Source organism: Pseudomonas sp. LF020 (assembly GCF_053456425.1).
Window position 1 is genome coordinate 629053 of the sequence record NZ_JBRFIX010000001.1, and the last position, 57531, is coordinate 686583.

The window sequence follows — 57531 nt, forward strand, 5'->3', positions numbered from 1 at the left end:
TCAAACGCACTCAGGCTCATGACAACTTCGGACTGGCAGTTGCCATTTTTCAATTGCTAGTCATGGGGAAACACCCCTATTCCGGACGCTTTAGTGGTGCAGATCTTAGTCTGGGCCAGTCGATTGCGCAGAATCGTTTTGCATTTTCAATTGCGCGACGCAATGAAACGCGAGCCTCTCCGCCGCCCGGTTCGGTGCTGTTGACAGATTTCCCGCCATCGCTTGCAGCAGCATTTGAGTCAGCCTTCGGGCTTGTTGCTACCTCTCGCCCGGATCCGGGGGTATGGGTGGGTTTGCTGCAAGGACTCGAAACTAACCTACGTCAATGCACGAATGTGCCAACGCACTATTTTCCTAATTCTGCAGGTAGCTGTCTCTGGTGCCGGCTAGCAAGTCAATCTGGCTTCGAAATGTTTCCCTTGGGCCTTGTTGTGGGGAATATTCCTACGGCAGGCCCCTTCGATCTTGAGGCTGTTTGGGCTGCTATCAAAGCGGTGCGAATTCCTGAGCCGGAAGAAACTCTGCCTACTTGGAGTGGAAATGGGGGGCTGCCGAGTGCGGCAGTTACTCAGGCAAAGAGTAGTAGCCCAGAAAAAACCATCTTCGGTGTTCTGGCGTTGTTGGCGGCAATCATCGGATTTGTCAACTTGCCTCGGTTAGGCCTCTTCTGGGGAGCTCTTGGTGTTTACGGCCTAGTAGCATTCTTCAAAAAGGCTAAGGTGGATCCGGTGCCATTTCGCAAGGCTTATGCGGATGCTGATAATCGGGTGCATTTGCTATCCCTGGCGCATTTGCAGCGCATTGGGCTGAAAGAGATCCTCGTTCTCCGTGCCGACTTGGAAGACTGCGTTGCTCGCTATCGGCGAATTGAAGGGGATCTCGCGGAAGTACTGACGAAGTTGAAGTCCACGCGAGAGTCACGACAGAGAATAGATTTCCTGGATCGTTTCCTGATCAGACGCGCAGCAATACCAGGTATAGGACCTGCGAAGACAGCTATGTTGGCTTCATTTGGTATTGAGACGGCTGCTGACGTAACGGCTTCTGCTGTTCGTGCGGTGCCAGGGTTTGGCGAGGCATTCACTGGAAAAATGCTCGCATGGCGTCAAAGTCACGAAGCTAAGTTTCGCTACAACGCCTCGGCAGATCCATCTGATATCCAAGCCGAAAACGCAGCACGTTCCGCATCCGCAGCTAGACAAATTGAGTTGCAAAACAAGCTTCGCTCGGGGCTGTCTGCTTTGCAATCTATGGCGCCTAGGTGCTTATCTGCTAAGTCTGTGCCAGATCAATCTCTCTTGCAGGCACTTGAAGAGCGTGCACAGGCACAAGTGGATTGCGTGGCTTTGGGTATTAATCTGCCTGCACCTAAAATCGCCACCATTGAGATTCCCAAAAGAGCCCCAGCTTTACCTGCTCGAACTTCGTCTGCGCTACCCCCGACATACCCGATTGCAGCTCGAACTCCTAGTTCGCGGGCATCGAACTCCTGCCCCATATGTGGTGCAGCTATGGTGCGTCGAACGGCTCGCAAGGGAAGTCGTGCGGGTAGCCAATTCTGGGGTTGTTCAAAGTATCCCTCTTGCAAAGGAACAAGGAGTTAAGGAGTAATGCTGGAGTAGGAATAAGAACTCGGCAAGTCAGGCATCGGGGAATTCAGAAGGATCGTATCCCGGCCTAACAGGAAAAATATGCTGCCCCCCTAGCTTTACGCCAAGAGAACAGCTCTTGGTTTCGCAAAAAAACACCGAGATGGCGAAGGTTCACCTGCCCAGGGACGCCATCCATTCCACACCAAAAAGCCCCTCGCAATTCCCATTGCGAGGGGGCTTTTTGCTTGGTTTATAAGTGCGTGCAAATGCCAAGCCCTAGTCCAGCTCGACTCTGCCAATGGAAGTGCCGACCTCAATCACCTGCCGGCGCCCATACACCTCATAAGTCAATCCATCGCCATCCCTGTCCGGCTTGCGCAATGCCAGTTGCGCAAACAAACCATTCTTCTCGCTGTAATTGCCGAACCAGTCGATCAAGGCGCCGATGTAACAGTCCTTGCCAATAAACACCGATAGGTCGGCGACTTTTTCAATGGTGTAGCTCGCCGGGCCATAACTGTAGTAATCATTTTCGCCAGCGCCAGTTGGCGGAATAGGGCACAGCGGTTCTTTGGACGTGGTAGCTGTTTCATTCACTTTGGCGACCGCTTGATTCAGCACACGGTGCAGATTAGGTTCCAGTTGGAACGTACTTTTGCCGTCGTCCTTGTGCTGAAGAGCAGGAACATCCAAGTCGTAGCTATAACGAACGGTCACCGTGGGTACCTGAACATTGATTTTAAGCGGATTGAGCAAGTAGAGCCGATCGGCGCCGTACTCGCTGTTGCGATAAGCCGCATAGGTTCTGCCGCGCAGGCTGATCCAGTCCGCCGATTGATTGGCGCCGCGATCATTGAGATAGAACAGCGAGCTTTCGGGCTCCACCGAACGTTTGACGAATCGCTCACCGTCGCGGCGCCAGGTTTCGACGTAAGTAAACAGGCCGGTGCCGCCGGCGTAGGTATTCACGATCAAATCGCGCTGACCGTCACCATCCAGATCCTGCAAAGTGTAAGAGGACAGGCCGGTTTCGGCGGCATCAGAAATCCGGGAAGCCGTCAGTGCTTTCCATTCAGCGCCTGTCGCACCTTTGGGTTTCGCGGTCGGAAAGTGTGTGATCGAAGCGTCGTCTTTATTCGCATCACCAGAAAAACCGCCGGCAGGCGTTTTCACGGCGAGGGCGGCAAGCGTGCGTTCCAAGGCAAATTCGGGATTGTTTTTACTGGCCGCTTGAATGCTCTTTTGCAGATCATCCAGAGCCTGTTTGTCGAGATCATCCGGTTGATTGGCGACGGCTGCCTGCCACTCGGCCTGCAACACTTGCAGGCGTTCGCGGTAGCGCTTATCGATACACGAAATGTCTTCGGCGCACTCATTGCGGGCTTTTACCCACAGTCGTTGCGTGCGCTTGAGTCCAGGTTGCGCAGGAGTGGAAACTTTGAACAGCGCGCGATAAACCGCGCCCATTTGCGCATCCAGTTCGTACAGACCTTTATTCGCGCAGACAAAATTTTCGACGGCAGTCGCGGCTTTTGTGCAGTCCATTCCACCCGCGAGTGATTGCTGAATGAATAGCAGAGCACAGGCGGATACGATGTAGCGTCCTTTGATGTACACGGAGTAAGCCTTGAAGGGAATTGTGAACAGGCCCGCAGGGTAATCGCTGCACAAGGAATCTTGAAGTGTCCGCTTCAGAGAACGTCACTTGTGGCCGATAACTCACTCGGTGACTTAAAAGTCGCGTGAAATCGCTTGATAGCATTTGGCCGGCAGCTATCATCTGCGCGCCTGAAATTGCCCTCACTTCAATTGCCTGGAAATCCTCGATGCTGTCGTATCACCAAAAGAGTTTTCTGATCGTCGATGATTTCTCGGATTTCCGCAGTTCCGTACGCTCGATGCTGCGCGAACTGGGGGTCAAGGATGTGGATACCGCCGATACCGGCGAGCAGGCGCTGAAGATGTGTGCGCAGAAGTCTTATGACTTCATTCTGCAGGATTTCCACCTCGGCGACGGCAAGAAGAACGGCCAGCAAGTGCTCGAAGACCTGATGTCGGAAAAGCTCATCAGTCATGAAGCGGTGTTTGTCATGGTGACGGCCGAAACCAGTCAGGCGATGGTGCTCAGTGCCTTGGAGCATGAGCCGGATGCGTACCTGACCAAGCCGTTCAACCGCTCCGGCCTGGCGCAGCGCCTGGAGCGTCTGGAGCAGCGCAAGACGTTGCTCAAACCGATTTTGCAAGCGCTTGATCGCGGTAAGCCGGTCGAGGTGCTCAATGCCTGTATTGCGCTGTGCAAGCAGGACATCCGTTATTCGCCGCTGTGCCTGCGCTATCGCGCCGATGCGCTGCGCGACATGAACCAGAACGAAGCGCTCGAACGCCTCTATGACAGCATCATCGCTGACCGGCCGTTGCCGTGGGCGTTTGCCGGGCTGGGCAAGTTGCTGTTCAAGCGGGGGCAAGTGGCGCAGGCCAAAGGTGTTTACGAAAAAGCGCTGAAAGTATTTCCGATGATGCCGGCGCTGTACGACGGCATGGCCGATGTGCTGGTCGCCGAGGGCGATACCAAAGGCGCGCAGCGGGTGCTGGAGGAGGCGATTCGTTTATCGCCGCTGGCGGTGCGCCGGCAGGCGCTGCTCGGCAAACTGGCGATGGCCAACGAAGACTTCGACACCGCGTCCCGCGCCTATCGGCAGGCTGTGGCGCAAGGCGCGCAGTCGCGCTTCAAGGATCCGGAAAGCAACCTTGGTCTGGCTCATGCGTTGATCAGCAAGGGCAGTGAGCGCGGTCTCGATACTCGCACGCGGCTGGAGATCAACACCACGCTCAGCGCCGTCGCCAAAGAGAACCCGTCTGACCCGGGCCTGCAGATTCGTGCGCGGCTGATGAAGGCCACCAGTCTGCTGCTCAACGATGCCGAGACTGCCGACAAGCTTACCGAACAAGCGCTGATGCGCCTCGACGGCATGGAACAGTTCATGAGCCCTGAAGCGGCGCTGCTGGTCGCCAAGCAATTGCAGATGCTCGGTCAGGCCGAGGCGGGCACTTCGATGCTCAAGAGCTGTGCGGAGATCTACGGTGACGATCCGGCGGTGATGAAAGACATCGCCAAGCTCACCGACGACCCGACTATCCTCAGTTCGAGCAACGCCGCTGCCGACCTCAACCGGCAGGGCGTGCGCGTGTACAAGACCGGCAACCTGGTGGAGGCCCGCGAGGTGTTCCGCAAGGCGCTGAAGATGCAACCGAAGAACATCAGTATCGCGCTGAACATGGCCCAGTCGCTGCTGCACGGCACCGACACCAGTGTGCCGTCGGCGGAGCTGGAAGAATGTCGGGCCTGCCTGAAAATGGTCGGCCTGATGCCCGACACCGACGCGCGTTATGCGCGTTATCAGAAGCTGAAAAGCAAGGCGTTTGGCGAATGAACCAAGACGAGCAGGCGCTGGATTTCTCCACGGTGATCGCCTCCACCGTTCACGACATGAAGAACTCGCTGGCGATGCTGATGCAGGCCCACAGCCAGTGGCTGGCGCGTTTGCCTCAAGAGCAGCGTAGTGGGGCGGAGCAGGGCGTGATCGACTTCGAGTTCGCCCACCTCAACGGCATGCTGGTGCAGTTGCTCGGGTTGTACAAACTCGGCGTCAACCAGTTACCGCTGCAACCGGCGTATCACGAACTGGATGATTTCATCGAGGCGCAACTGGCGGCGCATCAAGAGGTGTTCGCCAGTCGCGGGATCATTGCCACCTATGAAGTCGATCCCTTGAGCCCGCTGGGGTTCTTCGACCGCGAATTGGTAGCCTCGGTGTTGGGCAACTGCATCAACAACGCCATTCGTCATGCCCGCGAGTCGCTGCTGATTACCGTCAGCGACGAGGCCGGGCAACTGGTGTTGAGCATCAACGATGACGGCGACGGTTACCCGGCCGAGATGCTCGAGCGTCAGGCCGATTACGTACAGGGCATCAATCACGGCAGCGGCAGCACCGGCCTGGGTCTGTATTTCGCCAACCGTATTGCTGCGTTGCACCAGCGCAATGGCGTGGTCGGGCACACCGAAATTCGCAATGGCGGGCCATTGGGTGGCGGCATCTTCAGCCTCTACCTGCCGTGACCCGACACATACCCGTGTAGGAGCTGCCGCAGGCTGCGATCTTTTGATCTTAAAAACAAAGTCAAAAGATCGCAGCCTGCGGCAGCTCCTACAGGGGGAATGTAAGGTGGGTTTTTTGTTTGACGCTGCTTGATATTCCGAACAGCCGGAGCCTATTTTGTACGGTCGCCGTTCGCGGCTCGCACAATAACAAGGATTGCGTCATGACAACCGATGGCCAGCGTTCACTCGCGCAGCGACTGACCGGCATTGATGAGATTGAATGTGTCACGCCGGATTTGAACGGCGTGCCGCGCGGCAAGGTGATGACCGCCGAGGGTTTCCTCGAAGGGCGGCGTTTGCAGATGGCGCGGGGAGTGCTGCTGCAATGCATCATGGGCGGTTATCCGCCGGCGCGGTTTTACGGCAGTGATGACGGCGACCTCGCGCTGGTCGCCGAGCCGAGCATGATCCATCCCCTGCCATGGAGCGACGAGCCACGTGCCCTGGCCATCTGCGATGCCGACGAACTGAGCGGCGAAAGCTCCAATCTGTCAACCCGCGGTCAACTTAAGAAAGTCATCGCCCGTTACGCCGCGCGCGGTCTGGCGCCGGTGGTGGCGACCGAGCTGGAGTTCTTTGTCTTCGCGCCGAACACTGATCCGACTCAGCCGTTCCGCCCGCCAGTCGGCCTCGATGGGCGTCGCGAGGATGGGCAGTCAGCGTTCAGCGTCAGTTCCAACAATGGCCTGCGGCCATTCTTCAGCGAAGTCTATAAATGCATGGCAGCCCTCGGTCTGCCGCGCGATACCTTTATGCATGAAATGGGCGTCAGCCAGTTCGAGATCAATCTGCTGCACGGTGATCCGCTGTTGCTCGCCGACCAGACCTTCCTGTTCAAACACCTGCTCAAGGAAGTCGCGCTCAAGCATGGCCTGAGCGTGGTGTGCATGGCCAAGCCGCTGGCGCACACGCCGGGCAGTTCGATGCACATTCACCAGAGTCTCGTCGAGATCGCCACCGGCAACAATGTGTTCAGCGACCAGAGCGGCGAGCCGACGGCGATGTTCCGCCATTTCATCGGCGGGCAGCAGGCGGGCATGGCTGATTTCACTGCGCTGTTCGCGCCGAACGTGAACTCCTATCAGCGTCTGTGTCACCCGTATGCGTCGCCGAACAATGCCTGCTGGTCTCACGACAACCGCGCCGCCGGGCTGCGGATTCCAGCCAGTTCACCAGTGGCCCGGCGCGTCGAAAACCGCTTGCCCGGCGCCGATGCCAACCCGTATCTGGCGATTGCCGCGAGTCTGGCCGCCGGCTTGCATGGGATCGAGCATGAGCTGGAACCGACCGCGGCGATTCAGGGCGAATTCGAAGTGCCGGACAATCTTTCGCTGCCGTGTACCTTGCATGCCGCGCTCGAGCGTCTGAAACGTAGTCAATTGGCCAGGGAACTGTTCGGACAGGAGTTCATCGAAGGCTACATCGCTTCGAAGACCATGGAGTTGACCAGCTTCTTTGATGAAATCACTCCCTGGGAACGGCGTGTTCTAGCAGCCCAGGCCTGACGAACTGTCGTCGTCGGGCTATCGTTTGGATAGCCCGATACTCACTGCAAGGAGCCGCTCGGAACGCCGATGCGCCAAATCTGGAAATCCTTTCGAGCGCTGTATTTCGCCTCGCTGATGATGTTGATCGGCTCGGGCCTTCTATCTACTTATCTGGCATTGCGCCTGGCCGCTGACCATGTCGACGGACTGTGGGTCGGTGCGCTGATGGCGGCCAACTATTTCGGCCTGGTGCTGGGCGGCAAGATCGGTCACCGCTTGATCGCCCGGGTCGGACACATTCGAGCGTATTCGGCGTGTGCCGGGATCGTCGGCGCGGCGGTGCTTGGGCATGGCCTGGTCGACTGGCTGCCGGCGTGGCTGGTGCTGCGGACCATCGTCGGTCTGGGCATGATGTGCCAATACATGGTGATCGAGAGCTGGCTCAACGAGCAGGCCGATGCCAATCAGCGCGGGCTGGTGTTCAGCGGTTACATGATCGCTTCGTATCTGGGGCTGGTGCTCGGTCAGTTGATTCTGGTCATGCATCCGGGCCTCGGCCTGGAGCTGCTGATGCTGGTCGCGCTGTGTTTTGCCCTGTGTCTGGTGCCGGTGGCGCTGACCCGCCGGATTCACCCGGCGCCGCTGCATCCGGCACCGATGGAACCGCGCTTCTTTATCAAGCGCGTGCCGCAATCGTTGAGCACGGTGCTCGGTGCTGGTCTGATCATCGGCTCGTTCTACGGTCTGGCGCCGCTGTATGCCTCGCAGCAGGGGCTGTCGACCGAGCAGGTCGGTCTGTTCATGGGTAGCTGCATTTTTGCCGGACTGCTGGTGCAGTGGCCGTTGGGCTGGTTGTCCGACCGTTATGACCGGGCGCTGCTGATTCGCTGCTTTGCCGGGTTCCTCGCGGTCGCGGCGTTGCCGCTGGCGATCCTGCCGCAGGTGCCGCTGGAAGTTTTGTTTGTCGTCGGGTTCATGTGTTCGCTGGTGCAGTTCTGCCTGTATCCGCTGGCGGTGGCGTTCTCCAACGACCACGTCGAGGGCGATCGCCGGGTGTCGCTGACGGCGATGCTGCTGGTGACCTACGGGGTCGGCGCAAGTATCGGCCCGCTGTTGGCGGGCGTGCTGATGAAGCTGTTCGGCAGTCAGAGCCTGTACGCGTTCTTCAGCTTCTTCGCGTTGGTGCTGGTGTGGCGCATCCGGCCGAAAGCGGTGACCAATTTGCATCAGGTCGACGACGCACCGCTGCATCACGTGGCGATGCCGGACAGCATGTCGAGTTCGCCGCTGGTTGCAGCACTCGATCCGCGAGTGGATGAGCAGGTGGTGCAGGAGCAGATGCAGACCACGGTGGCGCCGGAACCGGAACCGGAGCCAGATCCCGAAGTGCAGCCTGAAGCAGCGGTGGAAACTGATTCGGCTGATGAGGGCGATAAACCGACACCGGACATCAGTGGGGCCAGACCCTGAGTCGGGTGAGAGTAAGGCTGTTCAGAGGCAGACGCTGTAACTGTAACTGTAACTGTGGCTGTGGCTGTGGCGAGGGAGCTTGCTCCCGCTGGACTGCGCAGCAGGCCCCGCTTGTCAGATAAGGGCGGGGAGCGCTTCGCGCCCCAGCGGGAGCAAGCTCCCTCGCCACAGGTGTTCGGTGCTGGCAGAAAAATTTCCGCCATAAAAAAGGGCAGTCCCGCGAGGGACTGCCCTTTCTATTTGCCTGTACGAATCACAGATCGTCTTTATCGAACCGGCGTGCTTCACGTTGCAGCTGATAAACGAAGCGCTCGACGTTGCGCGCTGCCTGGCCGCTGATGTTGTGGAAACGCAGACCGGCGAAGGTGATGTTGAGCTTTTCTTCGAAGTGCAGATAACGCAGTTCGACCGAGATGGGCTGATTGCCGAACAGCGGGGTGGCGATCATGCGGTCGTAGACCTGACCCAGTTGCAGGCGATCAGTAATGTCGCCTTCGAAGCGCAGCTTGCAGCCGGTGGCGGAAATATCCAGCAGTTTGCCGTTGATCGGCGCCTTGAGCTTTTCGCCGCCGAGTTCGACGCTGACCAGATCGGTCAGCTTCAGGGCTGCGCGAAAGGCGTTGCGACGCTGGTGGTAAACCACTTCGGTTGGCAGGTCGCCGGTGTAGAAGCGGTCGCCTTCGGACTCTTCGATGTTCAGCGTGCCGGTGCATTCCCAAGCGATGCGCACGCCCTCGTGGAAGCCTTCGACCTTGAACGGTTCGCCCGCCAGCAGAAAACGCTCGCCATCGCGCGGGATCATTTCGTCCAGGGCGATGGTCGCGGTATCGCGGTCGACCTTGATCAGGTAGCTCTGAAAGCGCTGGCTGCGCTCATGGAACGTGATGATCAGCGGATCGTGGCTTTCTTGCAGCTGGCGCAGGTTGCTGGAGATTTCCAGGGGCGTGGTCAGCACCTTTGGGGGCTGCGGACTGTCATCCGCGCTTAGGGCGTTTGGCACGTTTTCTCAATCTCCAGACAAAATTTGACTACGACTAGCCAGCATTTTGCCAGCATGTTTCGCGGGTTGATAGTGCAGGCACGTCGAATGGCTCACGCCTGGCTGAGCGTACGCGGCTTGGTCGGTTTGGCGAAAGTGCCCGAGGCGTCATACAACGCTGGCGGCTCGCCCCCGGTGAGGATTTTCAACTGATTGGCCGTGGCGGCCTGTTGAATCTGGATCGACTGGCCGTTCTTGACGTTGGCCGCCTGGCACTGGGCAATCAGGTCGGTCAGCACGTCGCTCTGAGCCAGCAACTGGTCGCCAATGCTCGAGTGGCTGGCCAGTTGCTCCAGGCCCTGACGGTCGAGCGGCAGGTTGAGGCTGGCGAGGATTTCGCTGCGCTTGCGGCCATGCTGTTCAAGCAGAATGATCAATGCCTGTTTGCGCGCCAGAATATCTTCGAGCAAAGGCATGTCGCGACCGTGCAAGGCGAGGGACTCGGTTTGCAGTAACTCCAGCAATTGTTGAGCTGGAGCAAAGTCGTCGGTGATCAGTTGCAATAAATTAGTGTCGTGCATGGCTGGCCTTGGGTTCTAAGCGTCCAAAAGCCTGGCGCCGGCAAAAGCCTAGCGCTGGGCTTCGAAGTTGAGCAGTTTGCTGGCTACACGGTTGCTGTCGACTTTATAGCTGCCATCGGCAATCGCTGCTTTCAACTCGGCCACGCGGGCTTTGTCGACGGCAGGCTGATCGCGCAGCTTGTCAGTGACCTTCTGCAACTGTTGAGCCTCATTGCTGAGGTGTACCGATTCCCCGCTTTTTGCGGTACTGGCCGTTTCGGCCTGGGTATTCAGCGGCGCGGAGGTGCCGGATTCGGCGGTTTCCTTGGCGTTGCTGGTACGTGTACTGCCCGTAAGTGACGAGGAGCTGTTCAAACGGCTGAAATCGATGACCATGTTAAAAACCTCTGGGAATTTGGACGCTTGCCATGTTCTCGGCCATTCCCTGGAAAACTTTAGGCTGACTTTGCAATGAGCTGCATGTGCCGAAGCGTGTTCTGCTTCGGCACAGTTTAGGGAAGCGTCGAGATCGGCGCCAGTTTTCTGCCTGAGCGTTTTACATGGCCACTTCCACCTGGCCTGGCGCGATGACTTGCGCCTTGATCACCCGGTTGGAATTGAGGTTTTTCACCCGGATCTGTTCTTTCAGACCGCCATTGGCCAGGGCTTCGCCGGGCATGCGCACGGCGAGGGTACCGCTGCGGGCGATGATGACCACCTGATCACCCTTGCGCACCACTTCAGCCTGTTCCAGATGCACCAGAGTGATCACCTGATCGGCGACCGTTGGTCGGGTTAATTTCTGCCCGATGGCTTCATCCACCGACGTCAGGAAACCCTGATTGATCTGGCTGATGTCGCGTTCACGCAAGGTCACGTCCTGCGGCTCGATAATTCCGGCGCGTTTCAGCGGGCGGGTGGTGGTGACAATCTCGCGAAACAGGCGGACTTGAGCGGGCACGAACACCGTCCACGGCGAGCTTCCCTCGCATCGCACCTTGACCGTAACCCGACCCAGCGGACGTGCCGGACTCTCCAGCGACGCTGTCAATTCCTTGTCGCACATAGGCATGCGCATACGCGGGTCGAGCTGGTTGACCTCGATTTCGTAGCGACCTTCCGTTTGACTGGTAGCCAGATAGTCTTCTACGGTGAACTCAAGAAAGCCCTGGGTGACGCCGATAAGCATGTCAGGCGAGGTAACCGTATCAGCACCGGCAGGGCTGCCAGCGAAAAACAAGCAGACGGCAGACGTCGCGCACAGCGCTTTGCGGGTGCGGGAGGTCAGGCGTCGGAAAAATGTCGTTTGAGCGTTCATACGAGTTAAAAAGCAAGCGCCGTGCCGTTTAGCAATGAATGTGCGTCGCAACAACACTTGGCGTTGGTGTAGGAGTCTGGGCATGGCTGGTGTAATGGATTCGGTGAACCAGCGCACGCAACTGGTAGGGCAGAATCGCCTGGAGCTGTTGTTGTTCCGTCTCGACGGTCAGCAGCTCTACGGAATCAACGTGTTCAAAGTGCGGGAAGTGCTGCAATGCCCGTCGCTGACGTTGATGCCCAAGTCCAGTCCTGTCGTGTGCGGGGTGGCGAATATCCGGGGGGCGACCATTCCGATCCTTGATCTGGCAATGGCGACCGGTTCCGGGGCGTTGAAAGACAAGAACAGTCCGTTCGTGATCATCACGGAGTACAACACCAAGACCCAGGGTTTCCTGGTCCGCTCGGTGGAGCGCATCGTCAACATGAACTGGGAAGAGATCCATCCGCCGCCCAAGGGCACGGGTCGCGATCACTACCTGACCGCTGTGACTCGGGTCGACAATCAGTTAGTCGAAATCATCGATGTCGAGAAGGTGCTGGCGGAAGTCGCGCCGACGCCGGAAGCGATTTCGGTCGGCGTGGTGGATGTCGAGACCCAGAGCAAGGCGTTGTCGCTGCGGGTGCTGACGGTCGATGACTCGTCGGTGGCGCGCAAGCAGGTCACGCGTTGCCTGCAGACGGTCGGGGTCGAGGTGGTGGCGCTGAACGACGGCAAGCAGGCACTGGATTACCTGCGCAAGCTGGTCGATGAGGGCAAGAAGCCGGAAGAAGAGTTCCTGATGATGATTTCCGACATCGAGATGCCGGAGATGGACGGGTACACCCTGACGGCGGAGATCCGCAGCGACCCGCGCATGCAAAAGCTTCATATCATCCTGCATACTTCGTTGTCGGGGGTATTCAATCAGGCGATGGTCAAGAAAGTCGGTGCCGATGACTTCCTGGCCAAATTCCGTCCTGATGACCTGGCATCCCGGGTAGTCGACCGGATCAAAGCAGCAGATATCAGCTAGGGACCTTTTGTCCCTGGCGGTCAACACGATTTAAGAGGCGGCATCATTGTCTACGGGTAATTTGGATTTCGAACAATTCCGGGTCTTCCTGGAAAAAGCCTGTGGCATTTTGCTCGGTGAAAACAAGCAGTACCTGGTCTCGAGCCGTCTCAACAAACTGATGGAGCAGCAAGGCATCAAGTCCCTGGGTGAGCTGGTGCAGCGCATCCAGACCCAGCCGCGCAGCGGTTTGCGCGAGCAGGTGGTCGATGCCATGACGACCAACGAAACCCTGTGGTTTCGTGACACCTATCCGTTTGAAGTCTTGAAGAACAAGGTGCTGCCCGAGGCGATCAAGGCCAGTCCCAACCAGCGTCTGCGGATCTGGTCGGCGGCGTGCTCGTCGGGTCAGGAACCGTATTCGCTGTCGATGTCGATCGATGAGTTCGAGCGCAGCAACCTCGGTCAGTTGAAGATGGGCGTGCAGATTGTTGCCACGGACTTGTCCGGCAGCATGCTGACCAACTGCAAGACCGGCGAGTACGACAGCCTGGCGATCGGTCGCGGTTTGTCCGCCGATCGTCTGCAGCGCTACTTCGACCCGAAAGGGCCGGGGCGCTGGGTGATCAAGGCGCCGATCAAGAACCGGGTGGAATTCCGTTCGTTTAACCTGCTCGACAGCTACGCGAGTCTGGGCAAGTTCGACATCGTGTTCTGCCGCAACGTGCTGATCTACTTCTCCGCCGAGGTGAAGAAAGACATCCTGTTGCGCATTCACAGCACGCTGAAGCCGGGCGGGTATCTGTTCCTTGGCGCTTCCGAAGCGCTGAACGGTTTGCCGGATCATTACCAGATGGTCCAGTGCAGCCCGGGGATCATCTACCAGGCGAAGTGATTGCACCGGCAACAGCAAAAAACGGCAGGCCCGCAAAGGCCTGCCGTTTTTTTGTGCCCGATGAATTTCTCCCTGACACCACAAATCCCTGTGGGAGCGGGCTTGCCCGCGATAGCGTCGTGTCAGTCGATGTAGATTAACCAGACATACCGCCATCGCGGGCAAGCCCGCTCCCACAGGGTTTCAGTGTTGGCTGATAGAAGGCAGTCAAGCGGCAGAAAAGCGGCATTCGGCGGAAACCGGTTGCCGCTTTTCTGGCATTGCCGCTTTGCCGATGCCCCGCAAAGCCCCGGTTTACGGGGGTTATTCTGTTTGGCACGCGCCTTGCTAAAGCTCAGGTACGAAAAACCGGTCACCCGAAGGTTCCCGACATGAGCATCAGCTTCGATAAAGCGCTCGGCATTCACGAAAAGGCATTGGGCTTCCGCGCCCAGCGCGCTGAAGTGTTGGCCAACAACATCGCCAACGCCGATACCCCGAATTACAAGGCTCGGGATCTGGACTTCTCCAAAGTGCTTGAAGCACAGACCCAGAAGAACGCCAACGGCACCATTGCCCTGAACATGACCAACAGCCGTCACATCGAAGCTGAAGGCCTGGGCAATGGCGACGAGTCGCTGATGTATCGCACGCCGATGCAGCCTTCGATCGACCAGAACACCGTGGACGCTCAGCTTGAGCAGTCGAACTACGCGGAAAACGCAGTCGGCTTCCAGGCCAGCTTCACCCTGCTCAACAGCAAATTCAAAGGGCTGGTGTCAGCCCTGCGCGGAGAGTAATCCATGTCCCTGTCCAGCGTTTTCAACATTGCCGGCAGCGGCATGAGCGCACAAACCACGCGTCTGAACACCGTGGCTTCGAACATCGCCAACGCCGAAACCGTTTCGTCGAGCATCGATCAGACTTACCGCGCCCGTCACCCGGTGTTCGCCACCATGTTCCAGGGCGGCCAGAACACCGGCAGCAACTCGCTGTTCCAGAGCCAGGACGCCGCAGGGCAGGGTGTGCAGGTACTCGGCGTGGTCGAAGACCAGAGCAACCTCGAAGCGCGCTACGAGCCGAACCATCCGGCCGCTGATGCCAAGGGCTATGTCTACTACCCGAACGTCAACGTGGTGGAAGAAATGGCTGACATGATTTCCGCGAGCCGGTCGTTCCAGACCAACGCCGAAATGATGAATACCGCCAAAACCATGATGCAGAAGGTACTGACCCTCGGTCAGTAATAAGGGGCGACTGCCATGAGCGTTACCGATACCACCAGCAGCCTGAGCATGAATGACATCCTGGCGAACTCGTCGAAAAAGACCAGTTCGACCGCCGATGGCATTGCTTCGGCCACGAACAGCTCCACCGGCGGCCAGGCCCTGGGCAAGGACGCGTTCCTGCAACTGCTGGTTACCCAGTTGAAGAACCAGAATCCGCTCGACCCGCAGGACAACAGTGCCTTCGTGGCGCAGTTGGCGCAGTTCAGCAGCCTTGAGGGCATTACCACCCTCAACAGCACCGTCAGTTCGCTGGCCGGCAACTACAACTCCTCGCAAGCCTTGCAGGCGTCGTCGCTGGTCGGTCGCAACGTGATCGTGCAGACCAACAGCGTTCAGATGGACGACCCGAGCAAAGGCATGACCGGTTCGGTCACCGTTCCGTCGTCGATTGCCGGCGGCACGGTCACCATCACCGACAGCAGCGGTACGGCGATTCGCACCATCGACCTGGGCAGTCGCGCAGCCGGCAACGCGAGCTTCACCTGGGACGGCAAGGACAAGGACGGCAATCTGGTCAAGGCCGGCACTTATACCGTCAAGGCCAACGCATCGATCAATGGCACCTCCACCGACCTGGCGACCTACCTGCCAGCGACGGTCACCAGTGTCACGATCAGCCAGACCGGTGGCGAGCTGATGCTCAACCTGTCCGGCAAGGGCACCGTTGCCCTGTCCAAAGTACAAACCATTGGTATATAGAGCCGACTAACCGGCACAAAGGAGTGGAATATGTCTTTCAATATCGGCCTTAGCGGTCTCTATGCAGCCAACAAACAACTGGACGTGACCGGCAACAACATCGCCAACGTCGCGACCGCCGGTTTCAAATCGTCCCGTGCAGAATTCGAAGACGTCTACTCGGCCACTCGCCTGGGCAGCGGCAGCAAGGTCATCGGCAACGGTGTGCGCCTGGCCAACGTCTCCCAGCAGTTCACCCAGGGTGACATTAACAACACCGGCAACGTGTTGGACATGGGCATCAACGGTTCCGGTTTCTTCACCATGAGCAACAACGGCGCGATCACCTACACCCGTGCCGGTACGTTCAAGGTCGATAACAACGGCTTCATCACCAACACCGACTACACCTCGCGCCTGCAAGGTTATGGTGTGGATGCCAACGGCAAGATCATCAACGGCGTGTTGACCGACCTGAAGATCGACACTTCGAACCTGGCGCCGAAATCGACTTCGCTGGTGACTTCGTCCATCAACCTGAACTCGTCGGCACCAGTGATCGACGATACAGTGGCAGCAGGCAAGTTCGACCCGGCGAAACTCGAAACCTACACCAAGTCCTTCAGCACGCCTATCTATGACTCTCAGGGCAACTCGCACGTCATGGATCAGTACATGGTGAAAACCGGCCAAAACACCTGGAAAGTCTACACCCTGGTGGACGGGCGCAATCCGGATGCAACCGGCAGCGATCCAACCAAGACCGCCCCGACTGCTTCGACACTGACGTTCGACAGTTCGGGCAATCTCACTCAGGTCAGCACGCCTAACCCGGCAGATCCGACCAAGCCGATCATCAGCAGCGATTTGAAGCTGACCGGCTGGGTACCGGGTAAAGTGATTGACGGCACCTTCACGCCAAACGGTGCGTCTGCCAACGCCAATGGCGTGACCATTTCCATGGCCAAGACCACTCAGTTCAACGCTGATACCGCGCGTTCGATCCCGACTCAGGATGGTTATGCCACTGGCCAGATCACCAACCTGACCATCGACGGCACCGGTACGCTGTTCGCCAACTTCAGCAACAACCAGAGCAAGGCCATCGGCCAGGTTGCGCTGGCCAGCTTCACCAACGAACAAGGCCTCCAGGCTGTCGGCGGTACCAGCTGGAAAGAGACTTTTGCCTCGGGTATCCCGGGTTACGATGCGCCGGAAACCGGTACGCTGGGTTCGATCGCGTCCAACTCGCTGGAAGAGTCCAACGTTAACCTGACCAACGAGCTGGTGGACCTGATCAAGGGCCAGAGCAACTATCAGGCGAACGCCAAGACCATTTCGACCCAGAGCACCATCATGCAGACCATCATTCAGATGACCTGATTGCGGTTTCTGGTTGTGTAAGGGAGCCCCTCTTTTTGAGGGGCTTTTTTGTGGACGGCTATCGGGTGGCGGTGGTTTTGATTGGGTGAATATCCGTTGCTTCGGGTGCTGCGGCTAGCGGTTTCGCCCTTACGGCGAGTCACTTTTTCAGACGCCAAAAAGTAACCAAAAGGCTGGGCCCCAGCGTTCGGCCCTCGCTTAGGCTCGGGTTCCTTCGCTGCGGGATTCATCCGGGGGCATCGCCTCCGGTTTGCTTCGCTGCACCTCCTCTCGATGTGTTTGGCTGCGCCAAACGGTCGCTGCGCTCCCACCCCCCGGATAAACCCCTCCACTCAGCCTGCCGACGGGGCCGGTACGGCAAGATCAAAAGCTTTCGGCGAGCTGACACTCGGCCATTGAGTGGGGCGGCTTTGCCGCATGGGCTCTACGCTTTCAGCCTGCTGGCGATAGCGGCCTGCCAGCCGACCAATCTTTAACTGACCGCATCCAATCCCAATGTGGGAGCTGACTTGCCAGCGATGGCGGCCTGCCAGATGTACTCATCCTCTGTAGGAGCTGCCGAAGGCCGCGATCTACTCGACAGCTCCTACAAATAAATGGCGGACAAAAGAAAACCCCCGACAAACCAGAAGTCTGTCGGGGGTTTCTTTTGTCTGGAAGAATCAGGCGTCTCGCGACGCCTGACCCGGCTCAGCTTATTGGCAAGCTTCGCAATCCGGCTCGTCGATCGCACAAGCCTTTGGCACTGGTGCCGGACCTGCCGGAGCGGCCAGAACCGAATCGTCGCCGTGGTTGCCGCCGCTGGAAACAGCGTTCAGCTTGCCGGTGTTGATGGTCGACTTCTCGGTGCTGGTCGCGGCCAGGGCACGGAGGTAGTAGGTGGTTTTCAGACCACGGTACCAGGCCATGCGGTAGGTCACGTCGAGCTTCTTGCCCGATGCGCCGGCGATGTACAGGTTCAGCGACTGGGCCTGGTCGATCCACTTCTGACGACGGCTGGCGGCGTCAACGATCCACTTGGTATCCACTTCGAACGCGGTCGCGTAGAGCTCTTTGAGTTCTTGCGGGATGCGCTCGATCTGCTGCACCGAACCGTCGTAGTACTTCAGGTCGTTGATCATGACCGAGTCCCACAGACCGCGTGCCTTGAGGTCGCGAACCAGGTACGGGTTGATCACGGTGAATTCGCCCGACAGGTTCGATTTCACATACAGGTTCTGGTAGGTCGGTTCGATCGACTGCGATACGCCGGTGATGTTGGCGATGGTCGCGGTCGGTGCGATGGCCATGATGTTGGAGTTACGAATGCCTTTCTGTACACGGGCGCGAACCGGTGCCCAGTCCAGGGTTTCGTTCAGGTCAACGTCGATGTACTTCTGGCCGCGTTGTTCGATCAGGATCTGTTGCGAATCCAGCGGCAGGATGCCTTTGGACCACAGCGAACCGTTGAAGGTCTCGTACGCGCCGCGCTCGTCAGCCAGGTCGCAGGACGCCTGGATCGCGTAGTAGCTGACCGCTTCCATCGACTTGTCGGCGAACTCGACGGCGGCGTCGGAACCGTAAGGGATGTGCTGCAGGTACAAAGCGTCCTGGAAGCCCATGATGCCCAGGCCGACCGGACGGTGGCGGAAGTTGGAGTTCTTCGCTTGCGGCACCGAGTAGTAGTTGATGTCGATCACGTTGTCGAGCATGCGCACGGCGGTGTTCACGGTGCGTTGCAGCTTGGCGGTGTCCAGCTTGCCGTCGACGATGTGGTTCGGCAGGTTGATCGAGCCCAGGTTGCAAACGGCGATCTCGTCCTTGTTGGTGTTCAAGGTGATCTCGGTGCACAGGTTCGAGCTGTGAACCACGCCGACGTGCTGCTGCGGGCTACGCAGGTTGCACGGGTCTTTGAAAGTCAGCCACGGGTGGCCGGTTTCGAACAGCATGGAGAGCATTTTGCGCCACAGGTCTTTGGCCTGAATGGTCTTGAACAGCTTGACCTTGCCCGGGTACTCGGTCAGGGCTTCGTAGTACTCGTAACGCTCTTCGAAGGCTTTACCGGTCAGGTCGTGCAGGTCCGGCACTTCGGATGGCGAGAACAGGGTCCACTTGCCGTCATCGAAGACACGCTTCATGAACAGGTCAGGGATCCAGTTGGCGGTGTTCATGTCGTGGGTACGACGACGATCATCACCGGTGTTCTTGCGCAGTTCGATGAACTCTTCGATGTCCATGTGCCAGGTTTCCAGGTAGGCACACACAGCGCCTTTGCGCTTGCCGCCCTGGTTAACGGCTACGGCGGTGTCGTTCACTACTTTGAGGAACGGAACCACGCCCTGCGACTTGCCGTTGGTGCCCTTGATGTACGAGCCCAGTGCGCGCACCGGGGTCCAGTCGTTGCCCAGGCCGCCAGCGAATTTCGACAACATGGCGTTGTCGTGGATCGCGTGGTAGATGCCCGACAGGTCGTCCGGAACGGTGGTCAGGTAGCAGCTCGACAGCTGTGGACGCAGGGTGCCGGCGTTGAACAGGGTCGGAGTCGAAGCCATGTAGTCGAAGGACGACAGCAGGTTGTAGAACTCGATCGCACGGTCTTCTTTCTGCTTCTCTTCGATCGCCAGGCCCATGGCCACGCGCATGAAGAAGATCTGCGGCAGTTCGAAACGCACGCCATCCTTGTGGATGAAGTAACGGTCGTACAGGGTCTGCAGGCCCAGGTAGGTGAATTGCTGATCGCGCTCGTGGTTGATCGCCTTGCCCAGTTTTTCCAGGTCGAAGGTGGCCAGCACAGGGTTCAGCAGTTCGAACTCGATACCTTTGGCGATGTAGGCCGGCAGCGCCTTGGCGTACAGGTCGGCCATTTCGTGGTGAGTGGCGCTTTCAGCCACTTCCAGGAAGCCCAGGCCTTCGGCACGCAGGGTGTCCATCAGCAGGCGAGCGGTGACGAACGAGTAGTTCGGCTCACGTTCAACCAGCGTACGCGCGGTCATCACCAGTGCAGTGTTGACGTCGTTCAGGGCCACGCCGTCGTACAGGTTTTTCAGGGTTTCGCGCTGGATCAGGTCGCCATCGACTTCGGCCAGGCCTTCGCAGGCTTCGGTAACGATGGTGTTCAGGCGGCCCATGTCCAGCGGCGCGAGGCTGCCGTCGGCACGGGTGATGCGGATCGACGGATGCGCGTTGACCGCAGCTTCCACCGGGGCGTGGGCAGCGCGTTCTTTCGAACGGCCGTCACGGTAGATCACGTAGTCGCGAGCGACTTTCTGCTCGCCGGCACGCATCAGGGCCAGTTCGACCTGGTCCTGGATTTCTTCGATGTGGATGGTGCCGCCCGACGGCATGCGACGCTTGAAAGTCGCGGTGACCTGTTCGGTCAGGCGGGCAACGGTGTCGTGGATTCGCGACGAAGCGGCAGCGGTGCCGCCCTCAACTGCGAGAAACGCTTTGGTGATAGCGACGGTGATCTTGTCATCGGTGTAAGGAACGACAGTGCCATTACGCTTGATCACGCGCAGTTGACCAGGCGCGGTGGCGGCCAGATCCGAATTCGAATCGGCGGCCTGCGGCAAGGTGCCCTGCGGGTTCTCGCGAGTTGTGTCGGTTTGCATGGGTGTCTCCACGTTCTCTATGTTTGTTTGGGCACCATCAAGGTGCCCACCGTTCCGTCCTGAAGCACTACAACCGGCACGCGCCGGGCATAACGACTTCGGGACAGTTCAGGAAGGGGGCCTTGTGGGCGCCGCTTCCATGCCGAAGTCTTCGGTTCGCGCGATACGCGTGAGACCGCATTCCTTTCGGGGAGCAGATTCGTCACTGCAACACCCGTACCGTTATCGTCGTGTTCGACTGAAAAACGGTAGCCATCCGCAGGCGCGGTTTGGGCTTTGGAAAATACGTTTGGTTCAACCCGACAATGGCAATAAAAAGCCTTGAATTCACTGTCCGGTTTGTGTTTGGTTTTTTGCGAAAACCCCTACATGTAGGGGTTTTTTACGCACGGGCTACAAGATAATGCGTTTTGGGGGAGTATTGCAACGTATAGCCTGTGGATAAACCTGTGCGTAAATTGTGTGCGAAAGGGCTGATTCGCGTGTAGGCCGCGAACCTGCTGAGCTAGACCGTTTGTCACTGTTTTTCACTCGGGAAAAACGCTTCAGCGGATTTTTAAGGGCGCGAACCCTATCACAAAAAACCGCCTTGTCCGAACGCATTTGGCGACTTGTGTTCTGGCTGTACGCCGTTTATACAATCGAGCGGTGTTTACCCGTTCTTATCCTCCCGAAAGATGACAAAAAGACCGGAGGATCCGAATCTGCGGGCAACCGCACACCCGTGTAGGCGCTGCCGCAGGGGGCAGTGCGTTTCTGCCTTATTAATAACAACAGCAAGCAGAGGTCACCGGTGGAGCAAGAAGCCTGGCAGGTATTGATAGTCGAGGACGACCAGCGTCTGGCCGAACTCACCCGCGAATACCTGCAAGCCAATGGATTGCGCGTGGAGATCGAAGGCAACGGCGCGCTGGCGGCGGCGCGGATCATCAAGGAGCAGCCGGACCTGGTGATCCTCGACCTGATGCTGCCCGGTGAAGACGGCCTGAGCATCTGCCGCAAGGTGCGCGACCGTTATGACGGGCCGATCCTGATGCTCACCGCGCGCACCGACGATGCCGATCAGATCCAGGGGCTGGACCTCGGTGCCGATGATTACGTGTGCAAACCGGTGCGCCCACGGCTGTTGCTGGCGCGGATTCAGGCCTTGCTGCGACGCAGTGACACAGCCGAGCCGATCGCGGAAAAAAGCCGTCGTCTGCAATTCGGCCCGCTGGTGGTGGACAACGCTTTGCGCGAAGCCTGGCTCAGCGACAACGGTATCGAACTGACCAGCGCCGAGTTCGACCTGCTCTGGCTGCTGGTGTCGAACGCCGGGCGGATCCTCTCTCGCGAAGAAATCTTCACTGCGCTGCGCGGTATCGGTTACGACGGCCAGGATCGTTCGATCGATGTGCGCATCTCGCGCATTCGCCCGAAAATCGGTGATGACCCCGACCATCCGCGCCTGATCAAGACCATCCGCAGCAAAGGCTATCTGTTCGTTCCTGAAGCCTGTGTGGATCTGGCGCTGTGAACTCGATCTTTCTGCGCATCTATGGCGGCATGTGCGCGGCGCTGATTCTGGTGGCGGTGCTCGGCGTGCTGGCGCTGCACCTGCTCAATCAGGTGCGCAGCGAGCAATACCGCGAGCGCCTGGCCCATGGCACGTTTTCGCTGATGGCCGACAACCTGCAACCGATGAACGAAACCGAGCGCCATCGGGCGTTACTGGTCTGGGAGCGTCTGCTGGGGATTCCGCTGGCGCTGAAGAAGTTTTCCGAGACCGATCTGGATTTGTCCCAACGCACCCGGGTGCAGCGCGGTCAGGCGCTGGTGGAACAGACCGGCCCGCATGCGGCGCGGGTCTATCGACTGGTCAGCGACAAGGAACAACTGCTGCTGACCGGTGACGTGCAGCAGATCAGCGAGCAACTGGCCCGCGCGACTATTTATCTGCTGGCCGACGAACTGGTGCGTTTTCCGGTGGGCGAGCAGCCCAAACGGCTGGCGCAGTTAAAGGAAGAGAAGGGCTTCGGTTTCGATCTGCGACTGGTCACGGTCAACGAGGCCGACATGGACGAAGACCAGAGCCGCCGCGTGTCCGAGGGCGATACGGTAATGGCGCTGGGCAAGGGCGGCGACTCGATCCGGGTGTTTGCCGGCATGGTCGGCACGCCGTGGGTGCTGGAGATCGGTCCGCTGTATCAGATGAATCCGTACCCGCCGCAATGGCTGGTGCTGATTGCGGCCCTCGGTCTGACCTTGATCGGGCTGATCGTCTACTTGCTGGTGCGTCAGCTCGAACGGCGTTTGCGTGGCCTCGAAGCGGCGGCCACGCGCATCGCCAAGGGCAGTCTGGAAACCCGCGTGCCGGCCCGAGGGGCTGACTCGGTGGGGCGTCTCGCGTCGGCATTCAACGGCATGGCTGAGCACTTGCAGCAGTTGCTGGCGATCCAGCGCGAACTGGTGCGTGCGGTGTCCCACGAACTGCGCACGCCAGTGGCGCGCCTGCGTTTCGGGCTGGAGATGATCGGCTCGGCCACCACCCCGCAGGCGCTGGAAAAGTACCGCGAGGGCATGGATCACGACATCGAGGATCTCGATAAGCTGGTCGACGAAATGCTCACTTACGCGCGTCTGGAACAGGGTTCGCCGGCACTGACCTTTCAACGCATTGACCTCGATGCGCTGGTCAATCAGGTGATCGCAGAACTGGCGCCGTTGCGTGCCGAGGTCACGGTGCAGCGCGGGTTGTGCCTGTCAGCGGCGGACAACGATGGCGCCTGGGTCGAAGCCGAGCCGCGCTTCCTGCACCGCGCGTTGCAGAATCTGGTGAGCAACGCGATGCGCCATGCGCGCTCGAATGTCACGGTGAGTTATCAGGTCGGGCAGTTGCGCTGCCGGGTCGATGTCGAGGATGACGGGCCGGGCGTGCCGGAGGTGGCGTGGGAGCGGATCTTCACGCCGTTCCTGCGTCTGGATGACAGCCGCACGCGGGCCTCTGGTGGGCACGGGCTGGGGCTGTCGATTGTGCGGCGGATCATCCACTGGCATGACGGTCGGGCGCTGATCAACAAGAGCAAGAGTCTGGGTGGTGCTTGTTTCAGTCTGAGCTGGCCGCGGAATCAGGAGCGCCGTTGAGTTTTGTGGCGGTTTTGCCGGCCCCATCGCTGGCAAGCCAGCTCCCACAGGTTTCAGGGGTGTATCCAAAATCTGTGCTCACCACGGACACTGTGGGAGCTGGCTTGCCAGCGATGGGGGCCTCACTGGCGCAGAAAAACATCAGGCAGGAATGCTCACCAGACTTAACAACTGCCCCTCCTGCAGCCCGAACTGCGCCTCCAGCTCGGTGCCGTGACGCCATTCAGCGGACAGATCAGTCAGCAGACGCAACCGGACCTGACCCTGCTCCGTCCACTCCAGCACCTCGGCGTGCTCGAAATAAAAGCGCTTCTGCACAATCGGATACAGCGCCTTGAACAGGCTCTCTTTCACCGAAAACGTCAGGGTCACCAGCAACGCCAGTTGTTCCCGCGTACTGGCGGCCATGCGCTGCAGTTCCGCCGGCGTCAGAATCTCCCCGGCCAGGCGTTCGGCGCGCTCGGTCTCGAGCAGGTTTTCCAGATCCATGCCCAGCCCACGCCAGTGCCGCTTGTTGGCGACAATCGCTGCCGCACGCCCGGTGCTGTGGGTGATCGAGCCGCAGATGTGCGCCGGCCACACCGGCGCACGGTCTTCGCCAATCGCCGGAATCACGTTTGAGCCTTCCAGTTGCTGCAACGCGGCCCGGGCACAGATCCGCCCGGCAAGAAACTCGGCCTGCCGTTTGGCCACCGAGCGCTGAATGCTCGGCGGCGGCGCGATGGCGCTGCGCTGGAAGTCATCGCCGAGCAGTTGTTTCGGGTCGAAACGGGTACTCAGCAGGACGGTCTCGGGCAACGCGTTGGGCAACGGCCAATGGGCGTCGAGCGGGGTGCAGCAGGCGGGGAGGGACGGGGTTGGATTCATGGCGGGCATTTTGCCGGTTGAAGTCACGACTGGGTAGAGGCTGCACACTTTTGTGGCGAGGGAGCTTGCTCCCGCTGGGGGCAAAGCCCCCAAAATCTGTGGACGAGATCTGTCAGGTAAACCGCGTCGGCAGGTTTTTGCGACGGCTTCGCCGCCGAGCGGGAGCAAGCTCCCTCGCCACAGGGGCAACCGTCAGCTGAAGATCTTCTGGAAGAACGCCTTCATGTCCGCCCAGGATTTTTCATCGGCCGCCTTGTTGTAGCCGATATCCGGGCCACCGTGATCGCCGTGGCTCAAGCGATCGGCATCGGGATTGGTGAAACCGTGCTTGGCGCCGTCGAGGCTGACGAATCTGTAGTCGGCGCCGGCCTTGTCCATTTCAGCTTTGAACGCGGTGACGTTGTCGGCAGTGACCATGCTGTCCAGCGCGCCATGTTCGACCAGAATTTTCGCCTTCACACTGCCAGGTGTGGCCGGGGTGGTGGTCGCCAGCGCACCGTGGAAACTCACCACGCCCGCCAGCGGCTCGCCCTGACGCGCGGCGTTGAGCACCACGCCACCACCGAAGCAGTAACCGATGGCGGCGATTTTATTGACGTCGGTCTGCGGCTGCTTTTTCAGCAGGTTCAACCCGGCCTCGAAACGTTTGCTGGAGGCCGCAGCATCCTTGGTCGCGGCCTGCATGAACGCCATCGCATCCTTGGGATGTTCGGTGTTCTTGCCTTCGCCATACATGTCGATCGCCAGCGCGCTGTAACCCAGTTCGGCGAGGTCGCGGGCGCGGCGTTTGGCGTAATCGTTCAGGCCCCACCATTCATGCACCACCACCACGCCCGGGCGCTTGCCCTTGATCGCGTCGTCGTAGGCGTAATAGCCGATCAGTTTTGTGCCGTCGGCGCTCTGGTAGGGAATCTCCTGAGTCTTGATCGCAGCATTGGCCAGGCTGCTGGCAGCGAGCAAGGCGAGGGCGAGGAACAGGCGCATGGTCGGTCTCCTTATCGAAAGTAGTCAGGACAGCCTAGTCGATTTGATTCAGCGCAGGTTCAGAGAACGTTCAGGGCCGGTACAGGGGCAGGTCAGTAACCTTGCGCCATACCCAAACAGCACTGAGAAAGAGGAAACTCGATGACTCGTCTGAACAAACTGCTGCTGGCTTTCACCTTGTTGGGCTCCAGCATTGCGGCACACGCCGATGACACCACCAACTTCGCCGGCCTGACCTTTGGCCAGACCAGCGACAAAATCAAAAAGTCCCATGCACTGAACGACAACCTCGGCCACCCGGACGCCAGCGGCGCGATTGACGGCAACAACACCTACGGCGTACGCCTCGGTCAGCAAAACTCGCAAGGTCGTTACTACGCGACCTACGACAACGTGTCCGGTTCGCACAATGGCATTAAACTGCGCCAGGAAAACCTGCTGGGCAGCTACGATCTGTTCTATCCAGTGGGCGGCAGCACCAAACTGTTCGGTGGTGCAACGGCCGGTTTGACCAAGCTGACTCAGGACTCGCCGGGCTATAGCCGTGACAGCGACATCGGTTACGCCGTCGGTGGCCAGTTCGGTGTGCTGCAACAAGTGGCGCAGAACGTTTCGGTGGAACTCGGTTACCGTTACCTGATGAGCAACGCCAGCACTGAAATGAAAGAGAGCGGTGGCAGCAAGCAAGGCTCGCTGGACTTGACCAGCAGCGCCCAGACTTACCTGTCGGCGAACTACGCTTTCTAAAGCGCGGTTCGCTCTAGACCCTGTGGGAGCGAGCTTGCTCGCGAAAGCCTTCTATCAGTCGACAACAATGTTGGCTGATACATCGCCTTCGCGAGCAAACCCGCTCCCACAGGTGCGTTGTTGGAGTTTTTGATTTACCCGGGAGAGCGTTATGAAACTGTTGGTCGTCGAAGATGAAGCGCTGTTGCGCCATCACCTGCAAACCCGCCTGACGGAGAGCGGTCACGTGGTCGAGTCCGTGGCCAATGCCGAAGAGGCGCTGTACCAGACCGGGCAGTTCAACTTCGATCTGGCGGTGATTGACCTCGGGCTGCCGGGCATGGGCGGTCTGGATCTGATCCGGCAGTTGCGCTCGAGCGGCAAGACCTTTCCGATCCTGATCCTCACCGCGCGCGGCAATTGGCAGGACAAGGTCGAAGGACTCGCCGCCGGTGCCGACGACTACGTGGTCAAGCCGTTCCAGTTCGAGGAACTCGACGCGCGCCTGAATGCCTTGCTGCGTCGCTCCAGCGGCTTCACCCAGTCGACCATCGTCGCCGGGCCGCTGTTGCTGGACCTCAATCGCAAGCAGGCGTCGCTGGATGAAGAGCCGCTGGCACTGACCGCCTACGAATACCGCATCCTCGAATACCTGATGCGCCACCACCAGCAAGTGGTGCCCAAGGATCGCCTGATGGAGCAGCTCTATCCGGATGACGACGAGCGTGATCCGAACGTGATCGAAGTGCTGGTCGGCCGTCTGCGCCGCAAGCTCGAAGGACCGGGCGGGTTCAAGCCGATCGACACCGTGCGCGGTCTTGGCTACCTGTTCAATGAGCGCTGCACTTGATTCGTTCTCTACGCGTTCGCTTGATGCTCGCCGCCACCACGTTGGCGGTGTTGTTCATGCTCGGCTTGCTGCCGGCCATGCAGGGCGCGTTCAGCCTGGCGCTGCAGGACTCGATCGAGCAGCGCCTGGCCTCGGACGTCACTACGCTGATCTCGGCGGCACGCGTCGACAGTGGCCATCTGGTGATGCCGGCGCAGCTGCCGGATGAGCGCTTCAACCTCACCGACAACCGCCTGCTCGGCTACATCTACGACCGCGAAGGCAAACTGGTCTGGCGCTCGAAAGGCACGCAGGAAGAGCAGATCAACTACAAGCCGCGTTACGACGGCATGGGCAACGAGTTCGCGCGGATCCGCGAGAGCAATGGCCAGGAGTTCTTCGTCTACGACGTCGAAGTCAAACTGCTCGGCGGTAAAAGTGCTGCGTTCAGCATCGTCGCTCTGCAACCGGTGCGCGAATACGAAAATACCCTCGAAGGCCTGCGCGAAAATCTCTACCTGGGCTTCGGCGCCGCATTGCTGGTGCTGCTGGCGCTGTTGTGGATCGGCCTGACCTGGGGCCTTAAGGCGCTACGCCGGCTCAGCCAGGAACTCGACGAAATCGAAAGCGGCACCCGTGAAAGTCTCACCGAACAGCATCCGCGCGAACTGCTGCGGCTGACCGGCTCGCTTAACCGTCTGCTGCACAGCGAACGCCAGCAACGCAGCCGCTACCGTGACTCCCTCGATGATCTGGCGCACAGCCTGAAAACCCCGCTGGCGGTGTTGCAAGGGGTCAGTGAAGACATGGCGCAACGCCCGGAAGATCGCGATCAGGCTTGGGTGCTGCAAACCCAGATCGAGCGCATGAGCCAGCAGATCAGCTATCAACTGCAGCGCGCCAGCTTGCGCAAAAGCGGTCTGGTGCGCCATCAGGTGCGTCTGCAACCGGTGCTCAAGAGCCTGTGCGACACGCTGGACAAGGTCTATCGCGACAAGCACGTACGGGTGGCGTTCGACCTGCCGGAACATTGCTATGTGCCGATCGAACAAGGCGCGCTGCTGGAGATGATGGGCAACCTGCTGGAGAACGCCTATCGCCTGTGCCTGGGCGAAGTGCGCATCAGCGTGCGCGAGAGCCTGGCCGGTATCGAGCTGTGCATCGAGGACGACGGCCCCGGCGTGCCGCCGAATCAGCGTGCGCGGATTCTTGAGCGTGGTGAGCGTCTGGACCGTCAGCATCCAGGGCAGGGCATCGGCCTGGCGGTGGTTAAGGACATCATCGAGAGCTACAACGCCAAGCTGATGCTCGGGGATTCGCCGATGGGCGGGGCGGCGTTCAGGATTCAGTTTCCTGCGGTTTAGGTGTTGGTCTTTCGGGCGCTATCGCTGGCAAGCCAGCTCCCACAGTGTCCGAGTCGAATACAAATTCCTTGAACGACATCAAAACCTGTGGGAGCTGGCTTGCCAGCGATGAGGCCAGTCAAGGCGCCACAGACGGCGAACAGATCACTGCTCCTGCGCCCGATACGCCCCCGGTGTCAGCCCGGTCCATTTCTTGAACGCCCGGTGAAACGCCGACGGCTCGGAAAACCCCAACTGCTCGGCAATCTGTTGCAACGACAGATCTGCCCGGCCCAGGTGATAAATGGCAATGTCGCGGCGCAACTGATCCTTCAATTCCTGAAAGCTGCTGCCTTCCTCACGCAAATGCCGACGCAGGGTTTGCGGGCTGATGTGCAACTGCGCGGCCACGGCTTCGAGGTCCGGCCACTGCGCGCTGTCGCGGCTGAGCAAGCGGCGCAGGCGACTGCTGAGGCTGTCGCCGTCGTCCGGGCGTGACAGCAGGTCGGCGGGGGAGCGTTCGAGGAAATGCTTCAGCGTGCGTTCATCCTGTAACAACGGCATGTGCAGATAGCGGCTGTGAAACAGCAGGCTGCTCTGCTTGGCCGAAAACACCAGCGGGCAGGGAAACAGCAGGTCGTATTCGGCACCGTGCGCCGGTTTCGGATAACTGAAGGTGGCCTGTTCCAGGCGAATGCGCTGGCCAATCAGCCAACTGCCGAGGCGATGCCAGATCACCAGCAGACTCTCGCTGAGAAAGTGATCCGGGTCCCACAACTGCGCATCATCGAGGCTCAGGCGCACCCATTCGTCTTCGCGGCTCAGGCTCAGGCGCGGGGCGTCGGGGAATAGGCTATAAAACAATAAACCGCGTTGCAGTGCCTTCTCCAGGCTGCGGCAGTGGATCAGGGCGTGGCACATCATCGCGAAGCTGCCGGGCTTGCTCGGCGCGTTGCCAAAACCCAGGTATTCGTCATCCAGCGCCAGCCACAGGCTCTGGATCAGTTGAGTGAATTGCTCCGGGGCAATCCTCGCCCGTGGTTCATCGAGCAACTCGGGGCTGATGCCCAGTTGCTGCAGCAGCGGCGCATAGTCGAACCCCGAACGGCGAGCGCCACCGAGGGCGGCGCGGGCGAAATGACTGGCGATGGTACGTTCGCGCATAAGCGGCAGATCCTTCCTCAAGCGCCGGATGGTAGCCGGGGCATGCGCAGGGCAACAAGGCGGATTTCCGCCAAATTGTAGGACGAGATCCGCTGAGTTGGCGGAAATCCGCCACACCTGCGTCACCGGGCAGTGACAAAAAATACTCTGCATCCCCTGATATCAAAAGGCTTGCAGCGAATTGCACCAAAGTGGCACGGCGTTTGCGATAAGAGCGACAGAAGTGTGCGTCTATCCCGCGGGAAAAACGCCGCTCGAACAACAAATCCCTCCAGTGCAGGAGGGTTCGCAATTCAGGTTCTGCGCTCAACAGATGGATGTTGCCCGCGGGACGCTTGAGGAAACTTGCAATGACGACTCGTCAGCCACTGTACAAATCCCTGTATTTCCAGGTGATCGTCGCAATCATCATCGGTATTGCGCTTGGTCACTACTACCCGCAGTTCGGTGTGGCGGTAAAGCCGCTGGGTGACGGGTTCATCAAGCTGATCAAAATGATCATCGCCCCGATCATCTTCTGCACCGTGGTCAGCGGTATCGCCGGCATGCAAAGCATGAAGTCGGTCGGCAAGACCGGCGGTTACGCACTCCTGTACTTCGAAATCGTTTCGACCATCGCCTTGCTGGTCGGTCTGATCGTGGTCAACATCGTGCAGCCGGGCAACGGCATGCACATCGACGTCAGCACCCTGGACGCCTCGAAAGTCGCGACCTACGTGCAGCAAGGCGCAGACCAGAGCGTTGTCGGCTTCCTGCTCAACGTGATCCCGACCACCATCGTCGGCGCGTTCGCCACCGGTGACATCCTGCAAGTGCTGATGTTCTCGGTGATCTTCGGTTTCGCCCTGCATCGCCTGGGTGACTACGGCCGTCCGATCCTCGACTTCATCGATCGCTTCGCCCACGTGATGTTCAACATCATCAACATGATCATGAAGCTCGCGCCGATCGGTGCCTTCGGTGCGATGGCGTTCACCATCGGTGCCTACGGTGTCGGTTCGCTGGTGCAGCTGGGTCAACTGATGGCCTGCTTCTACATCACTTGCGTGCTGTTCATCCTGATCGTGCTGGGCGCCATCGCTCGCATGCACGGCTTCAGCGTGCTGAAGATGATCCGCTACATCCGTGAAGAACTGCTGATCGTGCTGGGTACTTCCTCGTCGGAATCGGTACTGCCACGCATGCTGATCAAGATGGAGCGTCTGGGTGCGAAGAAATCGGTGGTGGGTCTGGTGATCCCGACCGGTTACTCGTTCAACCTCGACGGTACCGCGATCTACCTGACCATGGCTGCAGTGTTCATTGCGCAGGCCACCGACACGCACATGGACATCACCCATCAGATCACTCTGCTGGTGGTATTGCTGCTGTCGTCCAAAGGTGCCGCCGGTGTGACCGGTTCGGGCTTCATCGTGCTGGCCGCCACCCTGTCGGCGGTTGGTCACCTGCCGGTGGCCGGTCTGGCGCTGATTCTGGGTATCGACCGCTTCATGTCCGAAGCCCGCGCCCTGACCAACCTGGTCGGCAACGCCGTCGCGACCATCGTGGTTGCCAAGTGGGTGAAAGAGCTGGACACCGACGTATTGCAATCCGAGCTGGCCTCGGGTGGTCGCGGTATCGCTGACACCCGTCCGGAAGATGACCTGGGTGTGGCTGAAGGGGCTACTCCGAGCAACGTCAAGTAACTGCATTTGTTAATACCTTGTGGCGAGGGAGCTTGCTCCCGCTGGACTGCGCAGCAGGCCCCTCTTTGAAGAGCGGGGCCGCTTCGCGCCCCAGCGGGAGCAAGCTCCCTCGCCACAGGTGTCCTGAAAAACCTGCTTTGGCAGGTTTTTTATTGCCTGCGATTTGAGCATTACGGTCACTGCCGCTGATGCATCCGGTGATTGCCGTGCGCGGCAGCGCTGCCTAGGCTGGGTGTATCGCCCAAGGAGATCACCCATGTCCGCGCCGCTGGCCTCACTGAAGATTCTGGATTTCTCGACCCTGCTGCCGGGCCCGTTCGCCTCGCTGTTGCTGGCGGACATGGGCGCCGAAGTACTGCGCATCGAATCGCCGACCCGCATGGACCTGCTGCGGGTGCTGCCGCCCCACGATCAGGGCATGTCCGCCAGTCACGCTTATCTGAACCGCAACAAGCGCAGTCTGGCGCTGGATCTCAAGCAGCCGGAGGCGCTGGAGGTGGTCAGGCAGTTGCTGGCCGACTACGACATCGTGCTGGAACAGTTTCGTCCCGGTGTGATGGAGCGTCTGGGCCTGGGGTATGAGGCGCTGAAGGCGATCAACCCGAAACTGATTTACGTGTCGATCACCGGCTACGGCCAGACCGGGCCGTACAAGGATCGCGCCGGGCATGACATCAACTATCTGGCGCTGGCCGGTCTTTCCAGTTACACCGGCCGCGCCGACAGCGGGCCGTTGCCGCTGGGCATGCAGGTGGCGGATATCGCTGGCGGTTCGCTGCATGGGGTGATCGGCCTGCTGGCGGCGGTCATCGCCCGGCAGCAGAGCGGGCAGGGCACGCATCTGGACGTGAGCATGACCGATTGCGCCTTCAGCCTGAACGCCATGGCTGGCGCCGGGTATCTGGCCTGTGGCGAGGAGCCGCACTGGGAAGAGCAGATGCTCAATGGCGGCAGCTTCTACGACTACTACCGCACTCGCGACGGGCGCTGGTTGTCGGTGGGCAGTCTGGAACCGGGGTTCATGCAGCAACTGTGTTCGGCGTTGGGCCGGCCGGAGCTGGCGGCGCAGGGTTTGTCACCGAAACCTGAGCAGCAAAAGTTATTGAAGGACGCCCTGAAAGTCGAATTCGAAAAACACGACTTTGCCGAGCTGTGCGAACTGTTCGCCGGGGTCGACGCCTGTGTCGAACCGGTGTTGAACCTGAGCGAGGCGCTGCAGCATCCGCAGTTGCAGGCGCGGGAACTGGTGACTCAGGTGCCGCGTGGCGATGGCACGACACAGGCGCAGATCGCCTGTCCGCTGAAATTTTCCGAAGCGCTGCCGGCGCCGCGGCATGTCGGGGCGGGGTTGGGGCAACATACTGAGCAGGTGTTGGGGGAGCTGGGCTTTGGTGCTGAGCGGATTGCCGAGTTGCGGCGTGCCAAGGTGATTCTCTAGCGTCTGTACCGGCCTCTTCGCTGGCAAGCCAGCTCCCACAGTTTTTCGGGGTGTTCACAGACTCTGTGTACGACACAAAACCTGTGGGAGCTGGCTTGCCAGCGATGAGGCCCTCCAATGCAGCAACGAACCGGCTATTCGACGCGCATCTCACCACTGAACACCAAGGTGTTGCGACAACGCCGGCACAAATACCGCCGCCCCTGCCTTACCAGACTATGGCGCTGCGCCGAAAACGGAAAATCACTGTCGGCGCACGGGCATTTGTAGATGTAGCGGGTCACGCTGCGGCGTTTGATTGCATAGGTGTGGCAACGATCCGGCGGCAGCTCGTAAACCCCGCGCATGATCAGTTGCCACTCCTCGCCGTGCGGCTGGATGCGGTCGCCGAACAGTTGATGGGCGATCAGGTGCGCGACTTCGTGGGCCACGGTCTGCTTGAGGAAGTGTTCGGTGTTTTCCCGGTACAGCTGCGGATTGAAGCGCAGCAGGTTCTCGTGCAGATGCGCGACACCGGCTTTCTGCCCGCGCAGCTTGAGGCTGACGACGGGGCGTTGGAAATGACGTTTGAAAAAGGCTTCAGCGAGTTGGTAACAGTCTTCGACGCGGGTATTGAGTTGCTCGGGCATGCTTGATGGATCTCCAGAGGCGTCGAGTATGCCGCAACCTCCCGGACTTGCGAATCGCTGACCTGCCGAATGGTCATCCTGCATACGAGAAGGCCGCCTTGCGGCGGCCTGTATTGGCAGATCTTGTTTTTCTCGGGGTTGAAGCCTGTCAGTTGGTGTACACCGGCCCCACGCCGAGGCCCCAGACAATCACGGTGAACGCCATGATGGCCACCAGCACCACCAGACCCACCGCCAGCACCGAGCTGGAAAACAGGAAGCCTTCGTCCGACGGAATGTTCATGAACGTCGGCAGCCCCACGTAGAGCAGGTACACCGTGTAGCAGATGGCCGCCGTGCCGACGATCATCCCCAGCCACATGTGCGGATACAGCGCCGCCAGCCCGCCGACGAACAACGGCGTCGCGGTGTAGGTAGCGAAGGCCACGCAACGGGCCAGGCTCGGATTGGCGTCGTAGGTGCGCGCCATCCAGTGCACGAAGGCGCCCATCACCGCGACCCCGCCGAGCATCGCCAGGTACGACATCACCGTCATCCAGATCGCACTTTCGACGGTGAGCATCACCGGCGCGCGGTTGCCGATCACCCAGCCGACCTGCGTGGTGCCGATAAACGCCGAAATCGCCGGAATCGCCGCCAGAATCAGCGTGTGCGTCAGGTACATGTGGCTGATGCTTTCCTCTTGGTCGCCACGGATTTCCTTCCATTCCTGATCGGGGTGGGTAAAAAGTCCCACTACGTGATGGATCATGCCAGTCACTCCTCTTGTTATTGCCATCGCCCCCCAACGGAGCGCCTACGGGCCAAGGTGGCCGAGCAAATACAGGTCTTCAGATGTGTGCGACCTTATGTCGCAGTATAGAAAGGACTTAACCGCACAGGGACTAGGGGCTTAGAGCAAATCGCGCTGTAAACACGGGGTGTAATCGCGGCAGGGTCTTGCACATTTGAGGCCGGATCACTTCTGTGGCGAGGGAGCTTGCTCCCGCTCGGCTGCGCAGCAGTCGCCAATCCTTCCGGTTCGGTGTGTCAGGAAAATAGCGGGTGCGGGTTTGGAGGCGCTTCGCACCTCAGCGGGAGCAAGCTCCCTCGCCACAGAGGAGGTGAGTCAATGCGACCGCGGCCCTTCGCCCCCGGTGGGTTTTTGCGTAAAATGCCCGCCTTTCGTCACACCTCACGGATTTCGCGTCATGGGCACTCTTACGGTCAACCAGAACAAACTGCAAAAGCGCCTGCGCCGCCTGGCCGGCGAAGCGGTCGCCGATTTCAACATGATCGAAGACGGCGACAAGGTCATGGTCTGCCTGTCCGGGGGCAAGGACAGCTACACCATGCTCGACGTGCTGCTGCACCTGCAGAAGGTTGCACCGATCAAGTTCGAGATCGTCGCGGTGAACATGGACCAGAAGCAGCCGGGTTTCCCCGAGCACGTGCTGCCGGCCTACCTGAAAGAGCTGGGCGTCGAGTACCACATCGTCGAGAAAGACACCTACTCGGTGGTCAAGGAACTGGTGCCGGAAGGCAAGACCACCTGCTCGCTGTGCTCGCGCCTGCGTCGCGGTACGCTGTACACCTTTGCTGACGAAATCGGCGCGACCAAAATGGCCCTCGGTCACCATCGCGATGACATCGTCGAGACGTTCTTCCTCAACATGTTCTTCAACGGCACCCTCAAGGCAATGCCGCCGAAGCTGCGCGCCGATGACGGGCGCAACGTGGTGATCCGTCCGCTGGCCTACTGCAACGAGAAAGACATCCAGGCCTACTCGGACTTCAAGGAATTCCCGATCATCCCGTGCAACCTTTGCGGTTCGCAGGAAAACCTGCAGCGTCAGGTGGTCAAGGAAATGCTTCAGGACTGGGAACGCAAGACTCCGGGCCGAACTGAAAGCATCTTCCGCAGTCTGCAGAACGTGGTGCCGTCGCAACTGGCCGACCGCAACCTGTTCGACTTCACCAGCCTGAAGATCGACGAGACGGCGGCTTCGCGCTTCGTCAACGTCGTCAATCTGTAAACACTGTCCCTGTGGGAGCGAGCTTGCTCGCGAAGGCGGTGTATCAGTCGCTATATGCGCCGACTGACACTCAGTCTTCGCGAGCAAGCCCGCTCCCACATTGGTTTTTTGTTTCATTCAATAGGAGAGGGCATGCGCGATTACAAGTGGCTGCACGAATACTGTCTGAACCGCTTCGGTTCGGCGGCTGAACTGGAAGCCCATCTGCCCGTTCCCAAAACTCCCGCGCAACTGCGCAAGATCAGCGACGATCGCTACCTCTCGACCATGGCCCTGCGCGTGTTCCGCGCCGGACTCAAGCACAGTCTGGTGGACGCCAAGTGGCCGGCCTTCGAAGAAGTGTTCTTCAAGTTCGACCCGGAAAAAGTCGTGCTGATGAGCGCCGAACACCTTGAGCGCCTGATGCAGGATGCGCGGATCATCCGCCACCTGGGCAAGCTCAAGAGCGTGCCGCGCAACGCGCAGTTCATCCTTGATGTCGAGAAAGAGAAGGGCAGTTTCGGCGCGCTGATCGCCGACTGGCCGGTGACCGATATCGTTGGTCTGTGGACCTACCTGAAAAAGCACGGGAGTCAGTTGGGCGGGTTGTCGGCGCCACGCTTCCTGCGCATGGTCGGCAAGGACACCTTCGTGCCGAGTTACGACGTGGTCGCCGCGCTGAATGCACAGAAGATCGTCGACAAGGTGCCAACCAGCCTGCGCGATCTGGCGATTGTGCAGAACGCGTTCAACCAGTGGCATGAACAGAGTGGCGGTCGGCCGATGAGCCAGATTTCGATGATGCTGGCGTACACCGTCAATCACTGACATCGAGTCGCTTCAATCGCTGGCAAGCCAGCTCCCACAGGATCCTTGTTGAATCACAATTCTGTGATCGACACAAAAACGGTGGGAGCTGGCTTGCCAGCGATAGCGATCTGTCAGGCGACGGAAATCTCGCCTTCGCCCGCCAGTTTGCGATTCAACTGATACCGCCACCGCACATACAGCAACGCCGAGCAGAACACTGCCAGGCTCGCCACCATTTCCAGCACCCCGAACAGCTGCCGGCTCGGGTCATACGCTGCCAATGCGCCTTTGATGAAATACAGATTCACCACAAAGCACATCCACGAATGCGCTCGGGCACTGCCCATGATCATTCCCGGTGCGAGGACGATCCACGGGATCAGCTCGATCAACAGAATCACCCACGGTCGGGCACCATGCAGGTTGGCGAATGCCAGATAGTAGGCGGCGAGCAGCCCGGCGAGGCCGAAGAAGCACAGCAGGCTGATGGCCCGCATCGCTTTCACGCGCGGTTCGAGCCACTCGATGGAAGGCAGGACTTTCGGCTTCCTGGCCACGCTCAGCCCTCCAGTTTTTGCGCGGTTTTCGCCAGGCGTGCGCCGAGTGCGCGACACAGTGCCATCTCGTGCTGATCAAGACCTTTTTTGCCATCAGCCCCGGCGTGGTGGCTGGCGCCATACGGCGTGCCGCCGCCCTGGGTTTCCAGCAGCGCCGACTCGCTGTACGGCAGGCCGGTGATCAGCATGCCGTGGTGCAACAGCGGCAGCATCATCGACAGCAGGGTGGTTTCCTGGCCGCCGTGCAGGCTGGCGGTGGAGGTGAACACGCCAGCCGGTTTGCCGACCAGCGCGCCGGTCAGCCACAGGTTGCTGGTGCCGTCGAGGAAGTACTTGAGCGGTGCAGCCATGTTGCCGAAGCGGGTCGGGCTGCCAAGAGCGAGACCGGCGCAGTTCTTCAGGTCATCGAGGGTGGCGTAGAGCGCGCCTTCGTCGGGAATGTCCGGAGCCACCGCTTCACACTCGGTGGAAATCGCCGGCACGGTACGCAGACGTGCTTCGAGGCCGGCCTGTTCGACCCCGCGGGCAATCTGCCGCGCCATTTCGTTGGTCGAGCCGCTGCGGCTGTAATACAGCACCAGAATGTAAGGCGCGCTCACGGCAACAACTCCAGCACATTTTCCGGCGGACGACCGATCACGGCTTTGTCGCCGACTTCAAGAATTGGCCGTTCCATCAGTTTTGGATGCTGAGCGATGGCGTCGATCAATTGCGCTTCGCTGAGGCTCTCGTCAGCCAGCTGAAGCATTTTGTATTCATCTTCTCCGCTGCGCAGCAACTGACGCGCGCTGATCCCGAGCTTGCCGAGCAAGGCCTTGATCTGCGCGGCGTTCAGCGGCGTTTCCAGGTAACGCACCACGTTCGGGGTCAGGCCACGGGCCTCAAGAAGTTCCAGCGCGCCGCGGGATTTCGAGCAGCGCGGATTGTGATAAAGCGTCAGATCGGTCATGGCGGGTCGCTTCTGGCGTAAAGTGGCGGCTATTCTAACTGTGCAGCGCGCAATCCAGAACCTTCAGAGGCGATGGGTCGCAGGCGCCTTCAATTTTTGACCAGGGAACATGACATGACACGGCGATTGGCAGCGGCATTGACGATAATCGGGGCGTTGATGCTGGGGGGCTGCGGCAACGACTACGGCATTGACCAGAACGGTCAGAAAGTCGCGTCCGAGCGTCTGGACAAGCAATGGGTAGTGCTCAATTACTGGGCCGAGTGGTGCGGCCCGTGCCGCACGGAAATTCCCGAGCTCAATCATTTGGCTGAAGAACTCAAGAGCAAGAATGTGGGTGTGTTCGGGGTCAACTTCGACAACGTCCAGGGTGAAGACCTGAAAAGCGCCAGCGAGAAACTGGGCATCAAGTTCACCGTGCTGGCGCAGGATCCGGCGGACCTGTTCGACCTGCCGCGCAGTGAGGCCTTGCCGGTGACCTACATCATCGACAACAAGGGCAAGGTGCGCGAGCAATTGATGGGCGAGCAGACGGCGGCGGGGGTGATGGCCAAGCTGGAGGCGTTGCAGGCGACAAAATGAGCTGAATGGGCTTTTGTGGCGAGGGAGCTTGCTCCCGCTGGGCGGCGAAGCAGCCCCAAACCCTGCTGACTCGGTGTCTGTGACAACGTGCGGTTGACGATTTTGCGACTGCTGCGCAGCCGAGCGGGAGCAAGCTCCCTCGCCACAGTAAATGGCGTTCAAAAAAAGATCGCAGCCTGCGGCAGCTCCTACAGGTGTACACATGACCTTGTAGGAGCTGCCGCAGGCTGCGATCTTTTTTGCGGCTGAACGATCAGCCCTCTTCCAGCCACCAGCGCAGCGGCTTGCCTTCGGCCGGCCAGAAGCGCATCTGTTCGATCGGCGAGATGTCCCAGCGCTCGACACCTTGCAGCGCCTGCAGGAAGCGTTGTTCCTGCTCCATCAGCGCCGGCGCGCAGAGTTTGCGGGTCTTGCCGATCGGGCCGAAGCTCAGCTTGTCGCCGTCGAGGGTGTACGGTGCGAACCAGTGGTTGCAGCCGCCATTGCCATACGCGCGGCCATCGTCGCCGAGGGTCACGGTCAGATGGCTGTAATCCATCAATGGCCGCTCGCCGATCCATTCCAGAATGTAGCTGCGGTTCTGCTGCAATTGCACCGGCTCTGCGGCGCAGCCCACCAGAGCGGCACCGACCAGCAGCGGCAGGGCAAGGCGTTTCATCACGCAGGCTCCTGGCATTTCGGGCACAGATGCTTGTCGCCGACGGCTTTCCAGCCCAGCTCGGCGATGCGCGCCGTGGCGGCCGGTTTCTCGGCGGTCTTGCCCAGCTTGGCGTCCACCGCGAACTCGAAGTTCAGCTCTTTGGCGCAGCTGTCGCAGTTGACCTGCCAGGTGTGGATCGCCAGTTCACCGAATACCGGGCCGGTGGTCATTGCGGTCCATTGGCCCGGCGGATTGATCAGGTGGCGCACGGTGTCGACGGTCAGTCGCATGGACAAGTCCTTGCTGCCTTTGAGAGTGACCAACAGGACGTCACCGTTGCGGATCGAGCCACCGTTGCCGGTGACCTGATAGCGGCCCGGTACGAGGGCGCGGCATTCGGTGAGGGTGTGTTGCGGGTTCATCAGGGTGTAGCGGAAATCGTGTTCGACCATGGGTCCTCCAAATCTGCGCGACATGCTAGCACGGGCTGGATTACAGGATGGCGTACGTGTGCGACCTTCGATCCGGTTCAAATCGGCTGGCGCTCATGGCAAACTGCCGCCCTTCACTCTGAGGGAACGGAACATGGCGCTGATCGAATGTTATGAATGCAAGCGGAGCATCAGCTCTGAAGTCAAGGCGTGCATTCATTGTGGTGCTCCGATGGCGCAGCAACACCCGCACACACCGGCGCAAGCCGCCGCGACGATTTCATTTGGCAGCCTGCCGCGCAACAAATCCGTGCCCGAGGCGTTTATCCCGCCAGCAGCCCCTGAGCCCGCGCCGCGAGTTTCACCGGCGGCGGTCGGTCGCCGCCGTCGGCAACCGGAACCCGCACCTCAACTTCAAGCCAACGCCGACGGTTCGCGTCCGGTGGAAGGCTGGTTGAAAATCATGGTGTTTCTGTTGCCGATGGTCTTTGTCTGGTTCCTGCTGCGTAACGGCCACTCGATGAAGCAGCGCTTTTTCGGTTTTGGCTGGCTGGCGCTGTTGATCCTGGCCTCGTCGCTGTCGCCGAAGTAAACCGGCAAGCCTTCAACCCTCGACCTGGTTCTGCGGCGCGCCTGCGGCCCAGGTCGCGATGTTGTGCAGGGTGGTCGCGGCAATCGCGCCCAGCGCCTCGTGAGTCAGAAACGCCTGATGCGCGGTGATGATCACATTCGGGAAGGTCAGCAGCCGTGCCAATACGTCGTCCTGCAACGGCAAGTCGCTGCGATCCTCGAAAAACAGCTGCGCCTCTTCTTCATACACATCCAGTCCCAGATAGCCCAGTTGGCCGTCCTTCAAGGCGTCGATCAGCGCCGGCGTGTCCACCAGCCCGCCGCGTCCGGTGTTGATCAGCATCGCCCCCGGTTGCAGGTGTGCCAGTGACTCGCGGTTGATCAAGTGTTTGCTCTGGGCGTTGAGCGGGCAGTGCAGGCTGATGATCCGTGACTGCGCGAGCAGCTCCGGCAGACTCAGGTAACGTGCGCCCAAGGCCACCACCTCGGGGTTTGGATACGGGTCGAAGGCCAGCAATTCACAACCGAAACCGTGCATGATTTTCGCGAACGTCGCGCCGATCTGCCCGGTGCCGACAATCCCCACGGTTTTGCCCACCAGATCGAAACCGGTCAGGCCGTGCAGGGTGAAATCGCCTTCGCGGGTGCGGTTGTAGGCGCGGTGCAGGCGCCGGTTGAGCGCCAGAATCAGCGCCACCGCATGTTCGGCCACCGCATGCGGCGAGTAGGCCGGGACCCGCACCACGGCCAGTCCGAGGCGTTTTGCTGCGAGCAGGTCGACGTGGTTGTAGCCCGCCGAGCGCAGGGCGATCAGCCGCGTGCCACCAGCGGCAAGGCGCTCCAGCACCGGCGCACTGAGGTCATCGTTGATGAAGGCGCAGACCACCTCATGCTGGTCGGCCAAAGCAGCGGTGTCGAGACTGAGCCGGGCCGGCTGAAAGTGCAGTTCTATCCCGGCCGGGCAGGCGGCGCCGAGGAAGCTGTCGCGGTCGTAGGTCTGGCTGCTGAAAACGAGCGTGCGCATGAATTCCTCCTGGAACGGGGTGGCGAGTCAGCGTTGACGGCCACCACTTTAACGGCGGATGCCGTTGCCGGCATTGCCGTGGATCAGGCGCTGATCCTGGCTTGGGTCGCGAGGCGATTGATCGCCCGCTCCAGCTCTTCCAGCGCCGCCACGGCTTTGGGATCGCCCTGTTTGAGCAGGGTTTCACTGCGCTGACAGGCCGCGCGTAATTGTGGGACGCCGCAATACCGGGTCGCGCCGTGCAGGCGATGCACGCGCTCGATCAATGCGTTCTGATCACGCGCTTCACTGGCGGCGCGAATCGCTTCGCGGTCGGCTTCCAGCGAGGCGAGCAGCATGGCCAACATGTCCGCCGCCAGATCGGCCTTGCCGGCGGCCAGACGCAGGCCTTCTTCGTGGTCGAGCACCGGCAACTCATTGGCGCCCGCCGCGCTGTCGCTGGCCCGCTCCGTCCCCTGATTGCGCAAGGCCAGACCGGTCCATTTCAGCACCACTTGCGCCAGTTGCCGTTCGCTGATCGGTTTGGTCAGGTAGTCATCCATGCCGCTTTGCAGCAGGGCGCGTTTTTCGTTGGCCATGGCATGAGCGGTGAGGGCGACGATCGGCAGCGGCGTGCAATGCCGTTCGCTTTCCCACTGGCGGATGGTTTCGGTGGTCTGGCGTCCGTCCATGCCCGGCATCTGCACGTCCATCAGCACCAGATCGAAGGACTCGCTCTGCACCGCTTTGACCGCCGCGTAGCCGCTTTCCACCGCAAGCACCTTGGCGCCCATGTCTTCGAGCAGGGTCTGCACCAGCAACAGGTTGGCCGGGTTGTCGTCGACGCACAGCACTTTCGGTGCGCGACTCGACAGCGGTTCGCCCGGCTCGTTGCGCGGCTGGCGCGGATTGGCCAGATCCGCCAGCGCCCGACGCAATTTGCGCGTGCAGGCCGGTTTGGCCTGCAGCTGGCTGTGTGGGTTGGGCACCGAGAGATGGAACAGCGTCTGTTCGGTGGTCGGGCACAGCACCAGCACTTTGCAACCCAGGTGTTCCAGATCCCAGATGTGCTGGTTCAGGCGCTCCGGGAGCATGTCGTTGCTGGTGATGCCGAGCACCGCAAGGTCGATGGCCTGATCGGTCTGGTGCGCGCCGGTGACGCCGTTGGTCAGGCTCTCCAGGGTATTGAACGGCGTGACGTCGAGGCCGCAGTCTTCCAGTTGATGCTGCAACGCCTGACGCGCCAGTTCGTGATTTTCCAGCACCGCCACACGCCGTCCGAGCAGCGGCGGGGCCGGCAGGTCTTCGCTGTCGTCGCGGGCTTTCGGCAGGCTCAGGCTGATCCAGAACTCCGAGCCTTCGCCCGGGGTGCTGTCGACGCCGATTTCGCCGCCCATCTGTTCGATCAGGCGCTTGGAAATCACCAGCCCCAGACCGGTGCCGCCGGGCTGGCGCGACAGCGAGTTGTCGGCCTGACTGAAGGCCTGGAACAACGCGCGCACATCCTGACTCGACAGGCCGATGCCGGTGTCCTGAATGCTGATGCGCAACTGCACGCTGTCTTCATGCTCTTCTTCAAGCATGGCGCGGGCGACGATGGTGCCTTCGCGGGTGAATTTGATCGCATTGCTGACCAGGTTGGTGAGGATCTGTTTCAGGCGCAGCGGATCGCCGACCAGCGACAGCGGCGTGTCGCGATAGACCAGACTCACCAGCTCCAACTGCTTGGCGTGGGCCGCCGGCGCCAGAATCGTCAGAGTGTCCTGCAACAGGTCGCGCAGGTTGAACGGGATATGGTCGAGCACCAGTTTGCCGGCCTCGATCTTCGAGAAGTCGAGGATCTCGTTGATGATCCCGAGCAGGCTGTCGGCAGACTTTTCGATGGTGCCCAGATAGTCGAGCTGGCGCGGGGTCAGCTCGCTTTTCTGCAACAGATGCGTGAAACCGAGAATGCCGTTGAGCGGGGTGCGGATCTCGTGGCTCATGTTGGCGAGGAACTCGGATTTGATCCGGCTCGCTTCCAGTGCCTCTTTGCGCGCCAGATCCAGTTCGATGTTCTGGATCTCGATGGTTTCCAGATTCTGCCGCACGTCTTCGGTAGCCTGATCGACGCTGTGCTGCAGTTCTTCGCGAGCGTTCTGCAGCGTGCCGGCCATACGGTTGATGCCCGAGGCCAATTCGTCCAGCTCCTGACTGCCGAGCGGTGGCAGACGGGTTTCCAGATGACCGTCCTTGAGCTGGGCGACCGCGTGTTTGATCTGGCTCAGCGGGCGGTTGATGGTGCGGCCCATGCGCAACGCGAGCAGGGCCGCGCCGGCCAGGCCAGCGGCGATCAGCAAAAGGCTGGCAAACAGGCTGCGATAACCGCGCAGCAGCATGCCGTTGTGCGACAGCTCCAGTTCGACCCAGCCGAGCAGGCGCTCGGACTCTTGCGGGATGACGTCGCCGGCAAGGTTGCGATGCTTGCCGAATACCGGCATCAGGTAACGGGTGGCGTCATTGCCGCTGCGCCGTTGCAGTTGCGCACTGTCGCCGCTGGGCGCCTGATTGAGCATGGTCGGGCCGGCGTGCGCCAGCGGTGTGCGGTCGGGGGCGAGGAAGGTAACGGCGCGCACGTCAGGCTGTTCGAGGGACTGGGTGGCGATGCGTTCGAGCAAATCGGTGTTGCCGTGGCCCATGGCGGGCGCCACCAGCGGCGCCAGTTGCTCGGCGATCATTTCACCGCGCTGCATCAGTTGGGTCTGCAGATCGGACTGTTGCATCCAGGTGAAATAGCCCCCGAGGACCAACGCCATCAGGCTGGTCGGCAACAGGGTCAGCAACAATACGCGACCTTTGATTCCCAGTTTCTTGAGCACACCCATCTCCTGCATCCCGCTGAACTGTTGACTCGCACGTGCATCCGGCACGCGACATGGGCGCAGTGTAGCGATTTGCAGGCAGGCAATCTTCGGAAAAATCATCTCGGCATCGGTCAGCAGGTCACGGTTCGTTTGTCCGGCCGGTCAACCTTGGGTTGCCCGATGGCGGGCAATCTTGAATAATCGGCCAACTGAGAATTATTTGCAGATACTCATGACTCTTGTCTCCATCGATTCGCCACGCATTCTTGCCATCGAGGACGACCCGGTGCTGGGCGCCTATGTTCACGAACATCTGGGCCGCAGCGGCTTTGCGGTGACCTGGTGCCAGAACGGTCAAGAGGGGCTGAACATCGCCCGTCACCAGCCGTTCGACGTGGTGCTGATGGACATTCTGTTGCCGGGGCTCGACGGCCTGAAGGTGCTGACGCAATTGCGTCAAAGCCATTCGACACCAGTGCTGCTGATGTCGGCGCTGGGCGCCGAGGCCGATCGCATCAGCGGTTTTCGCCTGGGCGCCGATGATTACCTGCCCAAGCCGTTCAGCATGGCCGAGCTGCATGTGCGGATCGAAGCGATCCTGCGCCGGGTGGCGCTGGATCGGCGCCCGGCAGCCATTGCACCGGCGGCGATCCACGGCGCGCTGCGTTTCGACGACGAACAATGCGAAGTCTTCTATAACGCGCAAGCCGCCGGCCTGACCCGAAGCGAATACCGTTTGCTGGAAACCCTCAATCGCAACGACGAAGAAGTGCTGAGCAAGGCTTTCCTTTATCAGCACGTTTTGCAGCGCGGCTACGCGGCCCACGACCGCAGCCTCGACATGCACATCAGCCAGATCCGCCGCAAACTCAAGGCCATCGGTTACACCGAACGGGAAGTGCGCACGGTGTGGGGCAAGGGTTATGTGCTGAGTGCGTCCGATGAAAGTCTCTGACCTGCCGGGACGGCATTCGCTGTTCTGGAAACTGGCGTGTCTGCTGGTGGCGTTCTGTCTGCTGATGATCTGGCTCAGTTGGTCGTGGGGCCGTTACATGGAGGAGCGCAACCAGTTCCTCTCCGACGAGGCACGCGGCACGCTTAGTCGCTATGCCGGCGAAGCCGAGCGGGCGTGGCAACGCGGCGAGCGTGACGGGGTCGATAACTGGTTGCAGAGCATGGAGCTGCGCGAAGCCGCATGGGTCGGGGTGATCGACCGCAATCTGCAGTCGATGAGTAGCGAGCCGCTGAATGAACAGGAAATCCAGCACCTGACCTTTTTGCGCGGCCTCGACTGGCCGATCCACAAGAAGGGCCGGCCGTGGCTGCGGGTGCCGTTTCCCCAGGACCCGTCTGCCGGCAGTCTGGTGATCGAGTTGCCCGAGCGATTCCTGCCGGGGAAATACCGGGTGTTCTGGCGGGTGATCACCAACGGGGTGATTCCGGGGCTGTTCACCTTGCTGCTGTGTGTCGGCCTGTATCGCTTGCTGGTGGTGCCGCTGAACAACTTGCGCGAACAGGCCAATGCCTGGCGCGCCGATCAACTGAATGTGCGCCTGTCGAGCGGCATTACCCAGCGCCCGGACGAACTCGGCGAGCTGGCCCGGGCCTTCGACTCGATGTCCGAACGCCTGCAATCCACCGTCGCCCTGCAACAGCAACTGCTGCGTGATTTGTCCCACGAGCTGCGCACGCCGTTGAGTCGGCTGCGGGTGGCCAGTGAGAGCGAGCAGGATCTGTTGCAACTGCGCGAACGCATCGGCCGTGAAGTCGACGGCATGCAACGGCTGGTCGAAGACACCCTGCAACTGGCGTGGCTCGACACCGAGCGTGCGCCGTTGCCGGACGAAGCGATCCAGATTCAGGCGCTGTGGGAGATGCTCACCGATAATGCCTGTTACGAAAGCGGCTGGCCAAGTCTGCAATTGCAGTGTGCGGTGCCGGCGTCGTGCTGGGTGCGCGGCAACCTCAATACTTTGGCCCAAGCGCTGGAGAACATTCTGCGCAACGCCATTCGGCATTCGCCCGAGGGCGGCATCGTGCGCCTCGATGGACGGCGTGACGGCGATTACTGGCATTTGTGGCTGGAGGATCAGGGCGGCGGGGTGGCCGAGGGCGATCTGCAACGGATCTTCTCACCCTTCACCCGCCTCGACGGCTCGCGCCCGGGGGATGGCGGTTTTGGTCTGGGGTTGAGCATTGCCAGGAATGCGGTGCAAAGGCAGGGCGGGATGTTGTGGGCGGAGAATGCCGGGGCAGGGTTGCGCCTGAATTTGCGCCTGGCGGCTGACGATGATGTCGCATCGACTGATGCTATCGCGAGCAGGCTCGCTCCTGCACTGGAACTCGTTTCGCCGCCGAACGTGTGAACAACGCAGGTCTCCTGTAGGAGTGAGCCTGCTCGCGATGGGGAATTTCGCCTCACCGCTGTCAGCCCATGCGGGAGGGTTCGCGTATTTTTGTACGACCTTTCCTAAAGGACTTTATCGACGTTTTAACCCGTCCTTGACCGTTTATTCTCGGGGCTCCGCTCGTCCTCAAGGAACTGGTCATGACTGCAGCTGACATCCCCGGCAATACCTCCGATAACCGTTTCAATGAAGTACTGGCGCTGATTCAGAACGCCAGGCAGCAAGCCGTGCAAGCAGTAAATACTCAACTGATCGAGTTGTACTGGCAGGTGGGGGGGTACATCAGTCGCAAGATCGCTCGCGCTGAGTGGGGCGCTGCGGTGGTTAGGCAACTGGCCGAACATCTGGCTCGAACGCAGCCAGGGCTGCGTGGGTTTACCCGTTCGAACTTGTTCCGCATGTGCCAGTTCTACGAGACTTATCACGCTGAAGAAAAAGTCGCACCACTGGTGCGACAATTGTCTTGGTCTCACAATTTGATCATTTTCAGCCAAAGCAAACGTCCAGAAGAACGCGAGTTCTACGTCCGCATGGCGATTCAGGAAAAGTGGTCAAAGCGCGAACTCGAACGCCAGCTCAAGGCTGCGCTCTTCGAACGCAGTGTCACCCAGCCAGCAAAGGCTTCTGCTGTCCTCAAACAGACTCATCCCGCTGCGCTCGAGATCTTCCGTGACGCCTACATGGTCGAGTTTCTCGATCTGCCCGGCGTGCACGCCGAAACCGATCTGCATCGAGGTTTGCTAGGGCGACTGAAGGAATTTCTGATCGAGTTGGGGCGCGATTTCTGCTTCGTCGGTTCGGAGTATCCGGTGCAAGTGGGCGGCCGTGATTTCGCCCTTGATCTGCTGTTCTTCCATCGTGGGCTCAACTGTCTTGTCGCCATCGAGCTCAAGGTCGGACGTTTTGAGCCTGAATATCTGGGCAAGCTAAATTTCTACCTTGAAGCGCTGGATCGCGGTGTTCGCAAACCTCACGAGAATCCGGCCATCGGCGTATTGCTGTGTGCCAGCAAGGAGGATGAGGTCGTCGAGTACGCCCTCAACCGCAGCTTGTCTGCGGCGCTGATCGCGGAATATCAGGTGCAGTTGCCAGACAAACAATTGCTGCAAGCCAAATTGCACGAGTTCTATGCGATGAATGTCGCAGGGCAAGAGGAAGGCTGAGTTCTCTGCTTATTCCCAGAAACCATAAGCACCGCACTTTGCGTGATATGGCCTGCGAACGTTTGCCGGTATGATAGGCGCCCCCGCACGTCTGGATTGCGAATACGCCATGACCCTGCAGTACCCAACCATCGCCGATTGCGTCGGCAACACTCCGCTGGTGCGTTTGCAGCGCCTGCCCGGTGCCACCAGCAACACTCTGTTGCTCAAGCTCGAAGGGAACAACCCGGCGGGTTCGGTCAAGGACCGTCCGGCGCTGTCGATGATCACCCGTGCCGAACTGCGCGGGCAGATTCACGCCGGCGACACGTTGATCGAAGCGACCTCGGGCAACACCGGGATTGCGCTGGCCATGGCCGCCGCGATCAAGGGTTACAAGATGATCCTGATCATGCCGGACAACTCCAGCGCCGAGCGCAAGGCGGCGATGACCGCTTACGGTGCCGAGCTGATTCTGGTCAGCCAGGAAGAGGGCATGGAAGGCGCTCGCGATCTCGCCCAGCGCATGGAAGCCGAAGGCCGTGGCAAGGTGCTCGATCAGTTCGCCAACGGCGACAACCCGGAAGCGCACTACACCACCACCGGCCCGGAAATCTGGCGTCAGACCCAGGGCACCATCACCCATTTCGTCAGTTCGATGGGCACCACCGGCACCATCATGGGCGTGTCGCGCTACTTGAAAGAGCAGAGCGACAGCGTGCAGATCATCGGGCTGCAGCCGATGGAAGGCTCGGCCATTCCCGGCATTCGTCGCTGGCCGCAGGAATACCTGCCGAAGATCTATCAGGCTGACCGCGTTGACCGCATCGTCGACATGGCGCAAAGCGAAGCCGAGGACGTCACCCGACGTCTGGCCCGCGAAGAAGGCATCTTCTGTGGCGTGTCCTCGGGCGGTGCGGTGGCAGCGATGCTGCGCCTGTCCAGAGAAGTTGAAAACGCGGTGATCGTCGCGATCATCTGCGACCGTGGCGACCGTTATCTGTCGACCGGCATTTTCGACGCGCCCAACTGATGGCCAGGCATGAGAGAGGCCTGCGCTTCCAGCCCACCGGCGGCAGCAAGGCCACGCAAATCCCGACCGGCAAAAAGCAGCGCTTGAACATCGAGCGCTTGGCCAATGACGGTCGCGGCATCGCGTTTTTCGAAGGCAAAACCTGGTTCGTCCTCGGTGCCCTCGCCGGTGAAGAAGTCGAGGCGCGGGTGCTTGGCGCCCACGGCAAAGTGGTCGAGGCGCGCACCGAGCGCGTGTTCAAGGCCAGCGAGTTGCGTCGCCCAGCAGCCTGTCAGCACGCCGGTCGTTGCGGTGGCTGCAGCGTGCAACACCTGCCCCACGCCGAACAGCTTGCCCTGAAACAGCGCATGCTCGCCGAGCAGTTGTCGAAGGTTGCAGGCGTTGCGCCTGAAGAATGGGCGGCGCCGTTGACCGGTCCGGAATTCGGCTATCGCCGCCGCGCGCGGATTGCCGTGCGCTGGGACATGAAGGCGAAGCAGCTTGAAGTCGGTTTCCGCGCCGCTGGCAGCCAGGACATCGTCGCCATCAATGAATGCCCGGTGCTGGTACAGCCCTTGCAACCGATCATGACCCGTTTGCCGGAAATGCTCCGTCGTTTGAGCAAACCGCAGGCGCTGGGGCATGTCGAGTTGTTCAGTGGTTCGTCGCTGGCGGTGTTGTTGCGTCACATGGCGCCGCTGTCGGAAGCCGACCTGACGATTCTCAAGGATTTCTGCCAGTTCCATGCAGCGCAACTGTGGCTGCATGGCGCAGGCGAGCCGCAACCGGTGGATGCCACGCAGTCGCTTGGCTATCGCCTGGAACAGTGGGATCTGGGTCTGGCCTGGCGGCCAGGGGACTTCATTCAGGTCAACGCCGGGGTTAATGAGGCGATGGTCGCGCAGGCGCTGGACTGGCTGAAGCCGAGCGGTGACGAGCGCGTGCTCGACCTGTTCTGCGGTCTGGGCAACTTCGCCTTGCCACTGGCCAAAAGCGTACGTGAAGTGGTGGCGGTGGAGGGCGTGCAGGCCATGGTCGATCGTGCCGCTGCAAACGCTGCTAGCAACAATTTGCATAACACAAAGTTTTTTCAAGCCGATTTATCCCAGCCTTTGACCGATGCCCAGTGGATCGGAAACGGCTTTTCTGCGGTACTCTTGGACCCACCGCGTGACGGTGCTTTCGAGGTGGTGCGCAAGCTCGCGACCCTGGGTGCCAAACGGCTGGTCTACGTGTCGTGCAACCCTGCAACTCTGGCGCGCGATACGGTCGAATTGATCAAGCAGGGCTACCGGTTAAAACGTGCCGGGATTCTCGATATGTTTCCTCAGACGGCGCATGTCGAGGCCATGGCGTTATTTGAAGCGAGCCAGGATGGCTCGTCTGAATCCGTCTGACCTGTCCGGGCGGCGCTCGCTTTAGCCCCGCGAGCGCATACGGGCGTTGAGGGTCAGCGATTTGACGCATTGAATCTGCGTCGTAGGGAAGGTAAAGCAGCATGGTACAGGTGAGAGCACACCAGCCGATCAACACTGACGGCAGTATCAATCTCGAGGCTTGGCTCGATCATGCGGTCAGTGTCGACATGGCACTGGATCGCGAAGCCTTGAAGGAAGCCTGCGAGTTCGCTCGCGAGGCCGAACAGCAGTCCAATGCCAAGAAGAATCTGTGGGCCGAAGGCTCCGGCAGTTTCAGCACGGGACTGGAGATCGCCGAGATCCTCGCCGATCTCAAACTCGATCAGGATTCGCTGGTCGCGGCGGTGCTGTATCGCGGCGTGCGCGAAGGCCAGATCGAGCTCGCGGCCGTCGGCCAGCGCTTCGGCCCGGTGGTGGCCAAGCTGATCGACGGCGTGCAGCGTATGGCGGCGATCAGCGCCAGCCTCAGCCCGCGCCAGTCGATGGTGATGGGCACCCAGGGCCAGGTGGAAAACCTGCGCAAGATGCTGGTGGCGATGGTCGATGACGTTCGCGTCGCGCTGATCAAACTGGCCGAACGTACCTGCGCCATTCGTGCGGTGAAAACCGCCGATGACGAGAAGCGCAACCGCGTCGCCCGGGAAGTTTTCGACATCTATGCGCCGCTCGCGCATCGACTTGGCATCGGTCATATCAAGTGGGAACTGGAGGATTTGTCCTTCCGGTACCTGGAGCCCGATCAATACAAACAGATCGCCAAGCTGCTCCACGAGCGGCGGCTGGACCGCGAGCGGTTCATCAGCGATGTGATGACCCAGCTCAAGGATGAATTGCAGGCCACCGGCGTCGACGCCGACATCAGTGGCCGGGCCAAACACATCTATTCGATCTGGCGCAAAATGCAGCGCAAGGGTCTGGAATTCAGCCAGATCTACGACGTGCGCGCCGTGCGCGTGCTGGTGCCGGAAATGCGCGACTGCTACACCGCGCTCGGCATCGTCCACACCCTGTGGCGGCACATCCCGAAAGAATTCGACGACTACATCGCCAACCCGAAAGAGAACGGCTACCGCTCGCTGCACACCGCGGTAATCGGCCCGGAAGGCAAGGTGCTGGAAGTACAGATCCGTACGCACTCGATGCACGAAGAGGCCGAACTCGGCGTCTGCGCGCACTGGCGCTACAAGGGCACCGACGTCAAATCCGGCTCGAACCACTACGAAGAGAAAATCTCCTGGCTGCGTCAGGTGCTCGAGTGGCACGAGGAGCTGGGCGATATCGGTGGTCTGGCCGAACAGCTGCGGGTCGATATCGAACCGGACCGGGTCTACATCTTCACCCCGGACGGCCACGCCATCGACTTGCCGAAAGGCGCGACGCCGCTGGATTTTGCCTACCGCGTGCACACCGAAATCGGTCACAACTGCCGTGGCGCGAAGATCAACGGGCGGATCGTGCCGCTCAACTACAGCCTGCAGACCGGTGAACAGGTCGAGATCATCACCAGCAAGCACGGCACGCCGAGCCGCGACTGGCTGAACCCGAACCTGGGTTACGTCACCACCTCGCGGGCGCGGGCGAAGATCGTCCACTGGTTCAAGTTGCAGGCCCGTGACCAGAACGTCGCGGCCGGTAAAACTCTGATCGAACGCGAACTCAATCGCCTCGGTCTGCCGGCGGTGGACTTCGACAAGCTGGCCGAAAAGGCCAACATGAAAACCGCCGAAGACATGTTCGCCGCTCTCGGTGCCGGCGACTTGCGTCTGGCGCAACTGGTCAACCTGGCGCAGCAACTGGTCGAGCCGGAACGCGGCAACGAACAGCTGGAGCTGATCCCGCGCAAGGCCACCGGTTACAAGCCGGGCAAGCGCGGCGACATTCAGATTCAGGGTGTCGGCAACCTGATGACGCAGATGGCCGGCTGCTGCCAGCCGCTGCCGGGCGACGCGATCGTCGGCTATATCACTCAGGGGCGTGGCGTGAGCATTCACCGTCAGGACTGCGCCTCGGTGCTGCAACTGGCCGGGCGCGAGCCGGAGCGGATCATTCAGGTCAGCTGGGGCCCGGTGCCGGTGCTCACCTATCCGGTGGACATCGTCATTCGCGCCTACGACCGTTCCGGTCTGCTGCGTGACGTCTCGCAGGTGCTGCTCAACGAGCGCATCAACGTGCTGGCGGTCAACACCCGCTCGAACAAGGAAGACAACACCGCGCTGATGTCGCTGACCATCGAGATCCCCGGGCTGGATGCACTGGGGCGCTTGCTGGGGCGGATCTCGCAGTTGCCGAACATCATCGAGACGCGGCGTAACCGTACCCCGTGATGAGATCACGATCCCTGTGGGAGCTGGCTTGCCAGCGATTGCATCACCTCGGTTTTCCTGAGAGACCGAGTTGTTTGTATCGCTGGCAAGCCAGCTCCCACAGGTTCTTGTAGAGACAGACAGATGTATTCACTTGAAGACCTGCTCCACCTGATGAACCGTCTGCGCGACCCGCAGTACGGTTGCCCGTGGGACATCAAGCAAACCTACGCGACCATCGTCCCGCACACCCTCGAAGAAGCCTACGAAGTGGCTGATGCCATCGAGCGCGGCGACTTCGATCACTTGCAGGGCGAGCTGGGTGATCTGCTGTTTCAGGTGGTCTATTACAGCCAGTTGGCCAAGGAAGAAGGGCGCTTCGAATTCGCCGGAGTGATCGACAGCATCACCCGCAAACTGATCCGCCGTCATCCGCATGTGTTTCCCACCGGCGATCTGTATGCGCCGCTGGATGTGCCGCGCCTGAGCGAAGAGCAGGTCAAGCAGCGCTGGGAAGAGATCAAGGCCGAAGAACGCGCCGAGAAATCCGCCGCGCCCGAGCAGCTGTCACTGCTCGATGACGTACCGGCCGCGTTGCCGGCACTGTCGCGTTCGGCGAAGTTGCAAAAGCGTGCCGGGCAGGTCGGGTTCGACTGGCCGGATGCGTTGCCGGTGTTGGACAAGGTGCGTGAAGAGCTCGATGAAGTGCTCGAAGCCATGTCCGAAAACGATGCAGAGGCGGTGGCTGACGAGATCGGCGACCTGCTGTTTTCCGTGGTCAATCTGGCCCGGCACCTGAAGGTCGATCCGGAAACCGCGCTGCGTGGCGCCAACGCGAAGTTTGAAAGACGTTTCCGTTTTATCGAACAGGCATTGCGCGACACCCGTCGTCCCATGGAAGATTGCACCCTCGAAGAGTTGGACGCCCTGTGGGGTGAAGCCAAACGTCAGGAAAAGAATTTGCCCAGCTGCGGCTGAGCCGTTGCCCAAGTGAGTAAGCATTAATGAGCCTTTCCCTTCGCGACCAGTTGCTCAAAGCAGGCCTGGTCAACCAAAAGCAGGCCAAGCAGGTCAGCAAAGACAAGCAGAAGCAACAGCGTCTGGCCCACAAAGGGCAGGCTGAGCTGGATGATTCGCAGCAGCGCGCCGCTCAGGAAGCCATGGCCGAGAAGGTCAAGCGCGACCAGGAACTGAACCGCCAGCAGCAGGAGAAAGCCGAGGCCAAGGCCCGTGCCGCGCAGGTCAAGCAGCTGATCGAAGTCTCGCGTCTGCCGAAGCTGACCACCGAGGATTACTACAACTTCGTCGACGACAAGAAGGTCAAGCGAATCTCGGTCAACACGCTGATGCGCAACAAGCTCAGCAGCGGTTCGCTGGCGATCGTGCACCATGCCGGCGGCTACGAAGTGATCCCCCGTGAAGCGGCCCTGAAGATCCAGGAGCGCGACCCGCAGCGCATCGTCCAGCTCAACGTGCAGACCGAAGAGGTCAATGCCGAGGACGATCCGTACGCGGCCTATCAGATCCCTGATGACCTGATGTGGTAAACCGATAAAGCTGTAACAACCCAAACTGTGGCGAGGGAGCTTGCTCCCGCTTGGGGCGCGAAGCGGCCCTTGTTTTTGAAACAGGGCCTCCTGCGCAGTCCAGCGGGAGCAAGCTCCCTCGCCACAGGTTCAATATTCGCCTAAGCGGATTTCAGATCCCGTTGCTGTTCCTGCAGTTCCAGCTCGGCTTTGTAATTGTGGGCGTCGATCTCGTTGTGGAACATGCCGACCAGCAAGTCTTGTTGATGCACATCCCAGATCCGTACGCCGGCGGCTACGCCTTCATGGGACATGTGTGAATCGTCGCGTTCAGTTACTTTTACAGTCATCTGCTAGCTCCAAATCTCAAGTTATCTGCAGCAAGGCGTGTGCAGGACTCTTTTATATGATTTGTTAGCTTGCTAAGTAAACGCTTGATTTGCGCAAGGTGTTGTTGCGGTTTTTGCAACAGTGCTGCAGGCCGCTGAATCCGCGACATTCGGTCGCAGGGGGCAAAGTTTCATGACAGAAGTTTCATTTTCAACCCCACGCAACCCTATGTAGGAGCTGCCGCAGGCTGCGATCTTTTGATCTTGTTTTTTAAAAATCGAAGTCAAAAGATCGTCCGATCGCGGCCCGAGCCTTCGGCAGCTCCTACAGGGGTAATGCGTTTCTCGGTAATTTCTCCAGGCCAAAAAAACGCCCCGAACCAGTCGGGGCGTTTTCATGTGTGGCTCAAGCCTGGGGAATTACTTGCCTTCCCAGCGCTTCAGCACCAGCGTGGCGTTGGTGCCGCCGAAGCCGAAGCTGTTGCTCATCACGGTGTTGATGGTGGCGTTCTCGCGGGTCTTGGTCAGCACCGGCAGATCGGCCACTTCAGGGTCCAGTTCGTCGATGTTGGCGGAACCGGCGATGAAGTTGCCTTCCATCATCAGCATGCAGTAGATCGCTTCGTGAACGCCGGCGGCGCCCAGGGAGTGACCGGACAGGCTCTTGGTCGAGCTGATCGCTGGAGCCTTGTCGCCGAACACTTCACGCACACCTTTCATTTCCGCGACGTCGCCGACCGGAGTCGAGGTGCCGTGGGTGTTCAGGTAGTCGATCGGTGTGTCGACGGTGGACATTGCCATCTGCATGCAGCGGATCGCGCCTTCGCCACTTGGGGCAACCATGTCGTAGCCGTCGGACGTTGCGCCGTAGCCAACGATTTCGGCGTAGATCTTGGCGCCACGGGCCAGCGCGTGTTCCAGCTCTTCAACCACGACCATGCCGCCACCGCCAGCGATGACGAAACCGTCACGGTCAGCGTCGTAGGCGCGGGAGGCTTGTTCCGGGGTGTCGTTACGCTTGCTGGACAGGGCGCCCATCGCGTCGAACAGGAACGACTGGCTCCAGTGCTCTTCTTCACCGCCACCGGCAAAGACGATGTCCTGCTTGCCCATCTGGATCTGTTCCATGGCGGTACCGATGCAGTGAGCACTGGTGGCGCAGGCAGAAGCGATGGAGTAGTTCAGGCCCTTGATCTTGAACGGCGTGGCCAGGCATGCGGAAACGGTGCTGCTCATGGTCCGCGTTACACGGTATGGGCCAACGCGTTTCACGCCTTTTTCGCGCAGGATGTCCAGCGCTTCCATCTGGTTCAGGGTCGACGCGCCGCCGGAGCCGGCGATCAGGCCGGTACGCGGGTTGGACACTTGCTCTTCGGTCAGGCCGGAGTCAGTGATCGCGTCTTTCATGGCCAGGTAGGCGTAAGCCGCTGCGTGGCCGACGAAACGATAGATCTTGCGATCGATCAGTTCTTCAAGGTTGAGGTCGATGGAGCCGGAAACCTGGCTACGCAGACCCATTTCAGCATATTCCGGGTTGAACCGGATGCCAGGGCGGCTTGCACGCAGGTTAGCGGAGACGGTCTCTTTGTCATTGCCCAGGCACGAAACAATGCCCAGACCAGTGATAACGACGCGGCGCATGCGAATAACCCTTAGAAGTTGTCAGTGGAGGTGAACACGCCGACGCGAAGGCCTTCGGCGGTGTAGATTTCGCGACCGTCGACAGTCACCGAACCGTCGGCGATGGCCAGGTTCAGCTTGCCCTTGAGGACGCGTTTGATATGAATGTTGTAGGTGACTTTCTTGGCGGTCGGCAGGACCTGGCCGAAGAATTTCACTTCGCCCGAACCCAGCGCACGGCCACGGCCCGGCAGGCCTTGCCAGCCCAGGAAGAAGCCGACCAGTTGCCACATGGCATCCAGACCCAGGCAGCCCGGCATCACCGGATCGCCTTCGAAGTGGCACGCGAAGAACCACAGGTCCGGGTTGATATCCAGCTCGGCGACCAATTCACCTTTGCCGTACTTGCCGCCTTCTTCGCTGATCAGGGTGATGCGATCCACCATCAGCATGTTCGGGGCGGGCAGTTGCGCGTTACCTGGGCCGAACAGCTCACCGCGACTGCAGCGCAGCAGGTCTTCCCGAGTAAAGGCGTTTTGTTTGGTCATGCGAGCTCCTCAATAATCCCATGCGGCAGGTGGGGCAAAACTTCCCGGCCGATCGACGCGTTCATGCCTCGTACCGGCAGCCTACTCATAGACTATTGCGTTGTGGTGAAAGTCACAGCACCAAGGACATGAATGTACACTTGTGCACTGAAATTTTTATTCAAGCCTCTTTTGAGGCTTGTTCGGGTGCCTAAGACTGCCGCACTTTCGCTTTTCACGCCAGTCGCAGATGGTCGAAAAACCGTCACTACTGGACCCAGCGCTGCAGAATCTGTTGTAGGTCATTGCGTTTGAACGGCTTCGCCAGGTAATCGTTCATGCCCGCCGCAAGACAGGTTTCACGGTCGCCCTGCAAAGCATTGGCGGTCAGCGCGATGATCGGCACCTCGCCGCGTCCGGGCAGTTGGCGGATCTGCCGGGTCGCCTCGTAACCGTCGATGATCGGCAGCCGGCAGTCCATCAGAATCACTTCGAAAGCATTGCCTTCAGCACTGCGCACCGCTTGCGCGCCATCGGTGGCGACGCTGACGGTAAACCCAAGGCTGCGCAGCATCGCTTCGATGACCGTCTGGTTGACCGGGTTGTCCTCCACCAGCAACACATTGCGTCCTTCGCCATGCCCATTGCCGTTGCCCGCGCGCGGTGGTGCCAGCTGCGGCAGCGTCTGTTTATATAAGGCCAGCGGGATTTCCAGGGTGAACACCGACCCCAGACCTTCTTCGCTTTGCGCGCGCAACGTCCCGCCCATGCGTTCGGCCAGGGTGCGGGCGATCGGTAAACCGAGACCGGTGCCGCCATAGCGTCGGGAAATCGAACTGTCGGCCTGCTGGAACGCATTGAACATCAACTCCAGACTTTCCGGGGAGATGCCGATGCCGCTGTCGCGCACCGAGCAGGTGAACCACAGCAGTTCGTGGTCCAGCGACTGCCACTGCGCCTCGATGCTGACCCGGCCACGCTCGGTGAACTTCAAGGCATTGCCCACCAGATTGACCAGAATCTGCCGGATCCGCGTCGGATCGCCCTGCACCTGCAAGTCGCGCATGTCCTCGGGGATCCGCAGGTTCAGGTCCAGGCCACGCTGCACTGCGCTGTGCTGGAACGACTGGGCACACGCGCCGATCAGGTCGGCGAGGTTGAATGGAATGTGCTCAAGCTCCAGCTCCGAGCGTTCGATCCGCGAGAAGTCGAGAATGTCATTGATGACTTTCAGCAGGTGTTCGGTGGACTCGGAAGCGAGCGCCGCGTACTCGATCTGCTCCTCGGTCATGTCCGTGGTTTCCAGCAACTGCAACATGCCCAGCACACCGTTCATGGGGGTGCGCAGTTCGTGACTCATCATCGCCAGAAAATCGGATTTGGCGTTGTTGGCCTTTTCCGCTTCCTCGCGGGTCTGGATCAGTTGCGCCATCGCCTGGTGCTGTTCGCGGCTGGCCTGCTCCAGTGCCTGGGCGAGGTTATTGATGTGCTGCGACAGGGCGCCCAATTCGGTGTCATCGACGATCGGCAGCGGGGTCTTGTAGTCGCCTTGCTGAATCGCCTTGACCGCGTTGCCGATATCGCGGATCGGCGCTGACAGACTGCCGGCCAGACGCCGCGCCAGAACAAACGTGAAGAGCAGGGCGAACAGCGCCAGAATCCCGGCCTTGAGTAGAATTTCCTGTTGGCGCTGACTGAAGGCA

At 60.2% G+C, this 57531-nt stretch carries 52 protein-coding genes (2 of these 52 cut by a window edge); 30 read left to right on the plus strand and 22 right to left on the minus strand.

Going from position 1 to position 57531, the window contains the following annotated elements; all coding sequences use genetic code 11:
- Positions 1-1604, plus strand: the 3' portion of a protein-coding gene (locus ACU680_RS02955) for a topoisomerase DNA-binding C4 zinc finger domain-containing protein (protein WP_448178608.1). 583 nt of this gene lie to the left of the window's left edge; 1604 of the gene's 2187 nt are visible here — the last part of the coding sequence; its start codon lies off the left edge, out of view; it ends in the stop codon at positions 1602-1604.
- A gap of 264 nt (positions 1605-1868) precedes the next feature.
- Here ACU680_RS02955 and ACU680_RS02960 read toward each other — a convergent pair whose 3' ends face one another.
- Positions 1869-3209: a lysozyme inhibitor LprI family protein gene (locus tag ACU680_RS02960; protein ID WP_448178609.1), complete on the minus strand. Its 1341-nt coding sequence runs from the start codon at positions 3207-3209 to the stop codon at positions 1869-1871.
- Between the two features lie 209 nt (positions 3210-3418).
- Between ACU680_RS02960 and ACU680_RS02965 the strand changes: the two genes are divergently transcribed.
- The 4 genes from ACU680_RS02965 to ACU680_RS02980 all read left to right on the plus strand — a co-directional run bounded on the left by ACU680_RS02965 (position 3419) and on the right by ACU680_RS02980 (position 8711).
- Positions 3419-5023, plus strand: a complete 1605-nt coding sequence (locus ACU680_RS02965; RefSeq protein WP_003227240.1) for a tetratricopeptide repeat-containing response regulator — start codon at positions 3419-3421, stop codon at positions 5021-5023.
- Positions 5020-5712, plus strand: coding sequence for a sensor histidine kinase (locus ACU680_RS02970; protein ID WP_448178610.1), 693 nt, complete (start codon positions 5020-5022; stop codon positions 5710-5712). The genes ACU680_RS02965 and ACU680_RS02970 overlap by 4 nt, the downstream gene beginning before the upstream one ends.
- Before the next feature lie 305 nt (positions 5713-6017).
- A complete protein-coding gene (locus ACU680_RS02975; RefSeq protein ID WP_400764222.1) occupies positions 6018-7259 on the plus strand; it encodes a glutamine synthetase family protein in 1242 nt (413 codons plus the stop codon).
- Between the two features lie 69 nt (positions 7260-7328).
- The gene (locus ACU680_RS02980; protein WP_448178611.1) at positions 7329-8711 is read left to right on the plus strand and encodes an MFS transporter; all 1383 of its coding nucleotides are present in this window, start codon (positions 7329-7331) and stop codon (positions 8709-8711) included.
- 253 nt (positions 8712-8964) lie between these two features.
- Here the strand turns inward: ACU680_RS02980 and ACU680_RS02985 are convergent, their stop codons facing one another.
- The 4 genes from ACU680_RS02985 to flgA all read right to left on the minus strand — a co-directional run bounded on the left by ACU680_RS02985 (position 8965) and on the right by flgA (position 11568).
- Entirely contained in the window at positions 8965-9711 is a 747-nt protein-coding gene (locus ACU680_RS02985) for a flagellar brake protein (RefSeq protein ID WP_007963062.1), read from the minus strand.
- A 92-nt stretch (positions 9712-9803) separates the two neighbouring features.
- On the minus strand, positions 9804-10271 hold the full coding sequence (locus ACU680_RS02990) for a flagella synthesis protein FlgN (RefSeq protein ID WP_007963060.1): 468 nt from the start codon (positions 10269-10271) through the stop codon (positions 9804-9806).
- 48 nt (positions 10272-10319) lie between these two features.
- A complete protein-coding gene (gene flgM / locus ACU680_RS02995) occupies positions 10320-10646 on the minus strand; it encodes a flagellar biosynthesis anti-sigma factor FlgM (RefSeq protein WP_007917589.1) in 327 nt (108 codons plus the stop codon).
- A gap of 160 nt (positions 10647-10806) precedes the next feature.
- The gene (gene flgA, locus ACU680_RS03000; protein WP_448178612.1) at positions 10807-11568 is read right to left on the minus strand and encodes a flagellar basal body P-ring formation chaperone FlgA; all 762 of its coding nucleotides are present in this window, start codon (positions 11566-11568) and stop codon (positions 10807-10809) included.
- An 82-nt stretch (positions 11569-11650) separates the two neighbouring features.
- On the opposite strand from flgA, the gene ACU680_RS03005 reads away from it, so the two are divergent.
- The 6 genes from ACU680_RS03005 (at position 11651) to flgE (ending at position 16786) form a co-directional block, all read left to right on the plus strand.
- Positions 11651-12583 carry a chemotaxis protein CheV gene (locus ACU680_RS03005; RefSeq protein ID WP_041074300.1) on the plus strand — a complete coding sequence of 311 codons (933 nt, stop codon included), beginning with the start codon at positions 11651-11653 and terminating at the stop codon, positions 12581-12583.
- Positions 12584-12629: 46 nt separating this feature from the next.
- Complete coding sequence (gene cheR, locus ACU680_RS03010; protein WP_007963053.1) at positions 12630-13457, plus strand: protein-glutamate O-methyltransferase CheR; 828 nt, start codon at positions 12630-12632, stop codon at positions 13455-13457.
- A gap of 371 nt (positions 13458-13828) precedes the next feature.
- Positions 13829-14236: a flagellar basal body rod protein FlgB gene (flgB, locus tag ACU680_RS03015; protein WP_007917581.1), complete on the plus strand. Its 408-nt coding sequence runs from the start codon at positions 13829-13831 to the stop codon at positions 14234-14236.
- A 3-nt stretch (positions 14237-14239) separates the two neighbouring features.
- Complete coding sequence (gene flgC, locus ACU680_RS03020; RefSeq protein WP_007963049.1) at positions 14240-14683, plus strand: flagellar basal body rod protein FlgC; 444 nt, start codon at positions 14240-14242, stop codon at positions 14681-14683.
- A 15-nt stretch (positions 14684-14698) separates the two neighbouring features.
- A complete protein-coding gene (gene flgD, locus ACU680_RS03025; protein ID WP_367085419.1) occupies positions 14699-15424 on the plus strand; it encodes a flagellar hook assembly protein FlgD in 726 nt (241 codons plus the stop codon).
- Positions 15425-15454: 30 nt separating this feature from the next.
- On the plus strand, positions 15455-16786 hold the full coding sequence (gene flgE, locus ACU680_RS03030; RefSeq protein ID WP_367085418.1) for a flagellar hook protein FlgE: 1332 nt from the start codon (positions 15455-15457) through the stop codon (positions 16784-16786).
- 695 nt (positions 16787-17481) lie between these two features.
- Here flgE and ACU680_RS03035 read toward each other — a convergent pair.
- Entirely contained in the window at positions 17482-20376 is a 2895-nt protein-coding gene (locus ACU680_RS03035) for a ribonucleoside-diphosphate reductase subunit alpha (protein WP_007968485.1), read from the minus strand.
- A 793-nt stretch (positions 20377-21169) separates the two neighbouring features.
- Here ACU680_RS03035 and ACU680_RS03040 point away from each other — a divergent pair.
- Together ACU680_RS03040 and ACU680_RS03045 are read left to right on the plus strand one after the other, a co-directional pair.
- Positions 21170-21892: a response regulator gene (locus ACU680_RS03040; RefSeq protein ID WP_007968483.1), complete on the plus strand. Its 723-nt coding sequence runs from the start codon at positions 21170-21172 to the stop codon at positions 21890-21892.
- The gene (locus tag ACU680_RS03045) at positions 21889-23499 is read left to right on the plus strand and encodes an ATP-binding protein (RefSeq protein ID WP_024164442.1); all 1611 of its coding nucleotides are present in this window, start codon (positions 21889-21891) and stop codon (positions 23497-23499) included. The genes ACU680_RS03040 and ACU680_RS03045 overlap by 4 nt, the downstream gene beginning before the upstream one ends.
- Positions 23500-23640: 141 nt before the next feature.
- Here ACU680_RS03045 and ACU680_RS03050 read toward each other — a convergent pair whose 3' ends face one another.
- Together ACU680_RS03050 and ACU680_RS03055 are read right to left on the minus strand one after the other, a co-directional pair.
- Entirely contained in the window at positions 23641-24366 is a 726-nt protein-coding gene (locus ACU680_RS03050; RefSeq protein WP_448178613.1) for a 4'-phosphopantetheinyl transferase family protein, read from the minus strand.
- A 192-nt stretch (positions 24367-24558) separates the two neighbouring features.
- Positions 24559-25350 carry a dienelactone hydrolase family protein gene (locus tag ACU680_RS03055; protein ID WP_448178614.1) on the minus strand — a complete coding sequence of 264 codons (792 nt, stop codon included), beginning with the start codon at positions 25348-25350 and terminating at the stop codon, positions 24559-24561.
- Between the two features lie 141 nt (positions 25351-25491).
- Between ACU680_RS03055 and ACU680_RS03060 the strand changes: the two genes are divergently transcribed.
- The 3 genes from ACU680_RS03060 to ACU680_RS03070 all read left to right on the plus strand — a co-directional run bounded on the left by ACU680_RS03060 (position 25492) and on the right by ACU680_RS03070 (position 28269).
- Entirely contained in the window at positions 25492-26097 is a 606-nt protein-coding gene (locus ACU680_RS03060; RefSeq protein ID WP_448178615.1) for a hypothetical protein, read from the plus strand.
- A 151-nt stretch (positions 26098-26248) separates the two neighbouring features.
- Positions 26249-26926: a response regulator transcription factor gene (locus tag ACU680_RS03065; protein WP_027612288.1), complete on the plus strand. Its 678-nt coding sequence runs from the start codon at positions 26249-26251 to the stop codon at positions 26924-26926.
- Positions 26923-28269, plus strand: a complete 1347-nt coding sequence (locus ACU680_RS03070) for an ATP-binding protein (RefSeq protein WP_123588768.1) — start codon at positions 26923-26925, stop codon at positions 28267-28269. The genes ACU680_RS03065 and ACU680_RS03070 overlap by 4 nt, the downstream gene beginning before the upstream one ends.
- Before the next feature lie 144 nt (positions 28270-28413).
- On the opposite strand, the gene ACU680_RS03075 is transcribed toward ACU680_RS03070, so the two are convergent.
- The gene (locus ACU680_RS03075; protein ID WP_448178616.1) at positions 28414-29412 is read right to left on the minus strand and encodes an AraC family transcriptional regulator; all 999 of its coding nucleotides are present in this window, start codon (positions 29410-29412) and stop codon (positions 28414-28416) included.
- Between the two features lie 350 nt (positions 29413-29762).
- Here ACU680_RS03075 and ACU680_RS03080 point away from each other — a divergent pair, with 350 nt between their 5' ends.
- Complete coding sequence (locus tag ACU680_RS03080) at positions 29763-31097, plus strand: dicarboxylate/amino acid:cation symporter (RefSeq protein WP_400764189.1); 1335 nt, start codon at positions 29763-29765, stop codon at positions 31095-31097.
- Between the two features lie 256 nt (positions 31098-31353).
- The gene (locus tag ACU680_RS03085) at positions 31354-32535 is read left to right on the plus strand and encodes a CaiB/BaiF CoA transferase family protein (protein WP_448178617.1); all 1182 of its coding nucleotides are present in this window, start codon (positions 31354-31356) and stop codon (positions 32533-32535) included.
- Positions 32536-32669: 134 nt separating this feature from the next.
- Here ACU680_RS03085 and ACU680_RS03090 read toward each other — a convergent pair whose 3' ends face one another.
- Complete coding sequence (locus ACU680_RS03090; RefSeq protein WP_003227192.1) at positions 32670-33164, minus strand: SprT family zinc-dependent metalloprotease; 495 nt, start codon at positions 33162-33164, stop codon at positions 32670-32672.
- A gap of 148 nt (positions 33165-33312) precedes the next feature.
- Positions 33313-33915 carry a Yip1 family protein gene (locus ACU680_RS03095; protein WP_053122787.1) on the minus strand — a complete coding sequence of 201 codons (603 nt, stop codon included), beginning with the start codon at positions 33913-33915 and terminating at the stop codon, positions 33313-33315.
- A 439-nt stretch (positions 33916-34354) separates the two neighbouring features.
- Between ACU680_RS03095 and ttcA the strand changes: the two genes are divergently transcribed.
- Both ttcA and ACU680_RS03105 read left to right on the plus strand, forming a co-directional pair.
- Entirely contained in the window at positions 34355-35179 is an 825-nt protein-coding gene (ttcA, locus tag ACU680_RS03100) for a tRNA 2-thiocytidine(32) synthetase TtcA (protein ID WP_007968702.1), read from the plus strand.
- A 132-nt stretch (positions 35180-35311) separates the two neighbouring features.
- Positions 35312-35986, plus strand: a complete 675-nt coding sequence (locus ACU680_RS03105; RefSeq protein WP_448178618.1) for a DNA-3-methyladenine glycosylase I — start codon at positions 35312-35314, stop codon at positions 35984-35986.
- Between the two features lie 113 nt (positions 35987-36099).
- Here ACU680_RS03105 and ACU680_RS03110 read toward each other — a convergent pair whose 3' ends face one another.
- From ACU680_RS03110 to arsC, 3 genes are read right to left on the minus strand one after another with little or no spacing between them, the layout of a single operon-like run.
- The gene (locus tag ACU680_RS03110; protein WP_400764182.1) at positions 36100-36525 is read right to left on the minus strand and encodes a DUF2069 domain-containing protein; all 426 of its coding nucleotides are present in this window, start codon (positions 36523-36525) and stop codon (positions 36100-36102) included.
- A 2-nt stretch (positions 36526-36527) separates the two neighbouring features.
- On the minus strand, positions 36528-37124 hold the full coding sequence (gene wrbA / locus ACU680_RS03115; RefSeq protein ID WP_108592179.1) for an NAD(P)H:quinone oxidoreductase: 597 nt from the start codon (positions 37122-37124) through the stop codon (positions 36528-36530).
- On the minus strand, positions 37121-37474 hold the full coding sequence (gene arsC / locus ACU680_RS03120) for an arsenate reductase (glutaredoxin) (protein WP_367085409.1): 354 nt from the start codon (positions 37472-37474) through the stop codon (positions 37121-37123). Before arsC ends, wrbA begins: the two co-directional genes overlap by 4 nt.
- Positions 37475-37588: 114 nt before the next feature.
- On the opposite strand from arsC, the gene ACU680_RS03125 reads away from it, so the two are divergent.
- Complete coding sequence (locus ACU680_RS03125) at positions 37589-38056, plus strand: TlpA disulfide reductase family protein (protein WP_448178619.1); 468 nt, start codon at positions 37589-37591, stop codon at positions 38054-38056.
- A gap of 253 nt (positions 38057-38309) precedes the next feature.
- Here the strand turns inward: ACU680_RS03125 and ACU680_RS03130 are convergent, their stop codons facing one another.
- Positions 38310-38714, minus strand: a complete 405-nt coding sequence (locus tag ACU680_RS03130; protein WP_007968709.1) for an META domain-containing protein — start codon at positions 38712-38714, stop codon at positions 38310-38312.
- Positions 38714-39148 (minus strand): hypothetical protein, encoded by a 435-nt coding sequence (locus tag ACU680_RS03135; protein ID WP_025112952.1) that lies wholly within the window; start codon positions 39146-39148, stop codon positions 38714-38716. The genes ACU680_RS03130 and ACU680_RS03135 overlap by 1 nt, the downstream gene beginning before the upstream one ends.
- A 133-nt stretch (positions 39149-39281) precedes the next feature.
- Here ACU680_RS03135 and ACU680_RS03140 point away from each other — a divergent pair, with 133 nt between their 5' ends.
- A complete protein-coding gene (locus tag ACU680_RS03140) occupies positions 39282-39719 on the plus strand; it encodes a hypothetical protein (protein WP_448178719.1) in 438 nt (145 codons plus the stop codon).
- A 12-nt stretch (positions 39720-39731) separates the two neighbouring features.
- Here ACU680_RS03140 and ACU680_RS03145 read toward each other — a convergent pair whose 3' ends face one another.
- Both ACU680_RS03145 and ACU680_RS03150 read right to left on the minus strand, forming a co-directional pair.
- Positions 39732-40721, minus strand: coding sequence for a 2-hydroxyacid dehydrogenase (locus tag ACU680_RS03145; RefSeq protein ID WP_448178620.1), 990 nt, complete (start codon positions 40719-40721; stop codon positions 39732-39734).
- A gap of 83 nt (positions 40722-40804) precedes the next feature.
- A complete protein-coding gene (locus ACU680_RS03150) occupies positions 40805-43558 on the minus strand; it encodes a response regulator (RefSeq protein WP_367085404.1) in 2754 nt (917 codons plus the stop codon).
- 217 nt (positions 43559-43775) lie between these two features.
- Here ACU680_RS03150 and ACU680_RS03155 point away from each other — a divergent pair, with 217 nt between their 5' ends.
- The 8 genes from ACU680_RS03155 (at position 43776) to ACU680_RS03190 (ending at position 53373) form a co-directional block, all read left to right on the plus strand.
- Positions 43776-44498: a response regulator transcription factor gene (locus ACU680_RS03155; RefSeq protein ID WP_367085403.1), complete on the plus strand. Its 723-nt coding sequence runs from the start codon at positions 43776-43778 to the stop codon at positions 44496-44498.
- Positions 44485-45909 carry a histidine kinase sensor domain-containing protein gene (locus ACU680_RS03160; RefSeq protein WP_448178621.1) on the plus strand — a complete coding sequence of 475 codons (1425 nt, stop codon included), beginning with the start codon at positions 44485-44487 and terminating at the stop codon, positions 45907-45909. The genes ACU680_RS03155 and ACU680_RS03160 overlap by 14 nt, the downstream gene beginning before the upstream one ends.
- A gap of 182 nt (positions 45910-46091) precedes the next feature.
- Positions 46092-47114: a PDDEXK nuclease domain-containing protein gene (locus ACU680_RS03165; RefSeq protein ID WP_448178622.1), complete on the plus strand. Its 1023-nt coding sequence runs from the start codon at positions 46092-46094 to the stop codon at positions 47112-47114.
- A gap of 109 nt (positions 47115-47223) precedes the next feature.
- Positions 47224-48126, plus strand: coding sequence for a cysteine synthase CysM (gene cysM / locus ACU680_RS03170; protein WP_177482390.1), 903 nt, complete (start codon positions 47224-47226; stop codon positions 48124-48126).
- A complete protein-coding gene (gene rlmD / locus ACU680_RS03175) occupies positions 48126-49502 on the plus strand; it encodes a 23S rRNA (uracil(1939)-C(5))-methyltransferase RlmD (RefSeq protein ID WP_448178623.1) in 1377 nt (458 codons plus the stop codon). Before cysM ends, rlmD begins: the two co-directional genes overlap by 1 nt.
- A 101-nt stretch (positions 49503-49603) precedes the next feature.
- Entirely contained in the window at positions 49604-51847 is a 2244-nt protein-coding gene (relA, locus tag ACU680_RS03180; RefSeq protein WP_007968720.1) for a GTP diphosphokinase, read from the plus strand.
- A 123-nt stretch (positions 51848-51970) separates the two neighbouring features.
- A complete protein-coding gene (mazG, locus tag ACU680_RS03185) occupies positions 51971-52804 on the plus strand; it encodes a nucleoside triphosphate pyrophosphohydrolase (RefSeq protein WP_400764163.1) in 834 nt (277 codons plus the stop codon).
- Between the two features lie 26 nt (positions 52805-52830).
- Positions 52831-53373: a DUF2058 domain-containing protein gene (locus tag ACU680_RS03190; RefSeq protein ID WP_007968960.1), complete on the plus strand. Its 543-nt coding sequence runs from the start codon at positions 52831-52833 to the stop codon at positions 53371-53373.
- 140 nt (positions 53374-53513) lie between these two features.
- On the opposite strand, the gene ACU680_RS03195 is transcribed toward ACU680_RS03190, so the two are convergent.
- The 4 genes from ACU680_RS03195 to ACU680_RS03210 all read right to left on the minus strand — a co-directional run.
- A complete protein-coding gene (locus ACU680_RS03195; RefSeq protein WP_003227153.1) occupies positions 53514-53702 on the minus strand; it encodes a hypothetical protein in 189 nt (62 codons plus the stop codon).
- Positions 53703-54101: 399 nt separating this feature from the next.
- On the minus strand, positions 54102-55322 hold the full coding sequence (gene fabB / locus ACU680_RS03200) for a beta-ketoacyl-ACP synthase I (protein WP_007968959.1): 1221 nt from the start codon (positions 55320-55322) through the stop codon (positions 54102-54104).
- Positions 55323-55333: 11 nt separating this feature from the next.
- Positions 55334-55849, minus strand: a complete 516-nt coding sequence (gene fabA / locus ACU680_RS03205; RefSeq protein WP_003227150.1) for a 3-hydroxyacyl-[acyl-carrier-protein] dehydratase FabA — start codon at positions 55847-55849, stop codon at positions 55334-55336.
- 247 nt (positions 55850-56096) lie between these two features.
- On the minus strand, positions 56097-57531 hold the 3' portion of the coding sequence (locus ACU680_RS03210; RefSeq protein WP_448178624.1) for an ATP-binding protein. It continues 470 nt past the right edge of the window; 1435 of the gene's 1905 nt are visible here — the last part of the coding sequence; its start codon lies beyond the right edge, outside the window; the stop codon is at positions 56097-56099.

Coding starts and splice junctions, on each gene's coding strand:
- ACU680_RS02965 (WP_003227240.1), top strand. CDS start 3,419: ATGCTGTCGTATCACCAAAAGAGTTTTCTGATCGTCGATGATTTCTCG.
- ACU680_RS02970 (WP_448178610.1), top strand. CDS start 5,020: ATGAACCAAGACGAGCAGGCGCTGGATTTCTCCACGGTGATCGCCTCC.
- ACU680_RS02975 (WP_400764222.1), top strand. CDS start 6,018: ATGACCGCCGAGGGTTTCCTCGAAGGGCGGCGTTTGCAGATGGCGCGG.
- ACU680_RS02980 (WP_448178611.1), top strand. CDS start 7,329: ATGCGCCAAATCTGGAAATCCTTTCGAGCGCTGTATTTCGCCTCGCTG.
- ACU680_RS02990 (WP_007963060.1), bottom strand. CDS start 10,271: ATGCACGACACTAATTTATTGCAACTGATCACCGACGACTTTGCTCCA.
- flgM (WP_007917589.1), bottom strand. CDS start 10,646: ATGGTCATCGATTTCAGCCGTTTGAACAGCTCCTCGTCACTTACGGGC.
- flgA (WP_448178612.1), bottom strand. CDS start 11,568: ATGAACGCTCAAACGACATTTTTCCGACGCCTGACCTCCCGCACCCGC.
- ACU680_RS03005 (WP_041074300.1), top strand. CDS start 11,651: ATGGCTGGTGTAATGGATTCGGTGAACCAGCGCACGCAACTGGTAGGG.
- flgB (WP_007917581.1), top strand. CDS start 13,829: ATGAGCATCAGCTTCGATAAAGCGCTCGGCATTCACGAAAAGGCATTG.
- flgC (WP_007963049.1), top strand. CDS start 14,240: ATGTCCCTGTCCAGCGTTTTCAACATTGCCGGCAGCGGCATGAGCGCA.
- flgD (WP_367085419.1), top strand. CDS start 14,699: ATGAGCGTTACCGATACCACCAGCAGCCTGAGCATGAATGACATCCTG.
- flgE (WP_367085418.1), top strand. CDS start 15,455: ATGTCTTTCAATATCGGCCTTAGCGGTCTCTATGCAGCCAACAAACAA.
- ACU680_RS03035 (WP_007968485.1), bottom strand. CDS start 20,376: ATGCAAACCGACACAACTCGCGAGAACCCGCAGGGCACCTTGCCGCAG.
- ACU680_RS03050 (WP_448178613.1), bottom strand. CDS start 24,366: ATGAATCCAACCCCGTCCCTCCCCGCCTGCTGCACCCCGCTCGACGCC.
- ACU680_RS03055 (WP_448178614.1), bottom strand. CDS start 25,350: ATGCGCCTGTTCCTCGCCCTCGCCTTGCTCGCTGCCAGCAGCCTGGCC.
- ACU680_RS03060 (WP_448178615.1), top strand. CDS start 25,492: ATGACTCGTCTGAACAAACTGCTGCTGGCTTTCACCTTGTTGGGCTCC.
- ACU680_RS03065 (WP_027612288.1), top strand. CDS start 26,249: ATGAAACTGTTGGTCGTCGAAGATGAAGCGCTGTTGCGCCATCACCTG.
- ACU680_RS03075 (WP_448178616.1), bottom strand. CDS start 29,412: ATGCGCGAACGTACCATCGCCAGTCATTTCGCCCGCGCCGCCCTCGGT.
- ACU680_RS03080 (WP_400764189.1), top strand. CDS start 29,763: ATGACGACTCGTCAGCCACTGTACAAATCCCTGTATTTCCAGGTGATC.
- ACU680_RS03085 (WP_448178617.1), top strand. CDS start 31,354: ATGTCCGCGCCGCTGGCCTCACTGAAGATTCTGGATTTCTCGACCCTG.
- ACU680_RS03090 (WP_003227192.1), bottom strand. CDS start 33,164: ATGCCCGAGCAACTCAATACCCGCGTCGAAGACTGTTACCAACTCGCT.
- ACU680_RS03095 (WP_053122787.1), bottom strand. CDS start 33,915: ATGATCCATCACGTAGTGGGACTTTTTACCCACCCCGATCAGGAATGG.
- ttcA (WP_007968702.1), top strand. CDS start 34,355: ATGGGCACTCTTACGGTCAACCAGAACAAACTGCAAAAGCGCCTGCGC.
- ACU680_RS03105 (WP_448178618.1), top strand. CDS start 35,312: ATGCGCGATTACAAGTGGCTGCACGAATACTGTCTGAACCGCTTCGGT.
- arsC (WP_367085409.1), bottom strand. CDS start 37,474: ATGACCGATCTGACGCTTTATCACAATCCGCGCTGCTCGAAATCCCGC.
- ACU680_RS03125 (WP_448178619.1), top strand. CDS start 37,589: ATGACACGGCGATTGGCAGCGGCATTGACGATAATCGGGGCGTTGATG.
- ACU680_RS03130 (WP_007968709.1), bottom strand. CDS start 38,714: ATGAAACGCCTTGCCCTGCCGCTGCTGGTCGGTGCCGCTCTGGTGGGC.
- ACU680_RS03135 (WP_025112952.1), bottom strand. CDS start 39,148: ATGGTCGAACACGATTTCCGCTACACCCTGATGAACCCGCAACACACC.
- ACU680_RS03140 (WP_448178719.1), top strand. CDS start 39,282: ATGGCGCTGATCGAATGTTATGAATGCAAGCGGAGCATCAGCTCTGAA.
- ACU680_RS03145 (WP_448178620.1), bottom strand. CDS start 40,721: ATGCGCACGCTCGTTTTCAGCAGCCAGACCTACGACCGCGACAGCTTC.
- ACU680_RS03155 (WP_367085403.1), top strand. CDS start 43,776: ATGACTCTTGTCTCCATCGATTCGCCACGCATTCTTGCCATCGAGGAC.
- ACU680_RS03160 (WP_448178621.1), top strand. CDS start 44,485: ATGAAAGTCTCTGACCTGCCGGGACGGCATTCGCTGTTCTGGAAACTG.
- ACU680_RS03165 (WP_448178622.1), top strand. CDS start 46,092: ATGACTGCAGCTGACATCCCCGGCAATACCTCCGATAACCGTTTCAAT.
- cysM (WP_177482390.1), top strand. CDS start 47,224: ATGACCCTGCAGTACCCAACCATCGCCGATTGCGTCGGCAACACTCCG.
- rlmD (WP_448178623.1), top strand. CDS start 48,126: ATGGCCAGGCATGAGAGAGGCCTGCGCTTCCAGCCCACCGGCGGCAGC.
- relA (WP_007968720.1), top strand. CDS start 49,604: ATGGTACAGGTGAGAGCACACCAGCCGATCAACACTGACGGCAGTATC.
- mazG (WP_400764163.1), top strand. CDS start 51,971: ATGTATTCACTTGAAGACCTGCTCCACCTGATGAACCGTCTGCGCGAC.
- ACU680_RS03190 (WP_007968960.1), top strand. CDS start 52,831: ATGAGCCTTTCCCTTCGCGACCAGTTGCTCAAAGCAGGCCTGGTCAAC.
- ACU680_RS03195 (WP_003227153.1), bottom strand. CDS start 53,702: ATGACTGTAAAAGTAACTGAACGCGACGATTCACACATGTCCCATGAA.
- fabB (WP_007968959.1), bottom strand. CDS start 55,322: ATGCGCCGCGTCGTTATCACTGGTCTGGGCATTGTTTCGTGCCTGGGC.
- fabA (WP_003227150.1), bottom strand. CDS start 55,849: ATGACCAAACAAAACGCCTTTACTCGGGAAGACCTGCTGCGCTGCAGT.